We start from the raw sequence: 57,671 nt of genomic DNA, 5'->3' as shown, positions 1-57,671 counted from the left end.
CGGTGCGGACACCTATCGCGCGGCCCGCGCGCTGCTCGTCACCTGAGTCCGGCGCGCCGGCGTCACAGCTGGGAGCGGATCTCCCAGAGCTCGGGAAACAGCCGCGCGGCGATGCGAGTGAAGAGGTAGTCCACTCCGGACGATCCGCCAGTCCCCGCTTTGTACCCGATCTGGCGTTCGACGCTCAGTGCGTGGTGCGTTCGCCACCGGCCGAACGCCTGATCGACGTCGAGGAGGGCTTCGGCCACCCGTACCAGCTCCCAGCGCTCGGGGGACAGGTCCTGGTAGCCGTCCTGCCAGAGCTTGGCCAGCGGGTCCACCCCCGAGCGCTCGGCCACGGCGATGAACGCCTCCCGCAGGCTGGGTTCCGCCAGTCTGCGGGTCAGGCGTTCGCGCTCGGTGTCGGTGAGCCTCGCCCGATCCAGGTAAGCGCTGTCCTTCAGGCCGGCCAGGAACTCGATTTCGCGGTACTGCGCCGAATCGAAGCCGCTGCCGCCTTGGAGGGTGTTGCGGAACGCCAGGAAGTCCATGGGCAGCATCGTGTCCAGCACCGCCCACTGGGAAACCAGCACGTTCTGGACCGCGACCAGCCTGCGCAGCAGGTGCTCGGCCGCGTCGAGGCGGTCGGCCAGCAGGAGGTCGCGGGCCTCCTGCAGCTCGAAGAGCATCAGCTTGAACCACAGTTCGTGCACCTGGTGGACGATGATGAACAGCAGCTCGTCGTGCGCGCCGGATTCCGGTTGGCACGCCAGCAGCCGGTCGAGCCGCAGCACGTCGCGGTAGCTCGTTCCCGCGGTGTGCTCCGCGCGGTTTCGCCGGTCCGGCTCGGCCACCGGAACCTCCTCGGTCGACGACGTTCTGGGGCACGGCACCAGTCCAGGTTAGGAACCACGCCCGGCAGCGGCCAGTGCCCGAACGGGCGCACCCAAGGTGTCCGGCCCGCCGCTCGGGCCAGTAGCCGAACGAGCAGTCGCGGGCGGTCAGTCCGCTGTGCTGCACTGGCCATTCAAGATCCTCAGAATCCGTGAAGAGGTGGCACATGCTCCACAACGTCGTCATCGTCGGTGGCGGTACCGCTGGATGGATGACCGCTACCTACCTGAAAGAAGCATTCGGTGAGCGGATTTCGGTGACCGTCGTCGAATCCGCTCGTGTGCCGACCATCGGCGTCGGCGAGGCGACCTTCAGCACCGTGCGGCACTTCTTCGACTACCTGGGCCTGGCCGAAAAGGACTGGATGCCGGCCTGCAGCGCGACCTACAAGCTGGGCATCAGGTTCGAGAACTGGCGCGAACCCGGCCACGTCTTCTACCACCCGTTCGAACGGCTGCCCAAGGTGCACGGGTTCACCATGGCCGACTGGTGGCTCAAGCTCGGCGGCGAGCAGTTCGACCGGGACTGCCTGGTGATCCCCGCCCTGTGCGACGCGCAGCGGGCGCCCAAGTACGTCGACGGGCAGCTGTTCGAGCGCAGCCTGCACGACGGCGGTGACCGGCCGCGTCGGAGCACGATGGCCGAGCAGGACACGCAGTTCCCGTACGCCTACCACTTCGACGCGGCCCGGCTGGCCGAGTTCCTCGCCGGCTTCGGCACCGACCGGGGTGTCCGGCGCGTGCTCGACGACGTGCTGGAGGTGCGCCAGGACGAACGCGGCTGGATCAGTCACCTGGTCACCCGCGAGCACGGCGAAATCCACGGCGACCTGTTCGTGGACTGCACCGGGTTCCGCGGCCTGCTGATCAACAAGGCGATGCAGGTGCCGTTCCAGTCCTATCAGGAGTACCTGCCGAACAACCGGGCCGTGGCCCTGCGCGTGCCGAGTGACATGGCCGAGTCACGGATGCGCCCGTGCACGACGGCGACCGCGCAGGACTCCGGCTGGATCTGGACGATCCCGCTGGCCAACCGCATCGGCACCGGGTACGTCTACGCCGACGACTTCTGCACGCCGGAAGAGGCCGAGAAGACGCTGCGCGAGTTCGTCGGCCCGGAAAGCGCCGACGCCGAGGCCAACCACATCGGCATGCGCATCGGCCGCAACGAGACGTCCTGGGTGGGCAACTGCGTGGCGATCGGGCTGTCCAGCGGGTTCGTGGAACCGCTGGAGTCGACCGGGATCTTCTTCATCCAGTACGGCGTCGAGCAGCTGGTCAAGCACTTCCCCGACGAGCACTGGCGACCCGAGCTGACCGCCGGCTACAACCGGGCGATCGCCCGCTGCCTCGACGGCGTCCGCGACTTCCTGGTCGTGCACTACCGGTGCGCGGCTCGGGCCGACACGCGGTACTGGAAGGCGACCAAGGAACGCCCGCTGCCGGACGGGCTGGCCGAGCGGCTCGAGTCGTGGTCGGTCCGGCTGCCCGACGAGTCGTCCGTGTACCCGTACTACCACGGTTTCGAGCCGTATTCGTACAACGTCATGCTGCTCGGCCTCGGCGGTCACCTGCCCGCCCGGTCGCTGCCCGCGCTCGACTACCTGGACGACGCCGAGGCCCGGGCGGAGCTGGCGCGGGTGCGTGAACGGGCCGCCGCGCTCGTCGGCACCCTGCCGAGCCAGCACGACTACCTGAAGTCCGCGCACTGACACTGCTCCGGAGGGGGAACCGACGGTCATGACCACGCACGAATCCGACACCCGCACCCTGCTCGAGGTCCCGAGAGTCCGGCGCGGCGACGGCGTCGGTGGCATGCTCGCGTTCCGCCGTGACCAGCTCTCCTTCCTCCGGCGCGGAATCGACCGCTATGGCGACGTCTTCCGCTTCCGGCTGGTCGGCATGGAAATGGTGCTCGTCAACCAGCCCGACCTCATCCGGCAGGTCCTCGTCGAGCGGACGGACCGCTACAACAAGGGCGCCGCGTTGTTCGAGATCGTCCGCCCGGTGCTGGGTGACGGGCTGATCGTCTCGGACGGCGAGCTGTGGCACCGGCAGCGCCGCATGATGGCCCCGACGTTCACCATGCGCACGGTGCCGCGGTTCGTGCGGACCATGACGACCGAAACGCAGCGCATGGTCGACGGGTGGCGCGACCGGACGGATGCGGACGGCCCGGTCGACGTCTCCACCGAGATCGGCCGGGTCGCGCTGCGCATCGTCACCCAGTCCCTGTTCAGTGCCGACGTCGCGGCGACGATACCGGCGTTCGAGCGGGCCTTCGCCACGGCGAACACGGTCATGGGCGCGTTCTTCCGGTTCCCGTTCCCGCCGCTGAAGGTGCCCACGCCGGGGCACCGGCGGCTGCTGCGGGCGACGACCGCGATGGACGAGTTCGTGTCCGGGTTCATCGAAGCCCGGCTGGCGAAGGACGCCGGCGCGGAGGAGGACGCGGACCTGCTCACTCTCCTGATGCACGCCGTCGACGAAGAAGACGGCACCAAGATGGACCTCAAGCAGCTCCACGACGAGGTCCTCAACCTCTGCATCGCGGCCTTCGAGACGACCACGAACACCCTCGCCTGGGCCTTCTACCTGCTGGCCCGGCACCCCGAGGTCGAGCGGACCCTGCACGCGGAGGTCGACGAGGTGCTGGCCGGCCGGGTGCCGGCGTTCGATGACATCCCGCGGCTCACCTACACGCGCATGGTCATCGACGAGGTGCTCCGCATCTACTCCCCCGCCTACCAGACCATGCGGCACGCCTCCGTCGACGACGAGCTGGGCGGCTACCGGATTCCGGCGGGTACCAACGTGCTCATCAACAGCTACTTCCTGCACCGGCACCAGGACTTCTGGCCCGAACCGGAGGAGTTCCGGCCGGAGCGGTTCGGCCCGGACCAGGCGGGCGACCGGCCCCGGCACGCGTACCTGCCGTTCGGGAGCGGGCCGCGGATCTGCATCGGCAAGCACTTCGCACTCGTCGAACTGGTGCTCGTGCTGGCGACGGTGGCACGCACGCACCGCCTGGTCGCGCCGGAGGGAGCCGCCGAGGTGCGGCCGGATCCGCTGATCACGCTGCACCCGCACGGCGGGGTGCACCTGTACCCGGTGGCCCGCCGCTGACCGAGCCCGGGCACCTCGACGGCTCGCCGAGGCGCCCGGGCTCGTCAGTCAGCCGGGTTCTCGGCGCGCGCCGGGAACCGGGGCGCCGTCATCAGCAGCGCGCTCGCGGCCGCCAGCAGCCCCACGGACACGATGAGGACGACGCTGTACCCGCCGGTCGCGCTGCGCAGCCAGGAGATCAGCAGCGGGCTGAGTCCCGTGCCGACCACGAAGATCGCGTACAACACGCCGAACAGCCGCCCGTAGCCGGCCATGTCGTAGTACCGGGCGATGAGGTAGCCCATGACGTCCACCTCGCCGCCGAGTGCGACGCCGAGGCCGAGCGCCGCGGCCACGGCGAGGCCGGGGCCGCCGAACAGCAGCGCGAGCAGCCCCGCCGCGGTGACCACCAGCACGGCCGCGGCGATCTTCGGTGCGAAGAAGCGGTCGACGAGCAGGCCCACCACCAGCCGGCCGACGATCAGCGCAATGCCGACGAGGCCCGCCGTGCTCGCGGCCGTCGCGGCCGGCACCCCGGCGTCACGCTGCATCGGCACCAGGTGCACCGTCAGGCCGCCGATGGCGAGCGCCAGCAGGAAGAAGATCACGGCGAGCCGCGCGAAGAGCGTGGTGCGCAGCAACGGCAGGATCTTCGGGGCCGCCGCCTCGCTGCGGGCCGCCGGGGTGGCGAGCCGGCGTGAGTTCGGCATCAGCACGCCGACGAGCACCGCGCCCACCAGCACCACGATCCCCAGTGTGCGGTAGCCGCCGCGCCAGTTCTCCGCGATCTGCCCGCCCAGGACCTGCGGGGCGAAGAAGGCGACCAGACCCGCGCCCGCCAGCGCGATGCCGAGCGCGATGCCGCGGGCGCGGTCGAACCGCTCGTTCACCGCGCGGGTGAACGACACCGGCGAGGAAGCCAGTGCCAGCACGTACATCGCGACCATCAGCAGCAGGAAGTTCGAGAAGGCCGGCCCCACTTCGGCGAGCAGCAGGAAGGCGGCGCCGAGCGCGAGCAGGGACACCACCGACGGGACGCGCACGCCGTAGCGGTCGATGATCGCGCCGACGACCGGTGTCAGCAGGACGTTGATCAGCGAACCGATCAGCAGGATCGACGAAAGGCTGCTGCGGCTCCAGCCGAACTCCGCCTCGAGCTCCGGGATGAACAGCCCGAACGTGTAGAACGGCAGTGACGCGACACCGACGCCGATACCGATCGTGGCGGCCGTGAGCGGCCGCCAGCCCCGCAGGAACTCGGCTCCGACGCTCGGCCGGGTCCCGACTGCCTTGACCATGGTTTCCCCCCTGGAGGCGGTTTTCGGTGGACTCGAAGCACTTACACCTTGCGGGCGCCGGCGGCCCAGTACTCGTCACGCAGCTCGCGCTTGAGCACCTTGCCGACGGTCGAGCGGGGCAGCTCGCGGACCAGGATCGACTTCGGCGCCTTGACCGGCCCGAGCCGCTCCTCGCAGGCCCGCAGGATCGCCTCGACGTCGAGCGTCTTGCCCGCCTTCGGTTCCACGACCGCGGTGACCGCTTCGCCCTGCTTCTCGTCCGGCAGGCCGATCACCGCGCAGTCCTTCACGTCGGGGAAGGTGTGCAGGAACGCTTCCACTTCGGACGAAAACACGTTGTGCCCGCCCACGATGATCATGTCCCGCTTGCGGTCGACGACGTAGAAGAAGCCGGCTTCGTCGCGCACGCCGATGTCGCCCGTGCCGTGCCAGCCGTGCGGGCGGCGGGTTTCCGCCGTCGCCTCCGGGTTTTCCCAGTACCCGGAGAAGACCAGGTCGGAGCGGACGGCGATCTCGCCGGGCTGCCCGGGCGGCAGCACGTTCCCGTCGTCGTCGATGATCTCGACGCGGGCGACGATCGTCGGCCGGCCGCAGGAGGCGAGCCGGCCGCGGTCACCGCCGGGCGCCACGGCCTCGGCGATGTCGCGTGGGGTCAGCACCGTGCACGTCAGCGGCGCTTCGGACTGCGAATAGAACTGGGCCATCACCGGTCCGAACACGGCCACGGCTTCGGCGAGCCGCTCCGGGGCGACCGGCGAGGCCGACAGGAGGAAGTGCCGCAGCGAGGAGTAGTCGTGGTCGCGGACCGACGGGTGGTCCAGCAGGTCGTACAGGTCGGCGGCGGGCAGGAAGAGGCGCGTGGCGCGGTTGCGCTCGATCGAGGTCAGGATGTCCTCGGGCACCACTTCCCGGTGCAGGATGACCGAACCGCCCTGGCCCAGCACGGGAAAGGCGAACGAGCCGCCCGCGTGGGCCATCGGCGTCGCGATGAGGTAGCGCGGCGGCTCGGGTTCGGGGGCGTGCGCGGTCAGCGCGACGTACATCAGGTGGGCCTGCCGGTTGTTGATCGGCAGGATCTTCGGCTTGCCCGTGGTGCCGCCGGTGCCGGCGAACAGCATGTTCTCGCTGGAGTCCACCGGGCGCATCGGCGCCCGCGCGCCTTCGGGCGCCATCCAGGCGGTCAGCTCCGGGTCACCGGGTCGGCCGGGTCCGATCGAGACCGTGGTCCGCAGCGTCGCGAGCCGGTCGACGATCGTGCCGGCGTGCTCGGCCAGGGATCCGTGGTAGATCATCCGGGTGCACCCCGCGGCGCCGAGGAAGTCGACGAGCGCGTCCACGGCGTGCGTCGCGTGGGCCGCGGTCCAGATGCCACCGGCCCGGATCACCCCGACGATGCAGGCGAACGCGTGGGCGTCGTTCGGGCTCAGCACCGAAACCCGGTCACCGGGCTGGAGCCCGTCCGCCAGCAGCGCGACCGCCACCCGGTGGCTGACCGACGTGAACTCCTCGTGCGTCATCAGCACGGTGCCGTCGGGCGCGATCATGCACGGCGCCTGCGGGTCGATGCCGGAGCCTCGATCGAGGTAGTCGACGAACATCATGGGTGCGGCATCCCCTGTCTGGCGGGCCGGGAAACGGTCGAGCCGGGTCAGTGTTCCACCGGTGGGCCGCCGGCGTGAATGGTTTCGGAAATTCGGCAGGCGGTCAGTTTCCCGGCCACGCCGTCGCGCAGCAGCGCCGAAATCCGCTCGTCGCGGTATTCGCGCCACGGCGCGGTCCGGGGGTCTTCCGCCAGCACCTTGCCGATGAGCGAGGTCAGCACTTTGCCGCCGCCCGCTTCCACGAAGTCCGTCACGCCGGCGTCGCGCAGGTACCGGACGCCGTCGGCCCACCGGACCGGGCGGATGACCTGCGCGGCCAGCACTGCGCGGATGGCGTCCCCACCGGACGCGTAGGGCAGGCCGGTCACATTGGTGACGACGGGTGTCCGCAACTCGTCGAAGGTGACCGAGTCCAGAACCACGCGGAATGCCTCGGCGGCCGGTTCCATCAGCGGTGAATGGAACGCGCCGCCGACGCGCAGCGGGACGAATCCGCGCACGCCGGCCGTCCCTTCGAAAACCGCCCTGAGCCGGTCGAGTTCGGCCGTGGGCCCGGCCAGCACGAACTGTTCCGGCGCGTTGTGGTTGGCGATGACGACGCCCGCCGCGTCGTGCGCCGCCAGCGTTTCCTCGATGACCTGCTGGGGAACGCCGACCACGGCCGCCATCCCGCCGCCGGCGCACCGGCCCATCAGCTCCGCGCGGTGCCGCACCAGCGTCAAGCCGGTCACGAAGTCGAAGGCGCCCGCCGCGAGGAGCGCGTTGTACTCGCCCAGGCTGTGCCCGGCCAGGTAGTCCGCGGCCGGGCTCGCGGCCCGGTGGTGCAGTGCGTTGACGACGTAGATCGCCGGCTGCGCGTACTCGGTCCGGCTGAGCCGCCGGCCGGGATCGGCGCGGCACAGTTCCTCGACCGAGTACCCGAGCACGTCGTCCGCCTGCCGGGCGACGTCGGGGAAGCGCTCGAACAGCCCCCGGCCCATGCCCCGCCGCTGGCTTCCCTGTCCGGGGAACACGAAGGCCCGCATCAGCCGGCCTCGTGGTAGGTGGCCGCGCACGCCCGCTCGATCGCGGCGCGCGGGCCGTCCTCGTGCAGGAGGGTCATGTGGTTGGCCGCCTCGACGTCGACGACGCGCAGGCCCGGCAGCTCCCGTTCCCAGTCCTGCCAGTAGGTGACGTGGTCGAGCGAGAAGGTTTCGCCCGCGACCTGGAAGTACGGCTCCAGCTCTCCCAGGAAGAGACCGCGGCGGTTCCGGAAGTACGTGCACACCGGCGCTTCGGGCTCCTCGAGCGGCCGGATCCGGAACTCGTCGACGCGGTAGGCCAGCTGGACCCGCATGTTCCGCTCGACGAAGTGCACGATCCGGTCGCGGTCCATGGCGAGCCCCCGCTCGGCCGCCAGCTCGGCCAGCCGCCGCACGAACGCCGCGTCGCCGGTCACTCCGGCGACTTCGTCGCGGTGGATCAGCCGGGGCCGGACCTCGTCGAGCTGCTTCTCCCCGGCCGGCCACAGCATCGAGTTCACCACCTGGAGCGCGGCGCTGCGGGCCGAGCCGGACCCGGTTTCGTTCGACTTCGCCCAGCCGGTGTTGTCCGGCGAGTCCACCATGGTCAGCGACCGCACGACCTCTCCGCGCTGCTGGAGCAGGCGGGTGATCTCGTACGCGACGAGCCCGCCGAGGCAGAACCCGCCGACGTCGTAGGGCCCCTCCGGCTGCACCGCGCGCATGATGTCCAGGTAGTACCCGGCCATTCCCGGAATGCCTTCGACGGGCTCGTCGTCGGTCAGGAAGCCGCGGGCCTGGATCCCGTAGAACGGCCGGGTGATCGACGCGGCGATCGTGCGGTAGGCCTCGACGCCGGCCAGTGCGCCGTGGACCCAGAACACCGGGCGGCCTTCGCCGACGTCGTTGAGGTGCAGCAGCTCCGGGAACCGCGCCCGCGCGGCACTCCCGCCGGCTTCGGCCAGCCGGGCGGCCACGTCGTCGAGGGAGTCGTGCGTCTGCAGCCACTCCGGCCGGAACGCCGGGAACGCGCCGCGGAGCCTGCTGAGCACGCCGGTCAGGAGCAGCGAGTTGAGGCCGTAGGCCGCGAGTGGTTTCGCCCGGTCGATCTCCTGTTCCGGCAGGCCCAGCACCGAGGCGACGACACCGGTGACGAAGTCCGCCGGCCCGGGCGTGCCGGCCGCGCTCGAGTGCTGCTCCCGCGCGAAGCAGAACCGCCGTTCGAAGGGGTAGCCCGGCAGCGGAACCCGCTTTCCCCCTTCCGGTGAGCTCCACTCGACCGGCCGGCCCGCGGTCCACTGTTCGGCGAGTGCGCTCAGGCGCGTTTCCCCGCGCTGGGCCTCGGCGACGACCCGGGACCGCGCGTGCGGTTCGGCGTCGAGCCAGTCCCGGAGCGCGGCGGCCGCTTCGGTGGTCGTCGCGGCGATCACGGCGACGCGGCAGTCCATCTCCTCCCGCCCGGTCCGGAGTGTGTAGACGACGTCGGCGAATGCCGCCGGGTCCGCGGCCGCCAGCCGGACGGCGAGCCGCTCCGCCCGCTCCCGGAGGGCTTCTTCGGTCCGGGCCGAGAGCACGAGGAGCCGCGGCCGGATGTCCTCGGCGCGGCCGGGACCGCGTTCGACGTACTGCTCGAGGACCGCGTGCGCGTTCACTCCCCCGATGCCGAAACTGTTGATGGCCGCCCGGCGCGGCAGCGGGCGGCCGGCGTCGTCGGTGCGCTCGGGCCACGGCACGGCCGTTTCGGCGATCCGGAAGGGCGTGCCGGCGAAGGAGAGCTCCGGGTGCAGGCCGCCGAAGCCGGGAATGGCCGGGACGACCCCGCGCCGCAGGGCTTCGACCGTCTTCACCAGCGCGGCCAGTCCCGAGCACACTTCGGTGTGCCCGATGCACGGCTTGAGGCTGCCGAGGTAGGTGACGTCGCCGTCGGCCCGCGGGCTCGCGCGCAACGCCGTGAGCTCCGCGCTGTCGGCCAGCAACGTGCTCATGCTGTGGGTTTCGATGTAGGCGACGGAGCCGGGGTCGACCGCGGCGTCGGCGTAGGCACGTGTCACGGCCGACTTCATCCCCCGGATGTTCGGGGCAGTCGGGGACACGCCCCGCCCCCCGTGGACCACGCCGGTCCCGCGCACGACGCCGTAGACGAAGTCGCCGTCCTCGATCGCCTTGGCGAGCGGCTTGATCAGCACGGCGGCGACCCCTTCGCCACGCGCGGTGCCGTCGGCGTCTTCCTGGAACGGCCGGACGTTCCCGGTGGCGCTGAGCATCCCGCCGGCCCGCATCACCTCGAACGCGGCCGGTGACGCGGCCAGCTGCACGCCGCCGACCAGCGCCTGCTCGCACTCGCCGGCCCGGATGGCCCCGATGGCCCGGTGCAGTGCCACCAGCGACGACGAGCACGTCGTGTCGTAGTGCTCGCTCGGGCCACGCAGGTCGAACAGGTGCGAAAGGCGTCCCGGGATCATCGCGGGCGTCGGCAGGCCCAGCATGCTCACTTCGCCGTCGGGCGCGCCGGGCCGGTACTCGCTGTTCGTGGCGGCGACGAAGACCCCGGTCGGCCGTTCGCGCAGCTGCTCCGGCCGGTAACCGGCGTCTTCGACGGCGTTCCACGCGGTCATCACCAGCAGGCGGAGCTCGGGTGGGAGCTGCCGGGCCTCCGTCATCGACATGCCGAAGAACAGCGGGTCGAAGTCGTGGACGCGGTCCAGGAACCCGGCCTGCCACGCGCTCGTGTCCGCGCCCGCCCAGTCCGCCCAGTCCGCGCGCCCGGCCGGCGGGGCGCTCAGGCGCCGTTCGCCCGCCTCGACCAGCCGCCAGAACTCCTCGACGTCCTCGGCCCCGGCGAAGCGCGCGGCCATCCCGACGATCGCCATCCCGGTCGGCTCGGCGGCGGGGATTTCCGGGGCCGCGGGGGTTTCGACGCGGATCCCCGAGGCGTACTCGGTCGCGATGAACTCGCCGAGGTCCGCCAGCGTGGTGTATTCGAAGAGCAAGGTCACGTCCAGGTCGAGCGCGAGTGCGGCCCCGACCGCCCGGGCCACCTGCACCGCGTAGATCGAGTCGAGCCCGTAGTCCGCGAAGGCGCCGTGCCGGTCGATCCGGGCGGGGTCGACGCGCAGCGACTCGGCGAGGATGCCGAGCGCGACACCCTCGACGTACTCGCGAAGCCGGTCGGGAGCCACGGGTTCCTCGCGAACGCGCACCGGCTCGGCGGCGGGGGCAGCCGGGGCCGGCTCGCCGGAACCCGGCTGGCGCACGACGCCGTCGCTCACGGCCACGATGATCTGCTGGCCGAGGTCCGCGGCTTCCGCCGCGGGCCAGGTGACCGGCTCGAACCCGGCCTCGGCCAGTACCCGCTGCCAGCCTTCGGCCGACAGCAGCGGGCTGCCCGGGATGCGCGTTCCCGTGTCCTCGAACCGCCACCAGCCTTCGAGCAGCGCGAAGGTGAACTGGTTGATCAGGATGTTCGCGGTCGCCTCGTTGAGCAGCAGCAGGCCGCCCTTCCGGAGCGCGGCCTTGGTGTTGCGCAGGGTGGTGCGGATGTCGCGGGTGGCGTGCAGCACGTTGGCGGCGATGACGACGTCGTGACCGCCGACGTCGATCCCCTGCTCCGCCACGGGTCGCTCGATGTCGAGGAGCCCGTAGGTCAGGAACGGGTTGTCCGGCCCGTAGGACCGCTCGGCGTGGTCGAGGAAGGCGCGGGAGAGGTCGGTGTAGTGGTACTCGCGCACGGCGAGGCCGGCCGCGCGGACGGCGTCGAGCACGATGGCGCTCGTCGCCCCCGTGCCCGCGCCGATCTCCAGGATCCGCGGCGCGAAACCGGGTTCGGCCTCGGCGCGCTCCCGCAGGTGGGCCACCAGTTCGCCGGCCAGGACGCGGTTGAAGAACACCGACTCCGGGTTGGCCTTGTACACGTTCTCGACCAGTTGCGTGGAGCCGCCGGGGAACATGATCTCCGTGGCGCGCCGGTTCCCGGTGAGGACGTCGGGGAGCGCGCGGAGCATCGTCTCCAGCAGCACGTGGATGTCCGCCAGGTCGGGGTTGTCGCGCCACCGCGGTGCTTCGGCGTCCCACTCCCGCCAGAGTTCGCCGGACGGCCGGGCCGGCCGGGATCCGGGGTCCCGCACCGGGTAGCCCGCGGCCGCCAGCACGCGAACGGACTCGGCGAACCAGGCGTCGTACGCCGGCAGCAGGCCGGCCGCTGCCGGTCCCCGTTCGAACGCATCCAGGGAACGCAGGCCGGCCCAGAGGAAGTCGAGCAGCAGTCGTTTCATCGGGGTTCCTCCGCAGTACGCACGGTCAGATCGCCAGCGCCGTCAGGTCGGCGACCCGTGCGCGCAGCTCGTCCAGGTCGTCGAACTCCTCCCGCGGCGCCCGGGAACCGGCCGGCGGCGCGGCCGGCGATCCGTCCGGGAGCAGGAGGACTTCGTCGTCGCCCACGGTGATCCCGCGGGCCGGGCCGGACTTCGTCAGGGTCAGCCGGCTCGCCGGGCCTGCGCAGAGCCGTTCGACCGCGGCCACGAACTCGTCCGGGCTGATGAGCGGGACGTCGGTGTTCAGCAGCGTGGAGCGGCCGGCGCCGTCCGTCGCGTTGGTGAAGCAGTAACCCAGGTTGATCACCTTGGCCACACACCCGTGCCGCTGCGGCACCGTCGCGGCGAACGAATCCATGAACGTGCAGGCGGCCGCGTAGTTCGCCTGTTTGATGGCCTTCAGGTAGGAGTTGATCGACGAGAGGAACAGCGCCAGTTCGAGCGAGTCGCCGCCCCAGGCGTCCAGTAGCCGCACACTCGCGTCGACCTTGCTCCGCAGCACGTCGTGGAACTCCGCTTCGGTCATCCTGGCCAGGCTCGCACCCGCGAACACGAGCCCCGACTGGACGACGCCGTGCACGGGGCCGAACCGCCGGTCGGTTTCCGCCCGCGCGGCCCGGAGGGCGGCGGCGCTGGTGGCGTCCGCGCGGATGTAGTGCGGCGGCGGGCCACCGGAACCGGCCGCGCGGCCGATCGCGGCTTCGACGCGCGCGTCACGGGGTCGTCGGCCCAGCCACACCACCTGGGCGCGGTACCGGCGGATCAGGTGCTCGGTGAGGGCCACGCCCAGCCCGCCGGCCCCGCCGGCGATGACGTAGGTGCCGCCCTCGCGGAACCGCGACGACTCCGGCGCGCCGGCCCGCACGGGCAGCAGGCGCTGCCGGTACCACGTGCCGGCCCGGTGGATCCGCAGGTCGCCGTCCGGGTCGGCGGGCTGGCTCAGCACGGCGGCCAGCGAGTCGTCGTCGTACGCCTCGACGTCCGCGACCCGGACCGTCCACAAGGGATACTCCTTGGCGGTCGAGCCGGCCAGGCCCGCGATCCCGGCGTGGGCGGGATCGATCAGCTCGGTCTCGTGCACCGCGTGCGCGCGGTGCGTGATCAGGGTCCACCCCAGCCGCCGGTCGCCGTACCCGGCGGCGAGCACCGCCTTCACCGTGCGGAAGACCTGCAGCGTGCCGGCGGACTGGGCGTCGATCAGACGGTCGGCCGAGGACTCCGCCGCGTGTTCCGGCGCCACCCAGATCAGGTGGTCGAACAGGGGCGCGTCCCGGACGGCGTCGTCGATTTCGCGCTGCGAACCGTAGGCGGGCAGCACGTGGGCCGCCGGGTACCGGGCGGCGAGGACCTCCCGCGCGGCCGGGCTCGCCGCGACGACGCCGACGACGTCCGCGGTCGACGGCCAGGTTCCGGTGTCGCTCTCGCGGACCGGGTCCCAGGACGGGAGCAGGGTCAGGGCCGCCGGTTCGGCCCCGGCGCGGCGGACCGTGATCCCCCGCAGGGCCAGGCACACCTCGCCGTTCTCGCCGGCCAGGTCGACGTCGATGCGCCCGGCGTCCGGCCCACGGCGGATCCAGGCCCACATCTTCGCGGTGCACGGCCGGAGGATCTCGGCCCGCTCGATGGCGAACGTCAGGCCGCCCTCGGCGTCGCCGGTGCCGGTGCCGGGGAGCAGGCGCATGGCCTGCAGCGCCGAGTCCACCAGAACCGGGTGCAGGGGGAACTCGCCGGTCACTCCCTCGGGCAGTTCCAGCTGCGCGAGCACGGTTCCGTCGCCTTCGTACCCGGCGACGCAGCCTCGGAACGCCGGACCGTAGTCGACACCGTGTTCGCGGTATTCCGCGTAGAAGCGGTCCGGCTCCATCGGTGTCCGCCGGAGGTCCCGGAGCAGCGCGGGCAGGTCGAGCGTCCGCCGTTCCGCGCCCTCGCCGGTCGCGAGCCGGCCTTCGCAGTGCGTCACCGGAGTGTCGGACGAGTCCGTGGAGGACACCTGGAACCCACCGTCCGCGCGCACGGCGACGTGCACCTCACGGGCGCCTCCGACGACGTCGAGCGGACGCAGGAAAGCGATGTCCCGCAAGCAGACCACCTCGCCGGCCGACTGCGCGACGGCGGCCCGGACCCATTCGAGGTACATCGCCCCGGGCACGATGGCCGTGCCCCGCACCCGGTGCTCCCGCAGGAAGAACTCGGTCCCGGTGAGCACCACGCGTTCCGGGGAGCGCGGGCGGTCCGGCAGCGGATAGCGGCCCCGTTCGAAGGGGTAGCCGGGCAGCGGCACGCGGTGGCCGTCGCGGAACAGCGCCGCGAAGTCGGGTGTCCCGCCGTCGACGTACTCGGCGGCCAAGCGGCTCAGCTCTTCGTCCGGTGCCGGCCCGGGCTCGCCTTCGCCGGAGAGCTTGCGCTGCAAGTCGGCCAGGTCGTTCGCGACGCAGGCCCAGCGGACCGGGAAGTGCTTGCGTCCCAAGAGAAGCGAGTAGCTCACGTCGGCCAGGTCGAGGTCCGGGTGCGCTCGGCAGTGCCGGGCGAGGCGGGTCAGCTGCTCCCGCAAGGCTTCGTCCGTCCGCGCCGACAGCGCGACCAGCCGAGGGCCGGCCGGCGTGGCCCGCCGGGGCCGGGCCGGCGCCTCCTCGATGACGGCGTGGACGTTCGTCCCGCTGGCCCCGAGGGACGTGACCGCCGCGCGGCGGCGATCACCCGGTGGGGCCACCCAGTCCCGCGGCTCGGTGTGCACGAAGAACGGGCTGCCGGCCAGCACGACGCTGGGATTGGCCTCGCGGAAGTGCAGCAGGCCGGGGATCGTCCCGTACTTCATCGCCAGCAGGGTCTTGATGATCCCGGCGACGCCCGCCGCCTCCAGCGCGTGCCCGATGTTGGCCTTGACCGAGCCCAGCGAGCAGAACTGCGCTTTGTCCGTCGTCGCACGGAAGGCGCGGGTCAGGGCGTTGAACTCCACGGGGTCGCCGAGCTTCGTCCCCGTTCCGTGCGCCTCGACGAGCTGGATGCCGGCGGTGTCGATCCCGAACTCCCGGTGGACCCGCCGGATCAGGCTCTCCTGGGAGCTCCCGTTCGGCGCGGTGATGCCGTTGGAGGTGCCGTCCTGGTTGAGGCCGATGCCGCGGACGACGCCGTGGATGTGGTCGCCGTCGGCCTCGGCGTCCGAAAGCCGCTTGAGCACGATGACGCCGGCCCCCTCCGCGGGGACGAACCCGTCGGCGGCCGCGTCGAACGAGCGCGACCGCCCGGACGGCGCGAGCATCCCGGCCCGCGAGCCGGCGACGTAGACCCGCGGCGAACACTGGACGGCGACGCCCCCGGCGAGCGCGAGGTCGGTCTCGCCCGTCCACAGTCCTTGGCACGCAAGGTAAACGGCGGTGAGCGAACTGGAGCACGCCGTGTTGACCGTCATCGCCGGACCGTGCAGGTCCAGGTAGTAGGCCAGCCGGGCCGGCACCATCGAGTTCATGTTCCCCCAGTACGCCTGGGCGGGGTAGGCGAAGGGGGAAGTCAGGTCGAAGTAGTCGCCACCACCGCTGCCGACGTAGATGCCGCAGCGTTCCCGGTCGATCGACGCACCGGCGTGGCCCGCGTCTTCGAGCGCGTTCCACGCCTCCTGGAGGAACAGCCGCTGCTGCGGCTCCATGTAGCCGGCTTCGGCGCCGGAGATGCCGAAGAACAGCGGGTCGAACTCGTCGATGCCGGTCATGAACCCGCCGTGCCGGCAGGTGGTCTGCCCGTCCGGGAGGTCCCAGCGGGTCACCGGGGTGACCGGGTCGTGGCCCTCGGCCATCTGGCGCCAGAACTCGTCGAGGTCCCGGGCGCTGGGGAACCGGCCGCTCATCCCGATGATGGCGATGGGTTCCCGCAGCCGGGGCGCTTCGGTGGCCGGCGGCGGTTCGGTCTCCTGCGAACGGGTCGGCTGGGCCTCCGGCGACCGGGATGACCCGGTGACCGGCTGCGGCTCGATCTCCCGCGGCCGGACCTCCTCCACGCGCGGCTTGTCCTTCGGCCGATGAGCGGTGATGTCGCCGCCGTGTTCCTCGACGAGGAACTTCGTCAGCCGCCGGATCGACGGGTTGTCGAACAGCACGCTGGCGTCGAGGTCGGTGCCCAGCGCCTCGTTGAGCATCCCCACCATGGTGACCCCGGTGAGGGAGTCCAGCCCGTAGTCGGCGAACGGCGCGTCGGGCTGCAGCTCGTCCCTCGTCAGTTTCAGCGACTCCACCAGGCAGCGCGCCAGGGCGTCCTCGACGTACTCCGCCGTCGGGCGTTCCGGCTCGGTGGGGTGGCTCGCTCGCGCCGAGACGATCTGCATCCCCAGCTCCCTGGCCGGTCCGCCCAGGACACCGACCGCGTCGAACCCGTTGCCGCGCAGCACCTCGCGCCACGAGTCCGCCGACAACGCGGGCCCGCCAGGGATGCGGCGGCCGTCGGCGTGGCGGAACCAGCCGTCGAGGAACCCGAACGCGAGGTGCGCCCACCACTCGTTGGCGGTGACCTCGTTCAGCAGCAGGACCCCGCCGGGCCGCAGCAGCGCCCGGACGTGCTCGACGGTCTCGGTGATGTCCCGGGTGGCGTGCAGCACGTTGTTGGCGACGACGACGTCGTACTCCCCGACCGCGAATCCCTGCGAGGCCGGCGACCGCTCCGCGTCGAAGACCCGATAGGTGAGATAGGAGTGATGTCGGGAGAAGCGCTTCTCCGCGGCGTTCAGGAACGCCTTGGATATATCGGTGTACGAGTATTCCGCTATCTCCCCTTCGACGTCGGCCAGCCGTTCGAAGATCCACTTGCTCGCGCTGCCCGTCCCGGCGCCGACCTCGAGGATCCGGAGGCCGGAACGCGCGTCGCCGCGCAGCCTGCCGACCTCGGCGCGCACCTCGTCCGCCAGCGCGCAGTTGAAGTAGTCGGACGCGATGTTCCGGTTGTACACCGCCTCGACGAGGTCGAAGGACCCGCCGGGGAACAGGACGGCCGTGGCCGTCGACCGGCCCGCCAGGATGTCCGGCAGCGCTTCGAGGGAGCGGGTGGTCACCGTGGTCTTGGCCGCCAGCTCCGGATCGCCTTCGTGCGCGGCCGTCCACGCGCGCCAGGCACGCCACGCGCCGTCGAGGTCCGGGGTCCGCGGGAGGTCGCCGGCGCGGCTGAGCTCGCCCTCGTCCGCCAGCACGGTCACCGTGTGGTCGAACCACTTCGCGTGGCTGGTCGCGAGCACGCCACGCCGCCCCGGCTCCCGGAACACCCCGGCCGACCACAGCTGGGCCACCAGCAGCCGGCGCAGGATCGCGTTCATCTCGGCGGTGGTCTGCCGGCGGCGCGCCAGGAACCGGTCGACGCCATCGGCGCCCGCCGCGGCCACGAGCAGGGCTTCTGCACCGGACGATCCAGGCGAGGTGGCCGGCGCGGCCTCGGGCTGGGCGGCCGGTGAGGCGGCAGGCGGTGTCGCGAGCCGGGTGGCAGGCGAGGCGACAGGCGGAGCGGTAGGCGGGTTCTGCGTCGTAGCAGGCCAGAACCGCTTCGTGTCGAACGGATATGTCGGCAAACTCACCCGCCGCGGCGGGGTCGGGCCGTAATAGCGGTCCCATTCGACGTCGATGCCGCTCACCCACAGCGCCGCGACCTTCTCCCAGTCCCCACGCTCGACCCAGTCCGCCCCGAGCTCCTTGAGCTGCGCGGTCCGGGCGAAGAGCGAGACCAGCTCGTCGTCGCCCCGCCGGGCGCTGCCACCAAAGGCCCCGTCGGGCACGTGACCCGCCGCGCACGACTCGAGCTGCTCGATCAACTCGTCGAAGCCGTCGACCACGAACGCCATCCGGACCGCCATCGGCCGCCGTCCGACCTGCAGCGTGTACGCCAACGAGGCCAAGTCACCGCCGTCGGCCGCATACCCGGGCAGAAAGGACAGGAACTCCCCGGCGAGCGCTTCGAGCCGGGAACCGTCCCGCGCCGACAGCACCACCAGGTGCGGTCCCTCCGCCGATGGCGACACCCCGAGGTCCGCGCGTTCGAGCACCGCGTGCGCGTTGGTCCCGCCGATGCCGAACGAGCTGAGCCCCGCCCGCACCGGCTCTGCCCCACTCGATTCCAGCGAAAGATTCCGGTCGGTCACGAAGAACGGCGAATTCGCCCAGTCGATGGCCCGGTTCGGCACGGAACAGTGCAGTGTCTTCGGCACTTCGCCGTGGTGGAGGCTCAGGGCCAGCTTGATCAGGCCGGCGATCCCGGCGGCGGCGTCAAGGTGGCCGATGTTGCTCTTGACCGAGCCGATCCCGACGTAGCCCCGCCGGTCCGTGTAGTGCCGGTACGCCTCGGTCAGCGCTTCGACCTCGACGGGATCGCCCAGCTTGGTGCCCGTGCCGTGCGCCTCGACGTACCGGATCGTCTCGGGGTCCACGCCCGAGGCGTCCAGGGCGGCGCGGATGACGTCGGCCTGGCCCCGCACGCTCGGGGCGTAGAACCCGGCCTTGGCGCCGCCGTCGTTGTTGACCGCCACCCCGCGGATCAGGCAGTAGACGTGGTCGCCGTCGGCGATCGCGTCGCGGGCGCGCTTGAGCACGACCACGCCGACGCCTTCGCCGCCGGTCATGCCGTCGGCCGCGTCGTCGAACGCGCGGCACCGGCCGTCGCTGGAGAAGTTCAGGCCCGGCTGGTGCACGTAACCCAGCTCCATCGTGGACCCGAGGCTGGCCGCGCCGACCACGGCCTGGTCGGCCTCGCCGGAACGCAGTCCCTGGCACGCCAGGTGGAGGCCGCTCAGCGCCGACGAGCAGTTGCTGCTCACCGCCATGCTGGGGCCGCCGAGCCCGAGCCGGCTCGAGATCATCGTGGGGACCGTGCCGCCCTGAGCCAGCAGCCACGCCGCGTAGCTCTCGGTGCTGGCCAGCACCCGGGTCCCGGCGGCGTTCTCCATCAGGCTCGGCAGCAGAGCCTGGTAGAAGTTGTTGCTCACCGACGTGAAGACGCTGGTGCGGGGCACGTCCTCCGGCCGGTGGCCGGCGTCCTCCAGCGCTTTCCACGCGTGCAGCAGCAGGAGCCTGCCCTGCGGGTCCATGAACTCGGCGTCGCGCGGCGAGATCCCGAAGAACGCCGCGTCGAACTCCGCCGTGCCCTCGATCCCCGGCCGGTGCGGCACGTACCCGGCGCGGCCGACCAGCTCGTCGGGCACGCCGAGGGCGCGCAGCTCCTCGGGCGACCAGGACGCGTTGCCCGCCTTGCCGTCCTTCAGGTCGGTCCAGAACGCCCGGTGGTCACCCGCGCCGGGGAACCGGCAGGAGATGCCGACCACCGCCACCGCGTCGTCGAGGTACTCGCGATCGACGGCGGCAGGCGCGGCGACGTCCCGCGAGGCGGCCGCGGGCTCTTCCAGGTGCCGGGCCATGGCCGCGATCGACGCGTGCGCGAACAGGGCGGTCGGCCGCAGGTCGCGGCCGAACACGCGGTTGATCTCGGTCACCACTTCGATGGCCGAGAAGGAGTCCCCGCCCGCGTCGAAGAAGCCGCCCTCGCGGTCGATGTCGTCGCGGCCGAGGACCGCGGTGAAGATCCTGCGCAGGGCCCGCTCGGCCCGGGACGAACCGGAGGCGTCCCGCGCCGGAGCAGCCGGAGTCCGGTCGCCGGCGCCGCGCAGCCGCGCCCGGTCGATCTTGCCGCTGGCCGTCAGCGGGAAGGAAGCCAGCACCACGAACGCACTGGGCACCATGTAGGCGGGCAGGGTCTTCTCCAGGTGCGCGCGCAGTGCCTTCTCGTCGAGGGCGCCCCCGGGCAGCGTGAGGTACGCCGTGAGCCGGTCGCGCTCGACCACCACGACACTCGCGGCGACGTCCGGGTGCCCGTCGAGCGCGGCCTCGATCTCGCCGGGCTCGATCCGGTAGCCGCGGAGCTTGACCTGGTCGTCCATCCGGCCGAGGACGACCAGCTCGCCGTTCGGCAGCCGGCGCACGACGTCGCCGGTCCGGTACATCCGCCCGCCGGGCACGAACGGGTCCTCGACGAACCGTTCGGCGGTCAGCCGCGGCTTCCCGTGGTACCCCAGCGCCACGCCGTGGCCCGCGATGCACAGCTCCCCCGGCACCCCGACCGGCACCGGCTGCGCGTGCCGGTCGAGCACGTACAACCGGGTGTTCGCGACCGGCGTCCCGATGGTCACCGGCTCGTCGGCACCAAGCCGCTTCATCGACGAGTAGAGCGTGGTTTCCGTGGGCCCGTAGAGGTTCCACGCCGCACCGAGGGCCACGAGCCGGTCCTTCAGGTGCTCCGGCAGCGCTTCCCCGGTGCAGAGCACCTTGGCGCCGCCGGTGTTGCGCCAGCCGACGCGCAGCAGCATGGCCCAGGTGACCGGCGTGGCCTGCACGACGGTCGGGCCCCACCGCGTCAGCTCGGCGGCGAGCAGGGTGGCGTCCTTGACCGTCGCCGCGTCGTGGATGCGGCACTGGCCGCCGGTGATCAGCGGCAGGAACAGCTCCAGGGCGGCGATGTCGAAGCTGTAGGTGGCGATGGCGGGCAGCCGGTCGTCCGGGGTGATCCCGAGCGTCCGCCCCACCGAGAGCAGCAGGTTGGTCAGCGACCGGTGGGAAACCACCACGCCCTTGGGCTTTCCCGTGCTGCCCGAGGTGTAGATGACGTACGCCGCGCCCGGCCGCGCGACCGCGTCCCCGGGCTCGGCGGCGGGGACGTCCGGCCGGTCGAGCACGTGCAGCGCGGCGCCGCGGAGGTCCACATCGGACAGTGCGGCCACGGACGCCTCGTCGCAGACGACCAGTCCGGCGCCGCTGTCTTCGACCAGGTACGACAGGCGCTCGGCCGGCAGGCCCGGGTCCAGCGGCACGTACGCCGCACCGGTCTTCATGATCGCGAGCAGGCCGGCGCTCAGGTCGAGCGTCCGCTCGAAACTCGCGCCGACGCGGTCGCCGGCCCGGACTCCCCGGCGCAGCAACGCCTCGGCCAGCGCCGAAGCGCGGTCCGCGAGCTCGCCGTAGGTCAGGGTCCGGTCCCCGCAGCTCACCGCGGGCCGGTCCGGGTGCGCGGCCGCCCGCTCGGCGAACAGCTCCCAGACCGTCCGGTCCCCGGGGTACTCGACGTCGGTGCGGTTCCACTCGTCCAAGACGAGCCGTCGCTCCGCCGGAGCCAGCATCCGCACCCGGCCGAGCTGCATGGGCCCGTCCCCGGCGAGGAGGGCGTCGAGCAGCACGCCGAAGTGGTCGGCCAGGCCCGCGACGGTGGCGGCGGAAAACGCGCCCGGGTGGTACTTCCAGTACAGCTCGAACCCGTCGCCGGGGACGACGTCCAGCGTCAGGTCGTATTCGCCCAGCTGGTGCAGGCCCGCGACGACCTGGAACGACCACGTGTCGCGCAGCTCGGCGGCCAGTTCGCCGAGCCGGCCGGTGAGCGAGAAGTTCTGGTAGTTGAAGACGGCCTGGAACACCGGTGAGCGGAGGTCGCCGCGGTCACCGGTCTCGCGCACGATGCGCGGGAACGGGTAGGACGCGCGGTCGAGGGCTTCGAACACCGTGGCCTGCAGGCGCCGGGCGAACTCCGGCACGGCCAGGTCGTCGGCCGGCTTGCTCCGGATGGGCAGGACGTTGACGAAGTAGCCGACGGTCGACTCGAAGCGGCCCGAAGGGCGCGCGGCCACCGGCATCCCGACGACGATGTCCTCCTGCCCGGTGTACCGGTACAGCAAGGTCTTGAAGACAGCCAGGAGGAGGACGGCCGGCACGACCTCGTGCGCCGCCGCGAACGCCGTGACGGCGTCGGCCTGCTCGCGGGAGAGCCGCGCGGCGTGGACTTCGCCTTCGTGCGGCGCGTCGGGGGGAAGGGTCGCGTGGGTGGGCAGGCCGGTGAGCGGGACCCGCCCGGCGAGCTCCCGCCGCCAGAAGTCCCGGTCGCGGCGGGCCGGCTCGCCATCGAGGAAGTCCCGCTCCCACGCGACGAACTCGCCGTAGTCCGCGGCATCCGGTCCGGCGGGCGGCTCCCGGCCCTCGACCCGAGCCCGGTAGGCGTGCAGCAGGGTGTCGAGCACGAGGCACAACGACGGCCCGTCGAGGATGACGTGGTGCACGACCACGAGGACGTAGACCTCGGCCTCGGCGCGCGTGAGCACCGACACGCGCACCAAAGGTCCGTCCGCGAGGTCGAACGGCTGCTTGGCCCGCTCCTTCAGGTGATCGAGCACGCCGTCGGCGGGCACGTCGGAGATGTCCGCGCGCTCGACCCGGAAGCGGCCGGCGCCAAGGGACACCAGGTGCGGCCCGTCGTCGTCTTCGCGCACCGCGGACGCCAGGATCGGATGCCGCGAAACCGTGTCGTGCAGCGCTTTCTCGAGCAGGACGGCGTCGACGTCCGTGCACGACAAGCAGACCGGAACGTTGTAGGAGTAGGTCTCCGGCTCCATCTTGTGCAGTGCCCACAAGCCACGCTGCCCCTCCGACAGCGGGAGCTTCGCGGGCGCGGCCAGCTCGGCGCGCAACTCCGTCGTCGACAGCTCACCGGCGTCGTACCGGCGAGCGATTTCCCGAAGATCCCTGCTGGCGTCCCGCATTCGAAGATGCTGACAGGTCGGGGAGAGCGCGACACCGTCTCGCTGGCGTGCCCTTCGGAGGTGCCCATCCGGGCACCGAGCCGTTCGCGCCCCTTTCCCGGGCCCGACCGCGGAAACCAGAATCGAGCGGAATCGAGCGGAAGGAACCCGATGACGTTCGCGGCAGGTCCCGTCCCCTCGATCGGCGCCCACCAGATGCTGGTCTTCCTGCTCCAGATCGGGGTGCTGCTGGCGGCCGCGGTGGTGCTCGGCAGGCTCGCCGGCCGGCTGTCCCTGCCGGCCCTGGTCGGCGAACTGACCGCGGGTGTCCTCTTCGGCCCGTCGTTGTTCGGGCAGCTGCCGGTGTCCCACTGGCTGCTGCCGCGGGACCCGGCGCAGACGCACCTGCTCACCGCGGTGGCGCAGCTCGGCGTGCTGCTGCTGGTCGCGATCACCGGGGCGCACATCGACCTCGGGCTGATCCGGCGCCGGCGCGGGCAGATCGGCATCGTCAGCCTGGGCAGCGTGCTGCTGCCCCTCGCGGCCGGCTTCGGGCTCGGCTTCCTGCTGCCGGACTCGCTGATGGCGGCCGCCGCCGACCGGCACGCCTTCGCGCTGTTCGTCGGGGTCGCGGTCGCCGTCAGCGCGCTCCCGGTGATCGCCAAGACCCTGCTCGACATGCGGCTGCTGCACCGCAACGTCGGTCAGGTCATCATCGGCGCGGCGGCGATCAGCGACATCGTCGGGTGGCTGCTGCTGTCGGTGGTGTCGGCGATGGTGACCAAGGGCCTGCGGGCCGGGATGGTCCTGGAGTCCGTCGGCTACCTCGTGGCGGTGCTCGTGTTCACCTTGGTGGCGGCGCGGCCGATCGTCCGGCTGCTCCTGCGCCCGGCCGAGCGGGCGCACCAGCCGGGTGCCGGTGTCGCCACCGCGGTGGTGCTGATCATGCTGTTCGCGGCGGGCACCCAGGCGCTGGGCATGGAACCGATCCTGGGCGCGTTCCTGTGCGGCACGGTGATCGGCTCGCTCGGGGGCGCGGCCCGCGGGTTCCTCGACTCGATGCGCCCGTTCGTGCTGTCCACGCTGGCGCCCTTGTTCTTCGCGACCGCGGGGCTGCAGGTGGACCTGTCGGCGCTGGGCCGGCCCCCGGTGCTGCTCGCGGCGGTGGTGCTGGTGCTGGTGGCGGTGGTGACGAAGTTCGCCGGCGGCTACCTCGGCGCCCGGATCGCCCGCCTCGACCACCTCGAGTCCGTGGCCATCGGCGCGGGTCTCAACGCCCGCGGGGTGGTGGAGATCGTGGTCGCCACCGTCGGCCTCCAGCTCGGCGTGCTGACGACCGCCACTTACACGATCGTCGTCCTGGTGGCCGTGCTGACCTCGGTGATGGCTCCCCCGCTGCTGCGCCACTCGACGCGCGGGGTTCCGGAGACGGCGGTGGAGATCGAGCGGGAGCGGGAGTACACCGGCCGCCGCGACTGATCCGGGGTCACGCTCCCGGCCACGCGGCGTACCGGCGCAGGCCGTAGAGCAGCGGCGGCGCCTGCCGGTGCGCCATCGCCACGACTTCGCCGAGCACGATCACGTGGTCGCTCGCCGCCATGGTCTGGGTGACCGCGCACTCCGCGATGGCGTGGGCGTGCGTCACCAGGTGGGGCAGTCCGAGCCGAGACGTCGGCGTCCACGGCAGCGCGGAAAACCGTTCGGGGCGGCCCGAAGCGAAGATTTCGGCGGCGTGCCGGGCGTTGCTGTGGAGCAGGTTGACCGCGAACCGGCCCCGGTCCCGGATGACCGAGAGGGTCGCGCTGCGGTGGGAGACGCAGACGAGCAGCGTCGGCGGCGCCACCCCGACGCTGCAGAGCGACGAGCAGGTGAACCCGTGGGGCCGGCCGGCGCCGTCCATCGCGGTGACCACCGCGAGCCCGGTCGGGAACGCGCTCATCAGCTCCCGGAACGCGGCCGGGTCCTGAGTGGTCACCGGGTCGTCGAGGGCACGGGCCGGTGCGGGCTCTGGCATCGGTTGGCTCCCTTGGCGTTCGTGATCCGCTCTATCGCCGCGATCTCCACGATATAGCGCGGAAAGTGCGCCGGTAGTGCCTGTTCGGCTCCCCCGCCGTCCACCCCGGAGCGGCACGTTTTCCCGTGGCCGCCGGGTATTCCGCCACCGGGCCGTCGCCGAACGGCTACCCCGCCGGTGCCCGATCGGCCGCACCGTCCGGGGTTGGCCGGATCCGGCCCGGCCCCGGATCCTCGGCTGACACGGGGCACGACGGACAGGAGCCCGCATGACCGACCTCGCCGCCCAACCCCCGGACGCCGCGATCGGCACCCTCGCCGAAGTGCTGCGCGACAACGCCGAGAGTGCGCCGGACGCCATCGCGTTTCGGTTCTTGCCACCCGGCCACACCCCCGGTGAACGCGGCGAAGCACTCACCCGGGCGGAGCTGGATCTGCGCGCCCGCACCATCGCGGCGGCACTGCAGCGGGCCGGCGGCGAGAAAGCGCGCGTCCTGCTGGTGCTGCCGCCCGGCCCGGACTTCCTCGCGGGCTTCGCCGGCTGCGTGTACGCGGGCGCGGTGGCCGTGCCGTGCTCGCCCGACGTCTCCACAGACGCGGCCGGGCGGCTCCTCGCGGTGGCCGCGGACGCCGAAGTGACCGTCGTGCTCACCACCGACGTGCTCGCGCCGGCGCTGCGGGACCGGTGGGACCCGGCCGCCGCGCCGCCGGTGACCTGGCTCACCGTCGACGCTCCGGACGAAGACCAGGCGTGGCAGTGGGTGCCGCCCGAGGTCGCCGGCGACGACCCGGCTCTCCTGCAGTACACCTCGGGCTCGACCGGCCGCCCGAAGGGGGTGGCCGTGTCGGTGGGCAACCTCTCCGCCCAGATCGCCAACTTCCGCGCGCTCACCGGGCTGCCGCCGGGCGGGAACGTCGTCTGCTGGATGTCGCCGCTGCACGCGCTCGGCCTCGGGCAGCTGCTGCTCGCCCAGCTCGTCGGGGGTGAGGCGGTGCTGATGACCCCGGAGGACTTCGTCGCCGACCCCTTCCGGTGGCTCGCGGCGATCTCCGCGACCCCGGGACCGGTGTTCAGCGGCGGGCCGAACTTCGCCTACGAGCAGTGCGTCAAGTCGATCGGCGAGGACCGGCGGGCCGGGCTCGACCTGTCCGGCTGGGCCGTCGCCCTCATCGGCGGCGAGCGGGTCCAGGAAGCCACGCTGGACCGGTTCGCCCGCGCCTTCGGCCCGGCCGGGTTCCGCCGCTCCGCGTTGTTCCCGGCCTACGGCCTCACCGAGACGATGCAGATCGTCGTGGGCAAGCGTGAACCCGCCTCGCTGGGGGTCGTCCTCGACGCCGCGGCGCTGGAGCGGGGACGCGCCGAACCCGTGCCGCCCGGGACGGCGGTGCGCACCCAGGAGCTCGTGGGCTGCGGGGGCGCCGGGCCGTTCGGGCGGGTGCTCGTCGTGGACCCCGGGTCCCGCACGGAGTGCGCCGCCGGCCGGGTGGGCGAGGTGTGGGTGAGCGGGCCGGTCGTCTGCCAGGGGTACTGGAACCGCCCGGCGGAGACGGCCGAGACCTTCGGCGGCACGCTGGCGAACGGCGACGGCCCGTTCGTCCGGACCGGCGACCTGGCCTTCTTCCACGGCACCGACCTCGTGCTCTGCGGGCGGCTGAAGGAACTGATCATCATCAGCGGCCGCAACCTCCACCCGCAGGACGTCGAAGAGGCGGTCCGGCGGGTCGAGCCCGCGCTGGCCACCCGGCCCGGCGCGGCCTTCTCCGTCGACGCGCCGGACGGCGAGCGGCTCGTGGTCGTGCAGGCGGTGGCGCCCGGTGACACCGCGGCCGGCCCGGACGTGCTCGCCGAGCGGATCCGGCTCGGGGTGACCAGCGCGCACGGCGTGGACGTGCACGACGTCGTCCTCGTCGAACCCGCGGCGATCGCGCGGACGCAGAGCGGGAAGGTCCGCCGGCGGGGCACCCGCGACGCCTACCTCGAGGGCAGCCTCGTCCCGGTCGGCCGGAGCACGGCGGCGGCCGCGGCACCCGACGTCGCCCCCTCGGCCGCGGGCGGCCTGCTGCTCGCGCTGCCCGCCGAGGCCCGGGTGCCCGCCGTCACCACCGAACTGCGCAGGCGGATCGCGACCCTGCTCGGCGTGGACCCGGCGACGCTGCCGGACGACCGGCCGCTGATCGGCCTCGGCCTGGAGTCGGTGCGGATGATCAAGCTGCGCCACGAGGTCGAGCACGGCTACGGCGTCTCCCTGCCGATGGCCGAGTTCCTGCGCGCCACCCTCGCCGACCTGGCCGCCGCGGTGCTGCGGGAGCTCACCGGACCGTCGAGCTGACCCCCGAGAGCGGACTGGAGACCCATGGACATCGCCGAAGAGTGGCTGCTGGCCGACTCCGCCTGGTGGGGCGCCGGGCGCCGGTTCGGCCGGTGCGCGCTGCGCCTGCGTGACGGCGTTCCGGCCGCGGCCGGGCCGGTCGCCACCGGGGCCGTGCCGGCCGGGGCCCGGGTGCGCCGGCTCGGCGGCACCGTCCTGCCGGGCCTGCGTGACGCGCACGTGCACTGCGGGCTGGTGGACCTGCGTGAGGTCCGCGCCGGCGGGATCGCCGAGGTCCACGACCTCGGCAGCGCCCCCGAAGTGCTCGAAGCCCACCGCCGGGCCGATCCCGCGAGCCTGCCGGGGATGCGGGTCGTCGGCGCGTTCCTGACGGCCCCGCGCGGGTACCCGGGCGACCGGTCCTGGGCCGCGCCGGGCAGCTTCCGCGAAGTGCGTTCGCCCCTCGACGCCGAGGCCGCCGTCGGCGAGCAGCGCCAGGCCGGCGCGCAGGCGATCAAGGTCGCGCTGAACTCCGACGCCGGCCCGGTGTTCCCCGCCGCCGTGCTCGTGGCGATCGTCACCGCCGCGCACGCCGCCGGCCTCGACGTCGTCGCCCACGTCGAAGGCCCGGCCACCACCCGGCTCGCCGCCGAAAGCGGCGTCGACCGGCTCGCGCACACGCCGTGGACCGAACAGATCGACGACGCCCTGGTGGCCGACCTGGCCCGCGGCACGGTGTGGGTCAGCACACTCGACATCCACGGGTACGGCGCCGACACCCGGCAGCTGCGCACCGCGACGGGCAACCTCAGGCGGTTCCTCGAACACGGCGGGGTCGTCCACTATGGAACGGACCTGGGCAACGGACCGCTGCCACTGGGAGTCAACCCCCGCGAGGTCACCGCGCTGCTGGCCACCGGGCTCTCCCCGGACGACGTGCTCACCGCCATGACCGGCCCGGGCGGTCCCGTCCCGCCGTGCTGGGTGCCCGGCGGCCTCGACCTGGAGCCCGGGCGGTTCGCCGGGTCCCTGGTGCTCGCGCGGGTGGTCGACACGGTCACGCACCGTCTCCCCACGGGGGTGCCACGGTAGCTCTCGGTGACAGTCGCACTGGTCACCCACACGGACGGCGGGGGCCGGGAAAGCCGAGGCCCGGGACGTCCGCTCTCCGCGAACCGGCAGTGCCGGAAGCACCCGCCGGTGAGATCACGACTAGAGTGAGGTTCGCAGGTTGGAATGCGGTAACGAAGGAGAGCGACACATGGACAAGTTCGAGCAGCGGCAGGCCGCGGCGCCGTTCATGGCCGGGATCGGCCACCCCACCGCGTCCACCCCGGTGAGCGGCCTTTCCTGGGGCGACTCGCTCTACGACCGCCTCCTCGCGCAGCGGATCATCGTGCTCGGCCAGGAAGTGAACGACGAAATCGGGAACAAGCTCTGCGCGCAGATGCTGTTGCTGGCCGCCGAAGATCCCAGCGCCGACATCGCGATGTACATCAACTCCCCGGGTGGTTCCATCACCGCGGGAATGGCCATTTACGACACGATGAACCTGATTTCGTGCGATGTGGCCACCTACGCCATGGGAATGGCCGCGTCGATGGGTCAGTTCCTGCTCACGGCCGGGCACCCCGGAAAGCGTTACGCGCTGCCCAACGCCGAGATCCTCATGCACCAGCCCCTGGGTGGCGTCGGCGGCAGCGAGTCCGACATCGCGATCCAGGCCGACCGGCTGCGCCGGATGAAGAAGCGCATGGCTTCGCTCATCGCCGAGCACAGCGGGCAGTCGCCCGAGCGGATCATGCTGGACTCCGAGCGCGACCGCTGGTTCGGCGCGGACGAGGCCAAGGAGTACGGGCTCGTCGACCACGTCATCACGCGCGCGTCCGACACGTCGGCCACGAACCCCACGCAGCCGGGACGCTGATGGGGTGACGTCCGGCGGTCCGGGCGCCGGGAGGAGCGACGACGAATGTCCTTGCACAGCCGCGCGATGGACAAGCTGATGAGCGACATGTTCGACGACCGGACGGTCATCATCGGCGGCGAGCTGGACAGAAGCGTCTCGACCTCGGTGACCTCGCAGTTGTTGCTGCTGAACGCCACCGACCCCGACGAAGGGGTCAAGATCTACATCGACAGCGCGGCCGGCTCCGTGTCGGCCGCGTTCGCGATCTGCGACATGATCACCTGGATCAAGCCGGAGGTTTCCACCCTGGCCATCGGCGCGGTGGGGTCGGTGGCGGCCATGGTGCTGTGCAGCGGGGCGAAGGGCAAGCGGTACGCGCTGCCGAACTCGGACGTCGTCCTGCGCCTGCCCGGCCCCGAGGAAGGGTTCGCCGAGGAACCCGTGAAGCCGACGGCGGCCGCGCACGAGCGCTGGGGCGAGGAAATGGTGCAGTTGCTGGCCGAGCGGACCGGGCAACGTCCGGAGGCGGTCGCCGCCGATCTGCGCAACCACCACCGCCTCTCGGCGGCCGCCTCGGTCGCCTACGGCATCGTGGACCAAGTGGTGGTCGGCGGGAAGTTCGCGCCCCAGTCGAACTGAGACCACCGCGGCTCACTCGCTCAACAGACCGTCCCGGATGGCGTAGGCCACCGCGAGCGTCCGGTTCGGGCAGTTCAGCTTGGCCAGGAGATTGGCGACGTGCCGCTTGGCTCCGTGCACCGAGATGCCGAGCCGGCGGCCGATCTGCTTGTTGCTCATCCCTTCGGCGAGCAGGCCGAGGGCTTGCCGCTCGCGCGGGGTGAGGCGGAAGTCGGTCGTTCGCGGCTGCCCTTGCCGGCGCAGCTCCGCGAACAGCTTCCTGGCCAGCGAGGACGGCAGCGCCATGTCCCCGCGCTGCAACCTCAGCAGGGTGTCCTCGAGCGTCTTCGGTTCGACCGCGGACTCCAGGAGGAATCCCTCGGCCGGCAGCGTCGCCGCTTGCGCGACCGCGTCGTCGCTGATGTCCCGCAGCATGGCCACCGTTTTCACCCCGCGCCTCGCCGCCACCGCGGCGACCTGTTCGAACTCGTCCAAAGCGCCGGCGGAGAGCAGGACGATGTCGAAGGTCCGGTTTTCCAGCAGGGTCACCGCCTCGCGGAAGCTCGCGCACCCGTGGACGGCCTTGACCGGGGAAAGGCTGCGCAGCATGTACGTGAGACCCCACCTCGAGACGCCGTTCGGAAGCGCCACCAGCACCGACAGCTCGACATCGCGCAGCCGGGCGACACCTTCGACAACGCGGTCTTGAGCCGCGGCGGTCTGACCGTTTCTCACTTCGACAGCTCCCAGAGTCGCTTTGCCGGCTTCGCGCGGAACGCTACGACAGGCCACTGAATCCCCCATTTCCCCATTGCGGCGCGGTGTTCACCACGCTCGTCCATCCTAAAAGGACAGTCGCCGGCCGTTGTCAAGCCCGGTCCGGCGCCGCCGCGGGCTTGCGGGCCCGGATGATGACGTCGAACAATCCCGGGTACTGCCGGTCCACGGTCTCGAAACCCGCTTCGGTGTACCACTTCTCGAATTCGGCGGTCGTGTAGGAACGTCCTTCGGGTGAGGCGACCGCGTGGACGTAGGCCGACATCCACGCGGCGTGCGCCGGGCCGGTCTCGTCGTCGTTCTGGGCGCAGGCGACGATCAGCAGGTGACCGCCGGGCTCCAGCGCCCGGTAGGCCTTCTCGAACAGCCCGCGGACGCGCTCCGGGGACCAGATCTCGAGGAACCGCGAAAACACGATGCAGTCGTGCGTGCCTGGGAACTCGTCCTGCATGATGTCGGTTCCGACGGCCTGGACGCGTTCGGACAACCCGGCCTCGGCGATCCGGTCGGTCGCCAGCTTCGCCACGTTCGGCAGGTCGAGGATCGTCGCCCGCAGGTGCGGCCACCGCTGGGCGAAGCTGATCGCGTTGGTCCCGGTTCCCCCGCCGACGTCGAGAACCTGCCGGTAGGAAGAGAAGTCGACGGCGTCGATCAGGTCCTGGACCACCGCTCGGCCGTGGTGCTCCATCATGGCGGTGAACGCCGTCTCGAGGTTCTTGTCTTCGGCGAGCAGTTCGTAGAGCGTGGTCGCCGAGGACCCGGCGAGCAGCTCGCGCTGCAGACCCGCGTTTTCGTTGTGCACCAGCGATTCGTAGAGCCGGCCCATCGGCCGGTACAGCATTTCCTGGGTGTAGCGGATGATGACCGGCATGAAGCCGTCCGGGTCGTCCGCGATCAGTTCGGTCGTGGCGGTGTTGTGGTAGCCGTCGCCGTCCTTGCGCACGAGCTCGAACGCGCAGCACCCCAGCAGCAGGACGTGCCCGGCCCGGTCCGCCAGCCCCAGCGCGTCCGCGATCTCCTCGCGGGTGCTGGCGGGCCGCTCCTTCAGCAGGGTGAACAGTCCCAGGCGCATGGCCGCCTGCAGGAACGGGAACCGGAAGCTGGTGTAGACCAGCGACCGCAGGTCTTCCATCGCGCCTGCCGATACGTCGGTCATGGTGCTCCTCTCACGCTTTCGGGGATTCGGCTTCCGGGCGGAAGTCCTTGGTGGTCGTGAACTCCAGCAGTGACCGGTTCCGCCGGTCGATGGCCGCCCGGGGCAGGCACCGGAAGTACGCGTTGCGCAGCGCCACCCGCACCGGCCCCTCCCACTGCTCCATCTTCGACATGGCGTACGCCAGCTCCACCATCCGGCGGGTGCGCGGCCGGCGTTCGTCCTCGTAGCCGCGCAACGCGGCCACGACGTCCTCGGCGCCGGCGAGGTGGTGGGCCAGCACCGCCGCGTCCTCCATGGCGAGACCCGCGCCCTGGCCGAGCGACGCGTGCACGGGATGGGCGGCGTCGCCGAGCAGGGTCACCCGGCCCCGCCCCCACCGCTCCAGGAACGGGCGGTCCCGGGCCGGCACGACGAGGATCTCGTCCTCGGCCGTGGCCTCGATCAGCCGGGCGATCTCGGGTGCCCACCCGGCGAAGGTTTCCAGCACGTCTTCGCGGTTCCCGCGCCACGCACGGGCGACCGACGGCGGCACGTTCTTGGTGCCCCACCAGTAGATGCGGCCCGAGCCGATGTTCGCGACGCCGAACCGCCTGCCGCTGCCCCAGTAGTGCGCGCCGTAGGCGTGCGGGAACTTCGGGTCGGTGTGGAAGGGGGTGGCGAACCAGCAGACACAGCCCGGTTCGCGGGGCGACTCCGGTCCGACGAGCCCGCGGCGCACCGCGGAGTCGAACCCGTCCGCGCCGATGAGCAGGTCACCGCGCACCGAGCGGCCGTCCGCGAGGTGCAGTGTCACCCCGTCGTCGTCGGTGTCGAAGCCGGTGGCCGCCGCGTCCAGTGTGATCGGGGTGTCCCCGACCGCGTCCAGGAGCACGCGTTGCAGGTCGGTGCGGTGGATGCCGTAGCTGTGCGCGCCCAGCCGCTCGGTGAGCTCCCGGAACCGCAGTGTCTTGATCGGCCGGCCCTGAGTGGTGACGAAATGCAGGTCCGCCAGGATCGCCGCGTGCGCCCCGAAATCCGGGTCGAGCCCGAGGGTGCGCAGCGCGAGCACGGCGTTGGACATCAGGGACAGGGCGCCGCCGGCGGGCTTCAGCTCCTTGGCCCGTTCGTAGACTTCGACGTCGAGGCCGACCTGCCGCAGGGTCGCGGCCGCGGTCAGGCCACCGATGCCGGCGCCCGCGATGATCGCCTTGAGCGACGTGCGAGTGGTCATGGGGTGACTCCTCCTCCGACGGGGCGTGCCTCCCGCAGGACGGCGGTGATCGCGTCGGCGACGGCACGCACGTTCGGCTCGTCCATCAGGCTGAGGTGATCGCCCGGGACCCCGACGACGTCGAGCTTCCCGGTGGTGAAGCCGCCCCAGCCGTTGGCCGGGTCCTGGTGGGCCGTGCGCCTGCCGTGCATCGGCAGCAACGCCGCGGGCAGCGGCTGTTCGGCGCGCAGCAGGGTCAGGTCCAGATCGGCGACACCGGGCCGGTAGGCGACCAGCGCCGCCCAGTTCGCCTGGTACACCTCGAAGAGCCGGCGCACGGTGACGCGGGCCGCGGCGGGCGGCAGGATGCCCGCCGCCGCGGCGTGCTCGGCGATGAGGTCGAACTTCTCTTCGCGCGAAAGCCGGGCCGGGATCGGCTCGACGCGCGTGCTCGCGCCCGCGTCGGCCCAGAGCAGCTCCCAGTAGAACCACTCCAGCAACGCGTCCGGGGCGGGATCGGGCGCCCGTCGTTCCGGCGGCTCCGGGGCGATCGCGTCGACGATCACGAGGTGCTCGACGGTCTCCCCCGCCGCGCGCAGCTGCCGTGCCATCTCGAAGGCGACGAACCCGCCGAACGACCAGCCCGCGATCCGGTACGGCCCTTCGGGCTGGACCCGCCGCACCGCGTCCACATAGGACCGGGTCAGGTCGGCCATGGTGGCCAGCGGGCGGGTGCCGGGGGCCGCCCCGGCCGCCTGCAGGGCGTACACCGGCTGGTCGCCGGGCAGGTGCCGGGCCAGCCGCACGTAGCAGAGCACGTTGCCGCCCAACGGGTGCACCAGGTGCAGCGGTGGCCGGGCGCCACCGGGCCGGATCGGCACGAGCGGGTCGAACGCGTGCGGCACGGCGCCGGCGTCGATCCGCCGGGCGAGTTCGGCGACGGTGGGCGCGGACACGAACGCCGCCAGCGGCAACGGGACGCCGAACGCCTTCTCGATCAGCACGATCAGCCGCATCGCGGTGAGCGAAGTGCCGCCCGCGGCGAAGAAGTCTTCGTGCACACCGATCGCGGAGCGGCCGAGCAGGCCCGACACGAGGTCGGCGAGCAGCCGTTCGCGCTCGTCGCGCGGTGGCGTCACCTCGGTCGCGGTTCGCTCGGCGAGCGGCAGCGCACGCATAGCCGCGTCGTCGCGCTTGCCGCTCGGGGTGATCGGCAGGGCGGGCAGCCACGTGAAGTACGACGGCACCAGGTGTTCCGGCAGCGTCGCGCGCAGCCGGGCGCGGACTTCGCCGAGGTCCACCGATTCCGCGTCCCCGACCAGGAAGGCCGCGAGGAACGCGTCACCGGCGTCGCGGCGGCGGGCCACCACGGCCACCTCGCGGATGCCGGGGTGCTCGTCGGCCAGCGCCAGCACCGCGAACTCGACCTCCGCGGGCTCCACCCGGAACCCGCGCACCTTGACCTGGCTGTCCGCGCGGCCCAGGTAGCCGAGGGTGCCGTCGGGCAGCACGCGAGCGAGGTCGCCCACCCGGTACAGCCGCGCGCCGGGACGCCACGGGTGCGGCACGAACGCCTTGCCGGTCAGCTCCGGCTGTCCCCGGTAGCCGTGCGCCAGCCCGACTCCGCCGACGTACACCTCACCCACCGCGCCCTCGGGGACCGGGTGCCGTGCGTCGTCGAGCACGTGCACCTCGAGGTAGCCGACCGGGGGGCCGATCGGCGGCAGGGCGGGGAACGCGGCCGGGTCGCCGGTCATCGTGAACTTGGTGACGAGGTGGGTTTCGGTGGGGCCGTACTGGTTCTCCAGCACCGTGCCCGGGCGCTGGGCGCACAGCCAGCGGATTTCGTCCGTCACCCGCAGCTGCTCCCCCGAGGAGACGATCACCCGCAGGGCCCGCGGCCGGATGTCCAGCAGCCGCGCGGTCTCGGCGAGCTGCTGCAGTGCGACGTAGGGAACGAAGATCCGCTCGACCTCTTCGCGGTCCATCAGCCGGGCGAGCGCCGCCGGGTCGCGCCGGTGCTCCGCCGTGATCAGCTGGAGCGTGCCCCCGCCGCCGAGCGTCGCGAAGATCTCCTGGAAGGCCACGTCGAAGCTCAGCGGGGCGAACTGCAGGGTCTTCCCGCCGAGCGCGTTGGCGGCCGCGCCTTCCGGGCCGAGCTGCCACTCCAGGTAGTGGGCGAACGGCCGGTGCGGCAGCTCCACCCCCTTCGGCCGGCCCGTCGAGCCGGAGGTGAACAGGACGCACGCGGTGTCCTCGAGTGTGACCTCCGGCCACGGCGGGATGACCGCTCCCGGCCGGGCGCCGACCGAGCCGATCGGCAGGACCAGGTCCCGGTCGCCGATCAGGTCCGCGTGCCGGTCATGGACGAGCACGAACCGCGGGCCGGCGACCTCGATCATCAGCGCCAGCCGCTCTTTCGGGTAGCCGACGTCGAGCGGCACGCAGGCGGCGCCGGTCTTCACGACCCCCAGCACCGCGGCGATCATCTCGGGCGAGCGGTCCATGGCAATCCCGACGCACCCGGTGCGGTCCACACCGCGGGCGAGCAGCCCGCCGGCGATCCGGTCGACCTCCTCGCCGAGCCGCCGGTAGGTCCACCGCTGCTCGCCCGAGGCCACCGCGATCGCGTCGGGCACCCGCTCGACGTGGTCGGCGAGCCGGTCGAGCACGTGCCGCGGCGGCACTTCGGGTGGCGGGACGAAGCGTGGTGGCGCGGCCAGGAACCGGAAGTCCGGCGCTTCCCCGGGTGCTTCGACCGTGCGGCGCAGGATGCTCAGGTAGGTGCGCGCGATCAGCTCCGCCTGCGCTGGGGTGAACCCGCGGCCGGGGTCCACCCGCAGCCGCGGCCGCCGGTCGACCGGGCTGGTGACGAGGTGCACGATCAACGCGAAATTGCTCTCCTCGAACGCCTGCACGTCGAGCAGCTCGATCTCCGGCGCGGCGAGCACCGGCGCCAGCACGTGCAGGTCGACGTAGTTGAAGCCGGTCTCCAGCACCGTGTCGCCGCCGCGGTCGTCCTGGATCGCGCTCAGGGGGTAGCGCCGGTACGGGTACGCCGCACGCTCTTGGCGCAGCACCTCACGCACCACGCCGAGGCGGCTGTCCTGCTCCCCGGCGAGCCGGATCGGCACGGTGTTGAGGAACAGGCCCGTGGTGCGGTCCGCGCCGGTGACCTCGGGCCGGCCGTGGGTGAACAGGCCCGTGGTGACGTCGGCCGCGCCCGCGAGCAGACGCAGCGTCAGGCAGTGCGCGGTCAGGTAGACCGAACGGGCCGGGACGCCGTGTTCGGCGGCGAAGCCGCGCACGGCTTCGGCCAGGCCGTCGGGCAGGTCGAACCACCGCACCGGCGTCCGCGTGGCCTGAGGTGGCTCGTGCGGCGCGTACGGGTCGAGCTGCAGCAGCGTCGCGCCGTCCAGCGCCGTCCGCCAGAACTGCCGTGCCCGCTCGTCGGCCCGCGCACGGCGTTCCTCGAGCACGTGCCAGGCGGGCGAAGGCGGGTCACCCGCGGGCACCGGCTCGACGTCCGCGCCCAGCCCGCACAGGTAGTCCCGGCACAGCTCGGCGATCAGCGTGCCCGCGCTCCAGCCGTCGAGCAGGGCGTGGTGGAAGCTGAACACGATGTCCACAGTGGACTGCCGGACGAACACGCCGAAGTGGTACAGCGGCGCTTCGTGGAAGGTGTAGTCGTGGAACCGGCGCTCTTCGATGTGCGCCCGCACGACCGCTTCGGCCCGGTCCTCGCCCGCCGCCCGCAGGTCGGCCACCGACAGCGCGCCCTCGACCGCGGGCCACACCACCTGCAGCGGCTCGGCGAACCCGACGAGGTCGTAGGAGGTCCGCAGCACCGGGTGCCGGCGCACCAGCCTGCCGAACGCCCAGCGCAACGCCGCCTCGTCCCAGTCGACGGCGAAGGTGTAGCGGAACACGTCGCGGTACACCGCGGAACCCTCGTCCTCGCGGCTGTGGAACAGCACGCCGAGCTGCATCGGCGTGACGGGGTACGCGTCCTGCGCGCCGGACAGGCGTGCCCGGTCCGCTTCGGACACCAGAGCGAAGGGGGCGAGTTCCGCCGGCGCGGTCTCCTCCGCGAGGGTGGCGAAGGGGGCGAGCTCCGCGATCGTCGGGTGCGCCACCAGGTCCGCCAGCGTCACGGTGAGTCCCCGCCGCGCCGCGCCGGCCCGCACCCGGAGCATGAGGATGGAGTCGCCGCCGAGCGCGTAGTAGTCGTCGTGCGCGCCGACCGCGCGCACGCCCAGGACGTCGGCCCAGACCTCGGCGAGCACCGCCTCCACGTCGGTCCGCGGCGCCGGGCCGGCCGCCACCCGGCCGACGTCGGGCAGTGCCCGGCGGTCGGTCTTGCCGTGGGGAGTGAGCGGGATACTGTCCACGCGCGCGAACCGGGCCGGGACCAAGTAGCCGGGCAGTATCCGCGAAAGTTGCGCGCGCAGGTGCACCGGGTCGATCTCCTCCGGGGCGACGTAGTAGCCGACGAGGTGCACACCCAGCTCGGGCGAGCGGTGGTCGACCACCACCGCGTCGCGCACCCCGGGCAGCTCCGCGAGCCGATGCGCGGCTTCGCCGGGCTCCACCCGGTTGCCGCGCACCTTGACCTGGTCGTCGGTGCGGCCCAGGTATTCGACCGAGCCGTCGGCGAGCCACCGCGCGAGGTCGCCGGTGCGGTACATCCGCCCGCCCGGCACGAACGGGTCGGCGACGAACTTCGCCCGGGTCAGCTCGTCGCGGCCGAGGTAGCCCCGGGCCACGCCGACGCCCGCAACGTGCAGCTCCCCCGGCACGCCCACCGGCTGCGGCCGGTCGTCGCGGCCGAGCACGTAGAGCCGGGTGTTGTCGATCGGGCGGCCGATCGGGACGCGCCGCACCGGCCCGGGTGGGCAGTCGAACCAGGAGACGTCGATCGTCGTCTCGGTCGGGCCGTACAGGTTCACCAGCTCCGCCGTGCCGGCGAAGAGCTCGTGGAACCGGTTCACCTGCGCCGGCGGCAGCGCCTCGCCGCTGCAGAACACCCGGCGCAGCGAGTCCGGCCGGCCGCGGGCCGCGACGGTCTCCAGGAACGGCCCGAACAGCGACGGCACGAAGTGCACGACCGTGACCCGCTCGCGCTCGACGACGTCCAGGACGACCTCGGGGTCACCCGCCACGCCGGGCGGCAGCAGCGCCAGCCGGGCCCCGGTGAACGACCACCAGAACAGCTCCCACACCGAGACGTCGAACGACGCGGGTGTCTTCTGCAGCAGCACGTCGCCGTCCCCGATCGGGTAGCGCCGCTGCATCCAGTGCAACCGGTTGACCACCGAGCGGTGCTCGATCAGCACGCCCTTCGGCCGGCCCGTCGTCCCGGAGGTGTAGATGACGTAGGCGAGGTCGTTCGCGGTGGCGAGCGGGGCCGGCGGGGTGTCCGGGCCGTCGAGCCGGGTGTCGACGTGCCGCACCCGCGCGGTGGTCCCGGCCGGCTCCGGCTGGTCCGACGCGGTCAGGACGACCTTGGCCCCGCTGTCGTCCAGGATGAAGCGGACGCGTTCGGCCGGGTGGCCCGCCTCGACCGGCAGGTAGCAGCCGCCGGCCTTCAGCACCGCCAGCAACGCCACCGGCAGCAGCGGGCCGCGGTCCAGCAGGACGGCGACCACGTCACCCGGGCCGACGCCGTCGGCCCGCAGGGCGTGGGCGAGCCGGTTCGCCTCGGCGTCGAGCTGCGCGAAGGTCAGCGGGGTGGCATCGGAGGCGGGCACCACCGCGACGCGGCCGGGGGTCCGGGCCACCTGCGCTTCGAACAGCCCGTGCAGCGTCGCTTCGGCGGGGAACGCCGCCTCGGTCGCGTTGCGGCCGTAGAGCACTTCGTGCCGCTCGTCGTCGTCCAGCAGCGGCAGCTCACGCAGCGGCCGGTCCGGCTCGCGCACCATCGCCGTCACCAGGGTGCACACGTGCCGCGCGAGCGCTTCGACCGGGAAGTCCTCGTCGAACACGTCGAGGGCGTGGCTGAGGTCGACGCGGACCGGGCCCCGGTCGCCGAAGTCGTTCACCACCACGGCGAGCACGTCGGAGTCGTGGGCGCGGGTGCCGCCGCGGATCTCGGCGCGCAGGCCGGCGGGCGGCGGCGTGCCGGGCCACCGCACGTAGGACAGCGTCACGTCGAACAGGTCGCGGGGCGCCCCCGCGGGCCGGTCGCGCAGCAGGTCGCCGATCGCGAGCCGCTCGCGGCGCTGCAGCTCCCGGCTCGCGGCCCGGACCAGGCCGGCCAGCTCGGCCGCCGTCGACGCGCCGTCGACGCGCACGCGCAACGGCAGCGTGTTGACGAAGTGGCCGATCGTGTGGAGGTGTGTGCCTCGCCGGTTGAGCAGCGGCACGCCGAGCACGACCTCGTCGCCGCGGTGCACCCGGCACAGGTAGGTCGCGAACGCGGCGGCGAGCACCGCGAACACCGGCTCGCCGCGCCGCTCGACCTCGTCGAGCAGCTGCCGGGGCAGCGTGAACGAGTACTGCGCGCTGTGCCGCGAGCCGCTGGGCGCCCGCCGGTCGAACAGCGCCGGGACCACCCCGTCCAGCGCGGCGCGGAAGTACTCCCGGTCCTCGTCGTGCCGGGCGGAGGCGCGGTAGCCGGCGTCGTCGGGGACCGCGGTGAGGTAGGACGGCGGTTCGGCCGGGGTGGCACCGCCTTCGACGCGGGCCGCGTACCCGGCCTCGATCCGCGCGAAGCACAGCCCCAGGCCGAACGCGTCGGTGACGATGTGGTGGGCCTTGACGTAGAGGTGCACCGCGGCCGGGCCTTCGCGCAGCAGAACCGCTTCGACCGCGGCCACGCGCACGTCGAGCGGCCGGTCGAAGTCCGCCGTGATCCAGTCGTGGCACGCCTGGCCGGGATCGCCGGCGGCGGAGAGGTCCAGCACCCGCGCGGCCGGCGCGTCGGCGTGCGTCCACTGGTGCGGGACGCCGTCCTGCTCGCCGAACCGCAACCGGAACGCGTCGGCGTGCGCGAGCGTCTCGTTCACGCTGGCCCGCAAGGCTTCGAGGTCCACCGGACCCGAAAACCGCTTGCTGAGAAAGACGTTGTACTGCGGCAGGCGCGGAAACCGTTCGTGCGCGGCCCAGATGTCCTGTTGGGCCGAGGTCAGCCCGCTCTGTCGCGTAAGAATCACCAGTCAGCCCCAGCGTGCGTCGGTGAGAAACCCACCGGTCGAAGCTAGGGCGGTGTGGAAGGCGGATCCAGAATCCCACTTGCCTGCCGCGCCGGGTTCCAGGCTGAGCCGGCGCCCTCGAAGTCGATGACGACCTTGAGCCGGCCCCGGCGCGCCGCGGCGGCCAGCTCGTAGGCCCGGGGCGCGTCGTCGAACGGAACGACGTCGGTGACCAGGTCCGGCACCAGCTCCGGCCAGTGCCCGACGTACTCCTGGGCGGCCGCCAGCGCGGCGCGCCGGCCCCGCGCCAGCCACCCGCCGCTCAGGGTCAGCCGCTTGCGCAGCAGGGACTTCACCGACAGCGGGTAGACGTCGTCGTCGGGAATGCCCAGGTAGTGGATGCGGGCGCCCTCGGCCGCCGCGAGCACGGCGTCGGTCAGCGTGCCGACCTGGTGCCCGATCGCTTCGACGAGCACGCCGCCGACCCGGCCCGCGTGGCTCGCGGCCCACCGGTCGGTCGAGCTGCGGACCACCTGGTCGATGCCGAACGCCCCGGCGACGGCACCGCGGTCGACCCGGTCGACGCCGGTCACCCGGGCCGCCCCCCGGGCCTTCGCCACGTGGCAGACCAGCAGCCCGATCGGCCCGAGGCCGAGCACCGTCACCGGGCGCCCGCGAAGGTCGCCGAGGTCGTCGAACGCGGCCAGCACGCACGCCAGCGGCTGCAGCACGACGGCCTCGGCGGGGGTCAGGCCCGGGTCGTGGGCGAACAGGTCCGCCGCGTCGTTCACGACGACGCCGGCCAGCCCGGACCACCGGCTCGCCCAGCCGACCACCCGCTCGCCCACCGCGAGCTCCGGGTCCGCCGAGGCGAGCACCCGGCCGGCGACTTCGTGGAGCGGGAAGCCCGGCAGGTGCGCGGCGCCGTCCGCCGTGTCCGGGAGCGTCGCGTGGACCCGCCCGCGGACGTAGGGCAGGTCGCTGCCGCAGATCCCGCCGGCGAGCACTTCGAGCACGACCTGACCGGGCTCGAGGGACGCGGCGCCGGGGACCGGCAACCGCACCCGCCGGAACTCGTGCGGCGCGACGAGCAGCCAGCCGCGGCAGCTCCCGGCCTCGCCGTGGAGGCGGGCGAGCACGCGGTCGAACAGGGTCCGGGTGGCCGGTGCGGGCACTCCCGCGCGGGCGGCGGCCCGCAGCACGGCGCCGCCGATCGCGTCGAGCTCGCCCGCCGTGCCCGCACTCAGGTCCCGGGCCAACGAGCTGGTGGTCCGGCCCGGCAGGGCGCCGAGGAGCCGGGTGACGCGGCGGGCGTCCACGCGCACCCCCAGCCCGGCCGCCGCGGCGCAGGCTTCGGCCGCGCAGTCCTTCATCAGGTCCTCGACGACCGAGTCACGGCGAACCGCGTCGACCGGGCCCGCCACGGCGGTCGCCAACGCCAGCGGCGCGAGGAACGCCAGCTTGCGCCAGAGGATCCCGGCGGGGTCCTCGGCGGCCCGGACACCGATCCCGGCTCGCTCCAGCTCCGCGACGAGCCCGGCGGGCGGGCCGGCCAGCTCGAGCTCGGTGAACAGGGAGTCCCGGACGACCTCGCCCGCCCCCGTCCGCCGCGCCTCGACGCGGATGGCGCCGGCCACGACCCGGTCCCCGAACACCGCTTCCAGGACCGCCAGGTGCTCGACGCCGTTCAGCAGCGGGACGACCAGCGCCCGCTCGACGCTCCCCGCGGGCACGGCCGCGACGGCGGCGTCCAGCTGCGGCGCCTTGACCGCGACCCACAGGACGTCGACGGGACGCTCGAGCCGCGCCACGGCGGGCACGGCCACCACGACGTCGTCGACGTCGGCCCGGCGGACGCGGATCGAGCCGGGGTACGTGGGCAGCGAGGTCTCCCGGAGGACGAGGGTGACGTCACTGCCCGCGCGAGCGAGCTCGGCGGCCAGCGCCAGCCCGACCCCACCGGCGCCCAGCACCGCGTGACGGAGTCCACGACCGGGTTCCCGCACCGTCATCCCACCTCCCGACACAGCAACGCGAACACCTCAGCCACCCAGTCCAACCCGGCGTGCAGGCTGACCCCGGCCGCCGCGGCGACCAGCGCCAACCCCACACCACCGGCACCGAGCACGACATGGCCGAGTCCACGACCGGATTCCCCCACCGTTATCCCACCTCCCGACACAGCAACGCGAACACCTCGGCCATGCGGTCCAGCCCGGCGTGCAGGGTGGCCAGGTCCGTCGCGAACGAAATGCGGACGTGCCCTTCGCCGCCGGGCCCGTACTCGCGTCCGGCCCGCACGGCCACGCCGTGCTCGCCGAGCAGCGCCGCGACCTCGCCCGAAGGACGCTCGCCCGGGTAGCGCACGAGCACGTAGAACGCGCCGTCGGGACGCACCGCGGAGACCCCGGGCATGGCGTCGAGCCGGGCTAGGACCGCGTCCCGTCGCTCGGTGTACGCGGCGAGCATTCCGTCGGCCAGGCCGGGCCCGTGGCGCAGCGCGGTGAGCGCGGCCCGCTGGACGGCCGAGTTCACCGGGCCGTTCACCGTCCGGTGCACCAGCTTGATCGCCTGGGCGATTTCGGGCGGCGCGACGGCGTACCCGATCCGCCAGCCGGTCATCGCGTAGGTCTTGGACAGCGTCTGGACGTGGATCAGCCGATCGGCGAGCGACTCGACGGCCGGCGCGCCGGTGAACTCGCAGCCGGGGTGGACCAGGTGCGCGTAGGCCTCGTCGACGAGCACCAGCGCGCCGGCGTCCGCGGCGAGCCGGCCCAGCTCCGCCAGCTCGGCCGCGGAGTGCACGACCCCCGTCGGGTTGACCGGGTTGCAGAGCACGACGAGCTTCGCGCCGGGCAGCGCGCGAGCGAGCGCGTCGAAGTCGAGCCGGTGCGCGGGCGTGCCCGGAACGTGCACGGTTTCGCCCCCGGCCAAGCCGACGGCGTCGGCGTAGAGCGCGTAGACCGGTTCGGGGACGACGACGCGGTCACCGGGGTCGACCACCGCCAGCACGGACGCGGTGACCGCGGCCGTCCCGCCGTGCGAGATCAGGACGTCCGCCGGGGACACCGCGCGCACGCCGGCCGCGCTCGCTTGCGCGGCGATCAACGCGCGCAGCTCCGGGTCGCCGTTGAGATCGGCGTAGTGGGTGGTGCCGTCTCGGAGCGCTTCGATCGCGGTGTCGACGATGACCGACGGGGTGGCGAAGTCGGGTTCCCCCATGTTGAGGGCGACCCCACGGCCGGCCGGAACGCTCTCGGTGGGCCGCAGGGACACGGCCCGCACCCGGCGCACGGCCGCCGAGACGGGGGTGACTCCCCGCGACATCGCGAGCTTCGCCAGGACCTCCGCGCACGCGGTCCCCTGTTCGCGCACGAAGAAGTGGTCGCCTTCGAACGCCCGCAGCGACCAGGACCGGGACGTGTAGGAACGCCACTTCGCGGCCGTCTGCCCGGAGACGGCCCGGTCGGCCACCCCGAACCAGGAGACGAGGTCGACCGGGACCGCGGCCCGGTCCGGCTCCGGCGGGACGTACCCGGCCAGCACCCGCAGATCGGCCCGCAGCGCGGGAACGACCACGCTCGCGGCGGGCGAGTCGCGCAGGCTGCCGGAGATCAGGCCGGCCGCGCCGAGCGCGTCGAGCATCTCGCCGTCGCCCAGCTCGGCGGCTTCGGCGAAGAGGGCCGACGAGACGTCGTGGGGCGGGCGGCACGCGGCGACGACGACGAACCGGGGCAGCGCGCGGCCCTCGGCCGCGGCCCGGCGCGCGAGTTCGTAGGCGAGCAAGCCGCCGAAACTGTGGCCGAACAGCGCGTACTCGCGCTCCGCCGGCAGTTCGTCGAGCAGCCCGCCCACGACGTCGTCCAGGGTGCGTGCCGGCGGGCGGCGCACCTTGCTCCCGCGTCCGGGCAGGTCGAGAGGAACGATCCGGCACGCCGCCCCGGCCGTTTCGCGCCACCGGGCGAACTCCCGGGCCGAGGCGCCCGAAGAGGCCAGGCACACGACGTCGACGGTGGTGGTGGTTTCGCGGTCCGTCATGGCACTCCCTGGGTCATTTGAACGAGCTGACCTCGACGGCGTCGTGGAAGGTGAGGCGGCCCGGCCGCTCGTGCGGGGCCAGCAGCGAGAAGAGCCGCCGCCGCAGCGCGGCCTCGTCGATCCCATCCGGGGAGACGTGCAGGTCGAGGGCGATCACGTCGGCGACGGCGTCGTGGGCGGCCCGCGCCCCGGTCACCCCCGGCAGCGAGGTGGCGATCGCCCGCAGCGAAGCGAGCGACACCTTCTCCCCACGCACCTCGACGAAGTCGGTGAGCCGCCCGGTGAGGTAGAGGTAGCCGGCTTCGTCGAGGTGGCCGAGGTCGCCGGTCGCGAGGACCGGGCCGGGCAGCAGTTCCGCGGCGGCCCGTTCACGCGCGACGCCCACCCGCTCGACGAAGAGGGTGTCCGAGTGGACCAGGACCTCCTGCTCGCGCGGGCCACGCCCGACGTCGCGGAGGGACACCCGCACGCCGTCCACCGGCACGCCGACGGAGTGGTGGCGGTGCGGTGGTTCGCGGTGGGCGGCCAGCGTCGTCACGCGCGGGCCGGCCTGGGTGAGCCCGTAGGTGAGGTACAGCTCCAGACCGGGGTGCCGGCCGAGCAGGTCCGCGGTCCGCGCGGGGGCGAGCGCCTGTCCGCCGACGGTCAGCGCGCGCAGGCCGGCCGGCAGCACCGCGCCGTCGTCGAGGAGGGCCGAGACCAGGATCGGGGTCAGCGAAGCGTGGGTGATGCCCTCTCGCGCGAGCACTCCGGCGTACTCCCCCGCGTTGAACGGCGGTCCGCCCAGCACCGGCGTCGCCCCGCTGACCAGCGCGCCCATGAGCTGTCCGACCAGGGCGAACGAGTAGTACAGCGGCAGCGTGATCAGGACCCGGTCCGCCGCGGTGAGCCCGACCGCGGCCGCGTGCCGCCGCGCGTTGCGCAGCAGTGCGGAGACGTCGTGCAGGCACCCGGTGGCAGGCCCCGACGTGCCCGATGTCAGCAGGATGGCCTGCCCCGGCCGGTGCCGGCGGCGCTGGTGCCCCGCGCAGAGCACGACGTCCAGGTCGCCTGCCCGGCGGGCGTCCGCGCTCGCCCTGGCCCGGGTGCCGATGATCGCCGCGGCGCCCAGCCGGGCCGCGGTCTCGGCGATCCGCGGCCCGGGCGTCGACGGCGCCATGAGCACCGGGACGTAACCCGCGAGCAGGCACCCGAAGTAGGCACGCACCAGACGGGCGCTGTTCGGCAACGCGAGCACGACGACGTCGCCCGGGGCGATCGGCAGCTCGGCGAGTCCGGCGGTCGGCGGCGGCGTCGGCTCGGTGGGCCGGAGCCGCCCGAGGAACTCTTCGAGCACGCCCGGGTCGAGCGTCACGCCGACGCCCCGGCCGCGACCCAGTGACAGGTCGCGCGGTGCGCGTCCGGCGCGTCGACGGTGTACGAAACGATCGCGACGCTATCGGCAGCGGGTGGTTCGCTCGTGAGCCAGTCCTCGGCGAGCACGCCGGCCAGCTCGCGCCCGGGCGCCTCGGGCATCGTGAGCAGGAGACTCGGCCCGGTGTAGCCGAGTTCGACGCAGCCGAGACCGATCAAGGTGCCCGGGCCGGCCGCGACGAACCGGCGCGGCGAGCTGTGCCCGAGCGCGGCGTCCGCGGCCACGGCCAGCAGGGTCTGCCGGGTGGCGACCTCGCTGATCCCGATCACCCCGACGGCGCCGCCGGCGGGCCCCGCGGGCCGGGCCCGCTCCAGCGCGGACCGGACCAGCCACGCGGCGGGATCGGCGAACTTGCGCGGACCACGCCGCTCGACGTCGCCGAGGTCGGCGACGACCACGCTCACCGGATCGCCGGCGACGAGGCTGGCCGGGAGGGAGTCCGGGGATCGCGTCGTCCGCATGCGTCGTCTCCTCGTTGCAGCGCTCGCCGGGTCACCCGCAGCGAGGTGGGACTCACGGGGGCGGGAGTCGGGGGATCGCGTCGGCATGGGCCGCCTCCTCATCACAGCGCCCACAACGAGGCGGGACTCGCGAGAGTCGGGGGATCGGGTAGGCATCCGCCGCCTCCTCATCACAGCGCCCACAACGAGGCGGGACTCGCGAGAGTCGGGGGATCGGGTAGGCATCCGCCGCCTCCTCATCACAGCGCCCACAACGAGGCGGGACTCGCGAGAGTCGGGGGATCGGGTAGGCATCCGCCGCCTCCTCATCACAGCGCCCACAACGAGGCGGGACTCGTGAGAGTCGGGGGATCGGGTAGGCATCCGCCGCCTCCTCATCGCGGCACTCACCGGATCGCCCCGGACGAGGCGGGCCGGGAGAGATCGCGTCGGCCTGCGTCGTCTCCTCGTTGCAGCAGCAGGCACGTGGTGAAGCCGCCGATGCCCAGGGTGAGGTTCAGCGCGAACTCGCCCGAGACCGCCATCGGCGCGCCGATCGGCAGCGGTAGCGGGAAATCCGGCGGCGCGGCCCGCAGGTGCGCGATCGGCGGGGCCGTGGAATCCCGGAGGGCAAGCAGCGCGAGCACGGTCTCGATCGCCCCGCTCGCGCCGAGCGTGTGCCCGAAGGCGCCCTTGGCGGCCAGCACGACCGGACCGCGCGCGCCGGCGCCGAAGACCCGGCGCACGACCTCCGCCTCGGCGTCGTCGTTGGCCGCCGTCGCGGTGCCGTGCAAGCTGATCACGCCGACGTCGGCCGGCTCGCAGCCGCCCGTGGCGAGACTCCGCAGCACGGCCCGCGCCCCGCTGACCCCGGAGGTGTCGGGCTCGTTGAGCGACGTTCCGGCGTTGGCCGAGCCCCACCCGCGGAGGAACCCGTGCACCGGAGCCCCTCGCCCCCGCGCGGCGCTCAGCCGCTCCACGACCAGGACCGCGGCCCCTTCACCGGGCAGGGTGCCGTCCCGGCCGGTGTCGAAGGGCCGCAGCACCGTCGGGGACATCACACCCATCGCCGAGTGCCCCAGGAGCTTCGCGGGGGAAAGCAGGTCCACGCCGCCGGCCAGGCAGCGGTCGGCCCGGCCGGCGCGGATCAGGGTGGCCGCGACGGTCAGCGCGTCCGAACCCGCCGAACACGCCGTCGAAACGGCGACGGGTGCCGTCGCCACCGCCAGCCGCCGCCCCGTCTCCGCGGCCCAGGCGTGGAGCGAGCCGGCCGCGGGCGCGTCCGCGTGCGGGCCGAGGCTGGTCCCGAACACCAGCCGGCAGCCGGTCGCGTCGGCGAGCCCGGCGTCCGCCAGCGCCCGGCGAGCGGTTCCGGTGGTGACGGCCACGTACTGCTCGGCGAAGCCGCCCGGCCGCGGTCCGGTGGCGAGCCGGGCCGCCAGTTCGTTGCGCACCGGGACGGCCGACGGGAACGCCCGGAAGCCGTCGTCCCCCGCCAGCACCCGTTGCCAGACTTCCTCGATCCCGGAACCGAGCGCGGTGTCCCACGCCATCCCGGTGACGGCGATCGGGTCGTCGCGCGGGGGCGTCACCGGTCCGGCCATCCTCAGCGGTGCAGTTCGAGGATCAGGTCGCGCACCGAACCGACGGAGTGGAAGCGGACGGAGTTGAACTGCTCGTCGGGAATCTTCGTGGCGAATTGCCGCTCGCACTGCACCCGCAGTTCGGTGAAACCGAGCGAGTCGAGGCCGAGATCGACGGCCAGCCCGTCGGACGCGCGAATGGAATCCACCGGCAGATCGAGATAGGCGTCCTCCACCAGTATTCGCTTGATCCTCGATTCGACCTCGTCTGCCGAAAGGGAAAACATGGCTCGACGGTACACGAGCCGACCCGCCGCGACCATCACGAAACCGTTGACGGGCAATCGATGTCTCCCGTAGTCGCCGATCGGGCAGGCCCGATCGGGCACCGGATGTTGACACCCCGGCGGCCCCCTGGAACATTCCGTGGTCGATGCGGAACTGGGGAATCCTGTGAACGAAGCGGACGGCAGAATTCGATTGACCGTCGTCGGTGCCGGGGTAATGGGAATCGGCATCGCCACCCTCGGTGTTTCCCGCGGGCTCGACGTCGTGCTCGTCGACGTCGACCCGGCGAAGGCGGCGTCCGCCCCGGGCCGGGTGGCCCGCGAACTCCGGCTGGCCACGCTCACCGGCGCGCTCGACCGCGACGCCCCGCTCGGCGCGGTGCGCGCGACCACCTCGGTCGACGACGCCGTGTTCGACGACGGCGTGCCCGCCGACGCCGTGGTCGAGGCCGTCGTCGAGAACGCCGCTGTGAAGACCCGGGTGCTCGCCGCCCTCTCCCACGCCGTCGGCCCGCACGTGCCGATCGTGACCAACACTTCGTCGATCCCGGTCGACGAGCTCGCGGCCGGCGTCCCGCACCCGGAAACCGTGCTGGGCATCCACTTCATGAACCCCGCCTACCTCGTCCCCACCGTCGAGGTGGTCCCCGGATCCCGCACTTCCGACGCGATCCGAGCCGGCGCGTCGGCGCTGCTCGCGCGGCTCGGGCGCACCGGCGTCGAGGTCGGCGACGGTCCCGGGTTCGTCACCAGCCGGGTCTCGCACCGCATGATCAACGACGCCATCAAGATCGTCGAAGAGGGCCGGGCCTCGGCCGCGGACGTGGACCTGCTCATGCAGAACTGCCTCGGGCACCCGCTCGGCCCGCTGCGGACCGCGGACCTGATCGGCCTCGACAACCTCGCCGACTCGCTCGCCGTGCTCTTCGACCGGACCGGCGACGACACCTTCCGCCCGGCCGGGCTGCTCCTGGCGAAGGTGGCGGCCGGCGACCACGGGCGGAAGTCCGGCCGGGGTTTCTACCCGTACTGACGAACCGCACTGACGACACGCGAACCCCGGGGAGGCACGAAGTGGCCGGACAGCTGACCATCGACGCGGATCTCGCCGCCTACGTCCGGCGCGTGTCGCTCGACGAGGACGAGGTCCTGGCGGACCTGCGCCGGGAGACGGCGCGGTTCCCCGCGCTCGAAACGATGCTGGCGATGCCCGAGGAAGCCCAGTTCCTGGGCCTGCTCGCCGCGAGCACCGGCGCCCGCTCGATCCTGGAAGTCGGGACGTTCACCGGCTACACGACCCTTCGCCTCGCCCGCGCGCTCCCCCCGGGCGGCCGGGTGGTGACGTGTGAGATCAGCGAAACCTGGGCCGGCATCGCGACCCGGTACTGGCGGCGCGCCGGGGTCGAGGACCGCGTCGACCTCCGGCTGGGCGACGCGCTCGGGACGCTCGAAGACCTGCTCCGGCGGGACGGCCCGGAGAGCTTCGACTTCGTCTTCGTCGACGCCGACAAGGAAAACTCGGTGCCGTACTACGAACACGCGCTCGCGCTGGTCCGCCCCGGCGGACTCGTCGTCGTGGACAACACACTCCTGTTCGGCCGGGTCGTCGATCCGGCCGCCACCGACCCCGCGACCCTGGCCGTCGCCGAGCTGAACGCGCGGCTGCGGGACGACCCCCGCGTGGACATCGCCCTGCTCGCCATCGCCGACGGCGTGACCATCGCCCGGAAACGTCCCGGCTGACCTCGCCGGCCCCCAGCCCGCACCGACCGGAGAAGAGTGAGCCATGACAGACATCGCCGATGCCGGGAAGCTCACCGCGCAGTCCGCCCGCGCGGAGCTGACGGGGTTCCTGGAGACGAGGACGCGGCAGTCCTGGGCCCCCACGTCCGACCTGTTCGCCTCCGGCGCCGTCACGTCCATCTTCGCGATGGAACTGGTCGTCCACATCGAACAGACCTACGGCATCACCATCGAGGGCGACGACCTGAGCATGAAGAACTTCCGCACCGTCGACACCATGGTCGCGCTCATCACCCGGATCACCGCCGGTGGCTGACCCGGCCGCGCTCCTGACCGAAGCGGCCGGGCCGCACGCCGGCTCCTGGGACGTCGCGGGTGCGCTCCCCCGGGAGCTGCTGCGCCGGCTGGGCGGCGAAGGCGTCCTCTGCGCGGCCGTTCCCGCCGAGTTCGGCGGCCTCGGCCTGTCCGGCTTGGCCGACGGCAGGCTGACCGCGCACGCGGGCAGCCTGTGCGGCTCGCTTCGCAGCGTCATGACGTCCCAAGGCATGGCGGCCTGGACCATCCGGCGGTTCGGCGACCGCGAGCAGCGCGCCGGCCTGCTCGCCCGGCTCACCGGCGGGGACCTCGCGGCGGTCTGCTTCAGCGAGGCGGAAGCCGGCAGCGACCTCTCGGCCGTCGCGACCCGGATCACCGACTCCGCCGACACCGACGGGATCGTCGTCTCCGGCGAGAAGGTCTGGGTGACCGCGGCCGCGTACGCGGACCTGCTGCTGGTCGCCGGAACGTACGGATCCGGCGCGGCGATCGCCGCGGTCCCGGCCACCGCGACCGGCGTCACGGTCGAGAAGATCCCCGACCCGCTCGGCTGCCGGGCCGCCGGGCACTCGAACGTCCGGCTGGATTCCGTGCGGCTGCCCCGTTCCGCTCTGCTCGCCGGGTCCCGGCTGCCGATGACCGTGCTCGTCACCATGGCGCTGACCCACGGCCGGTTGTCGGTCGCCTGGGGCTGCGTCGGCATGCTGCGGGCCTGCCTGGCCGCCGCGGTCCGCCACGTCGGCGCCCGGCACCAGTTCGGGACGCCGCTCGCCGGGCACCAGCTCGTCGCCCGGCACGTCGCCGACCTCCACGTCGCCGAGCGCACCGCGACGCTCGCGTGCGAACGGGCCAGCGACAGCTGGGACCGGAACTCGCCGGACCTGGTGACCGACGCCGTTCTCGCCAAGTACGTGGCGTCGGGCAACGCCGCCGCGGGGGCCGCGCGTGCCGTGCAGGTCCTGGCCTCGGCCGCGGCGCAGGACGGGCACGTCGTTGCCCGCGCCTACCGCGACGCGAAGCTGATGGAGCTCATCGAAGGCACGTCCGAGATCTGCCAGCTCGTCCTCGCCCGCCGAGCCATCGAGGAGCATTCGTGACCATCGGCATCGGCGCCATCGCGTGCCTGCTCCCCGGCGACCTGGTCGAGGTGGCCGAACTGCCGGAAACGCGGCGCTTGGGTGCGCGGGAACGGGAGTTCGTGGCGCACAGCGGCGTCCGGACGGTCGGGGTCTTCGACGGGAAGACACCGGTCGACCTGGCCGCGCAGGCCTGCCGGGACCTGCTCGCCGATGACCCGCGCGTGCCGGACCAGCTGATCGCGATCGGCTCCCGCGCGCCGGAGGTGCTGATCGGCTCGGACGCCTGCCACATCCAGTTCGAGAGCGGCCTGCGCGACACGTTCCCGTTCACCCTCGACGGCCTCGGCTGCGCGGGCTCGGCCGCGGCGTGGTCGCTGGCGAGGGATCTGCTCGTCGCCGACCCGGCCCGCGACAGCGTCATGATCACCTACGCGAGCCGGCCGACCGGTGTCGACCGGATCCGCTTCCCCGTCACGGTGATCGGCGACGGCGCCTTCGCCATGACCCTGGTCCGCGACGGGCGCCCGGTGCTCAGGGCCCACCGGATGGCGGCCGACGGCCGGTTCCACGGCCTGTTCCGGGTGGACTACAAGGACACGCCGTTGGCGCGGTGGCGGGAGGAGTGCCGCGACCTCGACCAGTACCGGTTCGACCTGGCGATGCAGAGCCGCACCCGGCTCGGCCACCTCGTCGAGGAGGTCCTCGCCGAGGCCGGCGCCACCAAGGCGGACGTCGCCACCACCCTCCTGCCGAACGTGACCGCGAGCGCGTACACCTTTTACGAACGGTCGCTCGGGCTGCGCGTCCACCCGGTGTGCGGCGAACACCTGGCCCGCTTCGGCCACCTCGGCGCGATGGACGTCGTCCTCAACCTCGACCGGGTGCGGGCGAGTGGTGGGCTCCGGCCCGGCGATCTCGTGCTCGTCCTGAGCAACAGCCCGGTGGCGGCGTGGACCGCCACCCTCTGGGAGTTCTAGGGGAAGGGATCCGTGAGCCCGCAGGAAGATCTCGTGAAGTGCCTGATCTGGGACCTCGACAACACGCTGTGGCGGGGCACGCTCCTGGAGGACCCCGAAGTCCACGTCGCCGACGAGATCCGCCGCGTGGTCGTGGAACTGGACCGGCGGGGCGTGCTGCAGTCCGTCGTGAGCCGCAACGACCACGAACACGCCTGGCAGCGCCTGGAAGAGCTGGCCGTGGCCGAGTACTTCGTCCTGCCGCGCATCGGCTGGGGCCGCAAGTCCGACGCCGTGCGCGCGATCGTCGCCGAACTCGGCTTCGCCGAAAGCACGGTCGCCTTCGTCGACGACCAGCCCTTCGAGCGCGCCGAGGTTTCCCGGTCCCTGCCCCGGATCCGCTGCTACCCGGCCGAGCGGGCCGCCTCGCTGACCGGGCTGCCCGAGTTCAGCCCGGCCACGGTGACCGCCGACGCGACCCGGCGGCGGGCGATGTACCAGGCGCGGGTCCGGCGCGAGGCGGACCGGGCCGCCTTCCGCGGCCCCGACGAGGAGTTCCTGAAGAGCCTCGGCATGGAACTCGTCGTCGCCCGGGCCGGGCCGGGCGACCTCGCCCGCGTCGAGGAGCTGACGCGGCGGACGAGCCAGCTCAACGCCACCGGCATCCCCTACTCGCGGGAGACGCTCGACGCGCTCGTCGCCGACCCGGCCCACGAAGTCCTCGTCGCGACCCTCGCCGACCGGTTCGGCCCGCACGGCGCCGTGGGCGTGATCCTCCTCGAACGGCTCGCCGCCGCCTGGCGGATCAAGCTGCTCGCGACCTCCTGCCGGGTCGTGGCCTGCGGCGTCGGCTCGGTCCTGCTCCGCCGGATCGTCGACGCGGCGGCGCGCGCGAACGTGCACCTGCTGGCCGACTTCCGGCGCACCGAACGCAACCGCATGATGGAGATCGCGTACCGCTTCGCCGGTCTGGAGCACGCGGAATGCGCGTGTCACGCCGGAACCGGGTCGCCCGGCGAGGTGCAGCGGCTCCACCTGGTTCCCGCACCGCAGCCACCCGAGACGACGATGCGGGTCACCGCGGCCGGTCTCACGCCGAGGGCGAACAGCTGAGCGGGCCGATACGATCGGTCTTCACCGGCTGTCCGGCGTCGGGGGACACACCGTGACGGAGGGGGCGTGATGACCGGGGCGTCCGAACCGCTGTCGCCCGCGCTGCGGCGCATGATCGTCGTGGTCGTCGTCGGGTCCTTCATGACGTTGCTGGACTCCACGGTCGTCAACGTGGCACTGCGGCGGCTCTCGACGGACCTCGGCTCGCCGCTCACCACGGTCGAGTGGCTGGTGACGGCGTACCTGCTCGCCATGGCCGCCGTGCTGCCGGTGACCGGCTGGGCGGCGGCGCGCTTCGGCGCCCGGACGGTGTACGTGGGCGCCATCGCGCTCTTCACGCTCACCTCGCTGGCGTGCGGGTTCGCCGGCTCCGCCGGGGTGCTGATCGCGCTGCGCGCGGCGCAGGGCCTGGCCGGCGGCCTGTCGATGCCCGTCGGGCAGATGATCCTGGCCCGGGAGGCCGGCCCGGCGCGGATGGGCCGGGTGCTGAGCCTGACGTCGGCGTCGTCGATCCTGGCGCCCACGCTCGGCCCGACGATCGGCGGCCTGCTGCTCGCCCACGGCGGCTGGCCGTGGATCTTCTTCGTGAACGTCCCGATCGGCGTGCTCGCCGTGGTGCTCGCGCTCCGGCTGCTGCCCGCGGACGGCACCACCGCGGTGCCGGCCCCGGACCTGCCCGGGCTCGTGGCGATCACCCTGGGCAGCGTGGCGCTGACGTACGGCCTGGCCAACCTCGGGATCGCGGGTGGCGGCGGGCCGTGGGTGGTCGCCGTCGTGCTGCTGGTGGCCGTCGTGCTGTTCGCGGGGTTCGTCGTGCGCGCCCGCGGCGCCGCGCACCCGGTCGCGGACCTCCGCCTGTTCCGGGACGCCCGCTACCGCGCGGCGGCCACCAGCAACTTCTTCGTCGGGGTCTCGATCTTCGGCGCGGTCATCCTGATGCCGTTGTACTTCCAGATCGTGCGCCACGAGGACACGGTCACGACCGGCCTGCTGTTGCTGCCGCAGGGCGCGGGCGTCGCGGCCGCCCTGCTGCTCAGCGGCCGGCTGATCGAACGCATCGGCAGCGGCTCGACCCTGCTGGCCGCGGCCGTCCTGACGGTGGCGGCGACGATCCCGTTCGTGCTGCTGCGGGACGACACGCCGTACTGGTTCCTGCAGCTGGTGATGGTCCTGCGCGGGGTGGGCATCGGGGCGTGCTCGGTGCCGGCCATCGCGGCCTCCTACCGGGCGATCGCGCCGTCGAAGATCGGCGACGCGACGGTCCAGCTGAACATGGGTCAGCGTTTCGGCGGTTCGGCGGGCACCGCGCTCTTCACACTGGTGCTGCAAGCGGGGCTGACGGGCGCGATGACTCCGGCCGGCCAGGCTGCCGCCTTCGCCACGACGTTCTGGTGGGTCCTCGGGGCGGCGGTGTGCACCGCGATTCCGGCCGCGGTCCTGCGCCGGGCCGAGCGCCGGGTCACGGTGGGCACCTGACCGCACCGATCAACCCCAGCTCGGCCACGCGCGCGACCGAGCACCGGCTCACCGCACACCGACAGTCCCCTGACCGGCGCCACCCCGATCACCCCCCGAGCTCGGGCACGATCCGCTCAGCGACGTACGAGATGGTCTCCAACGCCACCTCGGCGGAGGCGGCGACCGGCGCCATCCGCAGGTGCACATCGGTGACCCCCCACTCGCGGTACCGGCGCAGGTGCGCCAGCACGTCGTCCGGCGTGCCGACCAGCACCGGCGCCGCGTCGCCGACGGTGTTCCCGGGCGTGGGAGTGGCCGTCGGGTCGTACACCACGGGGAGGTTCCATGCTCCCAGCGCGCCGTAGAACTCGTACACCTCGCGAAAGTGGTGCGCGGCGCGCGCCCGGGCGGTGGCGCGGTCGGCGGCGATCAGGCACAGCCGGTTCGCCGCGACGAGCGGTTCGCGGCCCGCCGGCAGCCGCGCCAGGTAGCGGGCGGCCTGGGTGCGCACCAGGTCGTCGGAGTATCCGGTCGCCGCGTACCAGCCGTCGCCGGCGGTGGCGGCGCGGACCGCCGCGGCCTCGCTGAACCCGCCGACGAGGATCGGTGGCCCGCCCGGCTGCACCGGCCCCGGCCGGAGCCCGTCACCGGCGGCGTCGCGCCACTCCCGGCGCACCCCGTCGAGGAGTGCGTCGAACGCGGCCCCGCCGGGGAGGTCCGGGCCGCCGAGGGCGCCGCGCAGCGCGTCCTCGCCCAGGCCGATGCCCAGCGTCAGCCGGCCCTCGCTGATCTGGTCCACCATCGCCGCTTCGAGCGCGAGGCGACGCGGGTGGTACGCACGCGCCAGCAGCACCCCGGTCCCCAGCCGGAGCGGGGTGAGGGCGGCCAGGTGGGCCAGCGTCAGCAGCGGCGCCGGGAGGTGGAACGGCCCGGGCCGGTGGTGGTAGCTCTCGCCGGCCCAGACCGATTCGATCCCGGCTTCCCGCGCCCGGGCGAGCAGCGGCTCGGCGGTCCGCAGGCGTTCGGCGAAGGGAAGGGTGGACCCGAAGTCGAGCGCGAAACCGAACCGCATCGACGTCCTTTCCGGAGGTGGTCGTGGTCAGAACTCGCAGGGCAGCCGCTTGACCCCGTTGACGAAGCCGGCGACGAGCCGGTCGGGCGGGCCGGCGGCGCGGATGCCCGGCAGTCGCCGCAGGAGCTCGCCGAGCAGCACCGTGATCTCGTGCCGGGCCAGGTGCGCGCCGAGGCAGTAGTGCGGCCCCCACCCGCCGAAGGTGACGCTCTGCCGGGTGTCGCGGGTGATGTCGAAGCGCTGGGGTTCGGCGAACACCGTTTCGTCGCGGTTGGCCGACCAGTAGAACAGCAGGAGCTTCTCGCCCTCCTCGAAGCGCAGTCCGCCGAGCGCCACCCCGGGCCGGGCCACGGTCCGGCGCATCCAGTTGATCGGCGGCGCGTAACGCAGGATCTCCTCGACCGCGGGGCCGAGGCGGCCGTCGAGATCCGCGGTCAGCAACGCCTTCTGCGCGGGGTGCTCGGTGAGCAGCCGCAGGGCGTGCGCGAGCGCGTTGCGGGTGGTCTCGTTGCCCGCCAGGACGAGCAGGATGAAGAAGGAGCCGACCTCGGACGCGGTGAGCCGCTCGCCGTCGACGTTGGCGGTGGACAGCGCCGTCACCAGGTCGTCGGCCGGGCGCCGCTGCCGGTGCTCGCACAGGTCCAGCACGAGCTGCTGCAATGTCCCGCAGGCCTGCAGCACTTCGGCCGCCCACGCCTGCGGACCGCCGGGTGTGTACTCCGGGTCGGCGGCGCAGACGAAGAGGGTGGACAGCCGGTTGACGGTCGCCCGCTCGCGCTCGGGGATGCCGATGAGGTCGCAGATGACCGTCAGCGGCAGCCGCGCGGCGACGTGCTCGACGAAGTCCGACGGGCCCCGCTCGGCGAGCTCGTCGACGATGCCCGCCGCGGTCGCCCGCACCCCGGAGACGAGCCGCTGCACGGCGCGGTGGGTGAACGCGCGGTTGACGACGCGGCGCATCTTCGCGTGCCGCGGGCCGTCGAAGTTGATCAGGGAGTCGAAGTAGTGGGCGTAGCCGGGGTCGGGGTTCTCGAGGGCGGTGGCGATCGGCGCGGAGGTGAAGTCGGCCGGGCGCCTGCTCACCTCGACGACGTCGGCGTGCCGCACCACGGCGTGGTAGCCGGGGCCCATCGGCACCACGTGCTGCACGGGCTCGGGGAAGAACGCCAGGCCCGGCAACGCCCGCAGCCGGGCGAACGCGGCGTCGCGTTCGGCCACGGGCGCCTGCCAGAAACTCATGTCGGACAACGGGATGTCGTCGATCGCGGTGCTTTCCCGGGGCAGCGGCACGGCTTGTCGCCTTTCGTCGGTGGGGATGGCTTCGCCCTCAGCCGGGCACGTGCAGGACCAGCCGGGCGTCGCCCAGGTCGTCCTGCCACTCGTCCAGGACGCGCGTGGTCGTCTGCTCGCCGCTGCGGGCGTGCCGGATCGTGACGATCCGATCGCCCGGGGCGTACACGGCGTGCTTGTCCCACCACGCCCGGAACGAGTCGCTCACCGCGGTGAGGGCGCCGACCAGCGCGTCGAGCCGGGGGTGGCCGTACCAGCCCGCCGCTGCCCAGCGCAGCCGCGCGACCTGGGCGCGGGCCTCGGCTTCCCAGTCGACGATCCGGTCACGGGCCGCGTCGGCGGTGAACATCCACCAGAGGAGGTTCCGCTCGGCGTCGGGCATCCGGCCGAAGTCGCCGTACTGGTCGACGGCCGCGTCGTTCCACCCCAGCACGTCGCCGAAGCGCGAGGTGGCGAGGGCGGGCAGTGGGTTCAGCGCCTTGGTCAGCTCCCACAGCCGGGCGCTGTCCTGTTCGGTGGCCGGCCGGTGCATCGGGTCCCGTTGCGCCAGCCGGCTCAGGTAGACGCGCTCCCCGTCCGAGAGCCGGAGCACGTCCGCGATGCCGTCGAGGTTCTTCGCCGACGGCGACACCGAACGCGCCTGCTCGAGGTAGGTGTACCAGGTCGGGCTCATCCCGGCGAGCACCGCGATCTCCTCGCGGCGCAGCCCGGGGGTCCGCCGGCGGGCCCCGCGGTGCAGCCCCAGCTCGGCCGGATCGGTGCTCTCGCGGCGCTTGCGCAGGAAGTCGGCGAGCTCCCGCCGCCGGATTTCGTCGCTCTCCACCGGCGGGTGGTACTGGCTCGGGATCGGGAGCCGCCGGCCGCCACCGGCGTCGTCCGGCGCCGGTGCCTCTTCCGCCGGCAGCCGGACATGGCTCGACACGGGACTGGTCACACGATCCCCTCCTGGGTGTGGCCGGCGCGGGGGCGCGGCCGGTCGGAAACGGCGTCCGCCGCGCCGAGCTCGGCGACGAGGCGGCCGGTCAGGTCGTCGGCGGTGGGGTGCTCGAACACGACGGTGCCGGGCAGCGCCAGGC

Annotated in this window: 35 protein-coding genes and 1 pseudogene (2 of these 36 cut by a window edge); 15 read left to right on the top strand and 21 right to left on the bottom strand. The window is 73.1% G+C overall.

Going from position 1 to position 57,671, the window contains the following annotated elements; translation table 11 throughout:
• Positions 1-46 carry the 3' portion of a carboxylesterase/lipase family protein gene (locus M8542_RS37140; protein ID WP_257925023.1) on the top strand. 1,409 nt of this gene lie to the left of the window's left edge, so 46 of the gene's 1,455 nt are visible here — the last part of the coding sequence; its start codon lies beyond the left edge, outside the window; it ends in the stop codon at positions 44-46.
• A 16-nt stretch (positions 47-62) separates the two neighbouring features.
• Here M8542_RS37140 and M8542_RS37135 read toward each other — a convergent pair whose 3' ends face one another.
• Positions 63-872 carry a tryptophan 2,3-dioxygenase gene (locus M8542_RS37135; protein WP_257925022.1) on the bottom strand — a complete coding sequence of 270 codons (810 nt, stop codon included), beginning with the start codon at positions 870-872 and terminating at the stop codon, positions 63-65.
• Between the two features lie 167 nt (positions 873-1,039).
• On the opposite strand from M8542_RS37135, the gene M8542_RS37130 reads away from it, so the two are divergent.
• Together M8542_RS37130 and M8542_RS37125 are read left to right on the top strand one after the other, a co-directional pair.
• The gene (locus M8542_RS37130) at positions 1,040-2,584 is read left to right on the top strand and encodes a tryptophan halogenase family protein (protein WP_257925021.1); all 1,545 of its coding nucleotides are present in this window, start codon (positions 1,040-1,042) and stop codon (positions 2,582-2,584) included.
• A 28-nt stretch (positions 2,585-2,612) separates the two neighbouring features.
• Positions 2,613-3,998 (top strand): cytochrome P450, encoded by a 1,386-nt coding sequence (locus M8542_RS37125; RefSeq protein ID WP_257925020.1) that lies wholly within the window; start codon positions 2,613-2,615, stop codon positions 3,996-3,998.
• Positions 3,999-4,042: 44 nt separating this feature from the next.
• Here M8542_RS37125 and M8542_RS37120 read toward each other — a convergent pair whose 3' ends face one another.
• Genes M8542_RS37120 through M8542_RS37100 form a run of 5 tightly spaced genes read right to left on the bottom strand, consistent with a single transcriptional unit; the run spans position 4,043 to position 22,724 of the window.
• Positions 4,043-5,275 carry an MFS transporter gene (locus M8542_RS37120; protein WP_257925019.1) on the bottom strand — a complete coding sequence of 411 codons (1,233 nt, stop codon included), beginning with the start codon at positions 5,273-5,275 and terminating at the stop codon, positions 4,043-4,045.
• A 41-nt stretch (positions 5,276-5,316) separates the two neighbouring features.
• On the bottom strand, positions 5,317-6,876 hold the full coding sequence (locus M8542_RS37115) for an AMP-binding protein (RefSeq protein WP_257925018.1): 1,560 nt from the start codon (positions 6,874-6,876) through the stop codon (positions 5,317-5,319).
• Positions 6,877-6,923: 47 nt separating this feature from the next.
• On the bottom strand, positions 6,924-7,901 hold the full coding sequence (gene fabD, locus M8542_RS37110) for an ACP S-malonyltransferase (protein WP_257925017.1): 978 nt from the start codon (positions 7,899-7,901) through the stop codon (positions 6,924-6,926).
• Positions 7,901-12,148: a beta-ketoacyl synthase N-terminal-like domain-containing protein gene (locus M8542_RS37105; RefSeq protein WP_257925016.1), complete on the bottom strand. Its 4,248-nt coding sequence runs from the start codon at positions 12,146-12,148 to the stop codon at positions 7,901-7,903. Before M8542_RS37105 ends, fabD begins: the two co-directional genes overlap by 1 nt.
• A gap of 25 nt (positions 12,149-12,173) precedes the next feature.
• Positions 12,174-22,724: a non-ribosomal peptide synthetase gene (locus M8542_RS37100; protein WP_257925015.1), complete on the bottom strand. Its 10,551-nt coding sequence runs from the start codon at positions 22,722-22,724 to the stop codon at positions 12,174-12,176.
• Between the two features lie 150 nt (positions 22,725-22,874).
• On the opposite strand from M8542_RS37100, the gene M8542_RS37095 reads away from it, so the two are divergent.
• Positions 22,875-24,182 carry a cation:proton antiporter gene (locus M8542_RS37095; protein WP_257925014.1) on the top strand — a complete coding sequence of 436 codons (1,308 nt, stop codon included), beginning with the start codon at positions 22,875-22,877 and terminating at the stop codon, positions 24,180-24,182.
• A 7-nt stretch (positions 24,183-24,189) separates the two neighbouring features.
• Here the strand turns inward: M8542_RS37095 and M8542_RS37090 are convergent, their stop codons facing one another.
• Positions 24,190-24,717 carry a flavin reductase family protein gene (locus M8542_RS37090; RefSeq protein ID WP_257925013.1) on the bottom strand — a complete coding sequence of 176 codons (528 nt, stop codon included), beginning with the start codon at positions 24,715-24,717 and terminating at the stop codon, positions 24,190-24,192.
• A 268-nt stretch (positions 24,718-24,985) separates the two neighbouring features.
• Between M8542_RS37090 and M8542_RS37085 the strand changes: the two genes are divergently transcribed.
• The 4 genes from M8542_RS37085 to M8542_RS37070 all read left to right on the top strand — a co-directional run bounded on the left by M8542_RS37085 (position 24,986) and on the right by M8542_RS37070 (position 29,573).
• Positions 24,986-27,046 (top strand): AMP-binding protein, encoded by a 2,061-nt coding sequence (locus M8542_RS37085; protein ID WP_257925012.1) that lies wholly within the window; start codon positions 24,986-24,988, stop codon positions 27,044-27,046.
• A 24-nt stretch (positions 27,047-27,070) separates the two neighbouring features.
• Complete coding sequence (locus M8542_RS37080) at positions 27,071-28,117, top strand: amidohydrolase family protein (RefSeq protein ID WP_257925011.1); 1,047 nt, start codon at positions 27,071-27,073, stop codon at positions 28,115-28,117.
• A 208-nt stretch (positions 28,118-28,325) separates the two neighbouring features.
• Positions 28,326-28,952 carry an ATP-dependent Clp protease proteolytic subunit gene (locus M8542_RS37075; protein WP_257925063.1) on the top strand — a complete coding sequence of 209 codons (627 nt, stop codon included), beginning with the start codon at positions 28,326-28,328 and terminating at the stop codon, positions 28,950-28,952.
• 45 nt (positions 28,953-28,997) lie between these two features.
• Positions 28,998-29,573 carry an ATP-dependent Clp protease proteolytic subunit gene (locus M8542_RS37070; RefSeq protein WP_257925010.1) on the top strand — a complete coding sequence of 192 codons (576 nt, stop codon included), beginning with the start codon at positions 28,998-29,000 and terminating at the stop codon, positions 29,571-29,573.
• Positions 29,574-29,585: 12 nt separating this feature from the next.
• Here the strand turns inward: M8542_RS37070 and M8542_RS50475 are convergent, their stop codons facing one another.
• The 10 genes from M8542_RS50475 to amcB all read right to left on the bottom strand — a co-directional run bounded on the left by M8542_RS50475 (position 29,586) and on the right by amcB (position 47,671).
• Positions 29,586-30,287, bottom strand: coding sequence for a response regulator transcription factor (locus M8542_RS50475; RefSeq protein WP_257925009.1), 702 nt, complete (start codon positions 30,285-30,287; stop codon positions 29,586-29,588).
• A 133-nt stretch (positions 30,288-30,420) separates the two neighbouring features.
• Positions 30,421-31,485: a methyltransferase gene (locus tag M8542_RS37060; protein ID WP_257925008.1), complete on the bottom strand. Its 1,065-nt coding sequence runs from the start codon at positions 31,483-31,485 to the stop codon at positions 30,421-30,423.
• A 10-nt stretch (positions 31,486-31,495) separates the two neighbouring features.
• Positions 31,496-32,695 carry an FAD-dependent oxidoreductase gene (locus M8542_RS37055; RefSeq protein ID WP_257925007.1) on the bottom strand — a complete coding sequence of 400 codons (1,200 nt, stop codon included), beginning with the start codon at positions 32,693-32,695 and terminating at the stop codon, positions 31,496-31,498.
• Positions 32,692-39,828 (bottom strand): non-ribosomal peptide synthetase, encoded by a 7,137-nt coding sequence (locus M8542_RS37050; RefSeq protein ID WP_257925006.1) that lies wholly within the window; start codon positions 39,826-39,828, stop codon positions 32,692-32,694. Before M8542_RS37050 ends, M8542_RS37055 begins: the two co-directional genes overlap by 4 nt.
• Before the next feature lie 44 nt (positions 39,829-39,872).
• Positions 39,873-41,819, bottom strand: a complete 1,947-nt coding sequence (locus tag M8542_RS37045; protein ID WP_257925005.1) for a 2-dehydropantoate 2-reductase — start codon at positions 41,817-41,819, stop codon at positions 39,873-39,875.
• 151 nt (positions 41,820-41,970) lie between these two features.
• Complete coding sequence (locus M8542_RS37040; RefSeq protein WP_257925004.1) at positions 41,971-43,845, bottom strand: aminotransferase class I/II-fold pyridoxal phosphate-dependent enzyme; 1,875 nt, start codon at positions 43,843-43,845, stop codon at positions 41,971-41,973.
• Between the two features lie 13 nt (positions 43,846-43,858).
• Positions 43,859-45,199, bottom strand: a complete 1,341-nt coding sequence (amcH, locus tag M8542_RS37035; RefSeq protein WP_257925003.1) for an adenylate-forming 2-oxoglutaryl-ACP ligase AmcH — start codon at positions 45,197-45,199, stop codon at positions 43,859-43,861.
• Positions 45,196-45,720 carry a cispentacin moiety biosynthesis protein AmcG gene (gene amcG, locus M8542_RS37030; RefSeq protein ID WP_257925002.1) on the bottom strand — a complete coding sequence of 175 codons (525 nt, stop codon included), beginning with the start codon at positions 45,718-45,720 and terminating at the stop codon, positions 45,196-45,198. Before amcG ends, amcH begins: the two co-directional genes overlap by 4 nt.
• Before the next feature lie 386 nt (positions 45,721-46,106).
• Positions 46,107-47,291 (bottom strand): cispentacin biosynthesis acyltransferase subunit AmcF, encoded by a 1,185-nt coding sequence (amcF, locus tag M8542_RS37025; RefSeq protein ID WP_257925001.1) that lies wholly within the window; start codon positions 47,289-47,291, stop codon positions 46,107-46,109.
• Between the two features lie 14 nt (positions 47,292-47,305).
• Entirely contained in the window at positions 47,306-47,671 is a 366-nt protein-coding gene (amcB, locus tag M8542_RS37020; protein ID WP_257925000.1) for a cispentacin biosynthesis acyl carrier protein AmcB, read from the bottom strand.
• 37 nt (positions 47,672-47,708) lie between these two features.
• Between amcB and M8542_RS37015 the strand changes: the two genes are divergently transcribed.
• From M8542_RS37015 to M8542_RS36985, 7 genes are all read left to right on the top strand, one after another.
• Complete coding sequence (locus M8542_RS37015) at positions 47,709-48,602, top strand: 3-hydroxyacyl-CoA dehydrogenase family protein (protein ID WP_308210318.1); 894 nt, start codon at positions 47,709-47,711, stop codon at positions 48,600-48,602.
• A gap of 41 nt (positions 48,603-48,643) precedes the next feature.
• Entirely contained in the window at positions 48,644-49,312 is a 669-nt protein-coding gene (locus tag M8542_RS37010) for an O-methyltransferase (protein WP_257924998.1), read from the top strand.
• A 43-nt stretch (positions 49,313-49,355) separates the two neighbouring features.
• On the top strand, positions 49,356-49,628 hold the full coding sequence (locus M8542_RS37005; RefSeq protein WP_257924997.1) for an acyl carrier protein: 273 nt from the start codon (positions 49,356-49,358) through the stop codon (positions 49,626-49,628).
• Positions 49,621-50,724, top strand: coding sequence for an acyl-CoA dehydrogenase family protein (locus M8542_RS37000; protein WP_257924996.1), 1,104 nt, complete (start codon positions 49,621-49,623; stop codon positions 50,722-50,724). The genes M8542_RS37005 and M8542_RS37000 overlap by 8 nt, the downstream gene beginning before the upstream one ends.
• Entirely contained in the window at positions 50,721-51,683 is a 963-nt protein-coding gene (locus M8542_RS36995; RefSeq protein ID WP_257924995.1) for a 3-oxoacyl-[acyl-carrier-protein] synthase III C-terminal domain-containing protein, read from the top strand. The genes M8542_RS37000 and M8542_RS36995 overlap by 4 nt, the downstream gene beginning before the upstream one ends.
• Positions 51,684-51,695: 12 nt before the next feature.
• Complete coding sequence (locus tag M8542_RS36990) at positions 51,696-52,775, top strand: HAD-IIIC family phosphatase (RefSeq protein WP_257924994.1); 1,080 nt, start codon at positions 51,696-51,698, stop codon at positions 52,773-52,775.
• A gap of 69 nt (positions 52,776-52,844) precedes the next feature.
• Entirely contained in the window at positions 52,845-54,251 is a 1,407-nt protein-coding gene (locus M8542_RS36985) for a DHA2 family efflux MFS transporter permease subunit (protein WP_257924993.1), read from the top strand.
• A gap of 88 nt (positions 54,252-54,339) precedes the next feature.
• Here M8542_RS36985 and M8542_RS36980 read toward each other — a convergent pair whose 3' ends face one another.
• The 4 genes and pseudogenes from M8542_RS36980 to M8542_RS36965 all read right to left on the bottom strand — a co-directional run.
• The gene (locus tag M8542_RS36980; RefSeq protein WP_257924992.1) at positions 54,340-55,305 is read right to left on the bottom strand and encodes an LLM class flavin-dependent oxidoreductase; all 966 of its coding nucleotides are present in this window, start codon (positions 55,303-55,305) and stop codon (positions 54,340-54,342) included.
• A gap of 27 nt (positions 55,306-55,332) precedes the next feature.
• Complete coding sequence (locus M8542_RS36975) at positions 55,333-56,595, bottom strand: cytochrome P450 (RefSeq protein ID WP_257924991.1); 1,263 nt, start codon at positions 56,593-56,595, stop codon at positions 55,333-55,335.
• A gap of 37 nt (positions 56,596-56,632) precedes the next feature.
• Positions 56,633-57,529, bottom strand: a complete 897-nt coding sequence (locus M8542_RS36970; RefSeq protein ID WP_257924990.1) for a helix-turn-helix transcriptional regulator — start codon at positions 57,527-57,529, stop codon at positions 56,633-56,635.
• A gap of 92 nt (positions 57,530-57,621) precedes the next feature.
• Positions 57,622-57,671 (bottom strand): annotated as a pseudogene (locus M8542_RS36965) (SDR family NAD(P)-dependent oxidoreductase) (its annotated part continues 20,026 nt past the right edge of the window); the annotation flags it as partial.

Origin of the sequence: Amycolatopsis iheyensis (assembly GCF_024703995.1) — a bacterium.
Classification (GTDB): Bacteria; Actinomycetota; Actinomycetes; order Mycobacteriales; family Pseudonocardiaceae; genus Amycolatopsis; species Amycolatopsis iheyensis.
Note: the sequence above shows the minus strand (reverse complement) of the source record. Positions and strands in the feature narration are given on the sequence as shown.

Bases quoted from the DNA above. Each gene is read 5' to 3' on its own strand.
- M8542_RS37130 (WP_257925021.1), top strand. From the start codon at position 1,040: ATGCTCCACAACGTCGTCATCGTCGGTGGCGGTACCGCTGGATGGATG.
- M8542_RS37125 (WP_257925020.1), top strand. From the start codon at position 2,613: ATGACCACGCACGAATCCGACACCCGCACCCTGCTCGAGGTCCCGAGA.
- M8542_RS37120 (WP_257925019.1), bottom strand. From the start codon at position 5,275: ATGGTCAAGGCAGTCGGGACCCGGCCGAGCGTCGGAGCCGAGTTCCTG.
- M8542_RS37115 (WP_257925018.1), bottom strand. From the start codon at position 6,876: ATGATGTTCGTCGACTACCTCGATCGAGGCTCCGGCATCGACCCGCAG.
- fabD (WP_257925017.1), bottom strand. From the start codon at position 7,901: ATGCGGGCCTTCGTGTTCCCCGGACAGGGAAGCCAGCGGCGGGGCATG.
- M8542_RS37105 (WP_257925016.1), bottom strand. From the start codon at position 12,148: ATGAAACGACTGCTGCTCGACTTCCTCTGGGCCGGCCTGCGTTCCCTG.
- M8542_RS37100 (WP_257925015.1), bottom strand. From the start codon at position 22,724: ATGCGGGACGCCAGCAGGGATCTTCGGGAAATCGCTCGCCGGTACGAC.
- M8542_RS37095 (WP_257925014.1), top strand. From the start codon at position 22,875: ATGACGTTCGCGGCAGGTCCCGTCCCCTCGATCGGCGCCCACCAGATG.
- M8542_RS37090 (WP_257925013.1), bottom strand. From the start codon at position 24,717: ATGCCAGAGCCCGCACCGGCCCGTGCCCTCGACGACCCGGTGACCACT.
- M8542_RS37085 (WP_257925012.1), top strand. From the start codon at position 24,986: ATGACCGACCTCGCCGCCCAACCCCCGGACGCCGCGATCGGCACCCTC.
- M8542_RS37080 (WP_257925011.1), top strand. From the start codon at position 27,071: ATGGACATCGCCGAAGAGTGGCTGCTGGCCGACTCCGCCTGGTGGGGC.
- M8542_RS37075 (WP_257925063.1), top strand. From the start codon at position 28,326: ATGGCCGGGATCGGCCACCCCACCGCGTCCACCCCGGTGAGCGGCCTT.
- M8542_RS37070 (WP_257925010.1), top strand. From the start codon at position 28,998: ATGTCCTTGCACAGCCGCGCGATGGACAAGCTGATGAGCGACATGTTC.
- M8542_RS37060 (WP_257925008.1), bottom strand. From the start codon at position 31,485: ATGACCGACGTATCGGCAGGCGCGATGGAAGACCTGCGGTCGCTGGTC.
- M8542_RS37055 (WP_257925007.1), bottom strand. From the start codon at position 32,695: ATGACCACTCGCACGTCGCTCAAGGCGATCATCGCGGGCGCCGGCATC.
- M8542_RS37045 (WP_257925005.1), bottom strand. From the start codon at position 41,819: ATGACGGTGCGGGAACCCGGTCGTGGACTCCGTCACGCGGTGCTGGGC.
- M8542_RS37040 (WP_257925004.1), bottom strand. From the start codon at position 43,845: ATGACGGACCGCGAAACCACCACCACCGTCGACGTCGTGTGCCTGGCC.
- amcG (WP_257925002.1), bottom strand. From the start codon at position 45,720: ATGCGGACGACGCGATCCCCGGACTCCCTCCCGGCCAGCCTCGTCGCC.
- M8542_RS37005 (WP_257924997.1), top strand. From the start codon at position 49,356: ATGACAGACATCGCCGATGCCGGGAAGCTCACCGCGCAGTCCGCCCGC.
- M8542_RS36985 (WP_257924993.1), top strand. From the start codon at position 52,845: ATGACCGGGGCGTCCGAACCGCTGTCGCCCGCGCTGCGGCGCATGATC.
- M8542_RS36980 (WP_257924992.1), bottom strand. From the start codon at position 55,305: ATGCGGTTCGGTTTCGCGCTCGACTTCGGGTCCACCCTTCCCTTCGCC.